This window comes from Nocardioides alkalitolerans (assembly GCA_038184435.1).
GTDB lineage: Bacteria > Actinomycetota > Actinomycetes > Propionibacteriales > Nocardioidaceae > Nocardioides > Nocardioides alkalitolerans_A.
Window position 1 is genome coordinate 1,517,501 of sequence record CP116227.1, and the last position, 56,258, is coordinate 1,573,758.

The following is a 56,258-nucleotide window of genomic DNA, read 5'->3' on the forward strand; positions in this document are numbered from 1 at the left end:
TGAGAATCATTTCGGGATCGGGCGTGTCGCCCTCCTCGAGCCGGATCCGGCTCCCCTCCTCGAACAGCGGGGTGCCGTCGAACGATCGGTCCACGGCAAGGGCCTGGCACAGGCGCGCCGGCCCCCGGGCGAGGTCGCGATCGGGGGCTCCCCCGCGGCGTACCCGGGCGGTCTCCACTCCCCCGACCACCTCACCGGCCCGCACGAGCGTCCCGCTCGCGACCCCCTCCACGCCGGTCACCACGTTGAGGCAGTGGTGCATGCCGTAGGTGAAGTACACGTAGGCGTGCCCGGCCGGCCCGAACATCGCGGCGTTCCGCGCCGTCTTGCCTCGCCACGCGTGGGACGCGGGGTCGTGCTCCCCGTCGTACGCCTCGACCTCCGTGATGCGGATCCGCACCTCGGGCGTCACGAGCACACACCCCAGCAACGACGGAGCGACCTGCTCCACCGGCCCGGTCAGGCGGTCGAACAGGTCGCTCACGTCGTCGCTCCTCGCGTCGGTCGGCCGCGGGGCGGTCAGGCCAACCGCTCCCGCAGGTGGGTCGCGCGGTCACGCACCTGGCCCAGCTGCTCGGTGACCCGCACGGGCGCGGTACCCCCGATGCCGTCCCTCGATGCGACCGAGCCGTCGATGGTCAGCACCTCCCGCACGCCGGCGTGCAACGCCGGGTGGATGTCGGCGAGGTCGGCGTCGCTGAGGTCGGGCAGGTCGATGCCCGCCGCCTCGCAGCGGCGCACGCACTCGCCGGCCACCTCGTGCGCCACCCGGAAGGGGACGCCCTCCCGCACCAGCCACTCCGCGACGTCGGTCGCGAGCGAGAACCCCTGGGGAGCGAGCTCGGCCATCCGCTCGGTATCGAACCCGAGGGTGGCGACCATCCCCGTGAAGGCGGGCAGCAGCACCTCGAGGGTGTCGACCGTGTCGAACACCGGCTCCTTGTCCTCCTGGAGGTCCCGGTTGTAGGCCAGCGGCAACGCCTTCAGCGTGGCGAGCAGGCCGGCCAGGTCACCGATCAACCGCCCCGCCTTGCCGCGTGCCAGCTCGGCGATGTCGGGGTTCTTCTTCTGGGGCATGATGCTCGACCCGGTCGACCACGAGTCGTGGAGCCGCACGAAGCGGAACTCCGCGGTCGACCAGAGGATGACCTCCTCCGCCAACCGGCTCACGTCCACGCCCACCATCGCTCCCACGAAGGCGAGCTCGGCGACGAAGTCGCGGGCCGCCGTACCGTCGATGGAGTTCGCCGTGGAGCCCGTGAACCCCAGCTCGGCGGCGACCCCGGCGGGGTCGAGGCCGAGGCTCGAGCCCGCCAGGGCGCCGGAGCCGTACGGCGAGTCCGCGGCCACCCGGGCGTCCCAGTCGGCGAGGCGGTCCACGTCGCGCAGCAGGGCCCAGGCGTGGGCGAGCAGGTGGTGGCTCAGCAGCACGGGCTGCGCGTGCTGCAGGTGCGTGCGCCCCGGCATGATCGCGCCGAGGTGCTGCTCGGCCTGGCCCGCGATGGCGTCGACCAGGTCGAGCACCTGCCCCGCGACGACCCGCGCGTGGTCGCGCAGGAACATCTTGAACAGCGTCGCGATCTGGTCGTTGCGCGAGCGACCCGCCCGCAGGCGGCCACCGACGTCGGGACCGACCTCCTCGAGCAGCAGCCGCTCGAGGGCACCGTGCACGTCCTCGTCGGAGGGGTCGGGACGGAGGTCCCCCGCGGCGTACCGCTCCCCCAGCACGTCCAGGCCGCGCACCAGCTCGGCGTGGTCGGCGTCGGTGAGGAGACCCGCGCGGTGCAGCGCACCGGCGTGGGCCCGCGACCCGGCGAGGTCGTAGGGGGTCAGGCGCCAGTCGAAGTGCGTCGACCGCGACAACGCCTCGAGCTCCGGGCTCGGGCCGCCGGCGAACCGGCCGCCCCAGAGCTTGCCCGTGTTGGTCGCCTCGTCCTTCGGCCCCTCGGACCGCTGCTCCGCCATCGTCAGTCCGTCCCGAACTCCATGGCGGCGGCGTCCAGCGCCTCGCCCTCGGCGCCCTCGACCGACGGGTTGTCGGCGATGCGCTCCGCCCCGCCCGTCTCGATCTCGCCGAAGAGCGTGCCGTTCTCGACGAGCACCTGGCCCTGGTCGAGGGGCTGCGCCGCGTAGGCCTCGAGCTTCCAGCGCGAGTCCGCGATGTCGAGGTTGCGCATCGTCAGCTGGCCGATGCGGTCGTGGGGACCGAACGCGGCGTTCTCCGTGCGCTCCATCGACAGCTTGTCCGGGTGGTAGGAGAACGCGGGGCCGTCGGTGCGGAGGATCGAGTAGTCCTCGCCGCGGCGCAGGCGGAGGGTGACCTCGCCGGTGACGAGCGAGGCGATCCAGCGCTGGATGGACTCCCGCACCATGAGCGCCTGCGGGTCGAGCCAGCGGCCCTCGTAGAGCAGCCGGCCGAGCTTGCGGCCCTCGTTGTGGTACTGCGCGACCGTGTCCTCGTTGTGGATCGCGTTGAGCAGGCGCTCGTAGGCGATCCACAGCAGCGCCAGCGCCGGGGCCTCGTAGATGCCCCGGGACTTCGCCTCGATGATGCGGTTCTCGATCTGGTCGGACATGCCGAGGCCGTGGCGACCACCGATGAGGTTCGCCTCGTGGACGAGGGCGACGGCGTCGTCGTACCGCCGTCCGTTGATCGCGACCGGACGGCCGCCCTCGAAGGCGATGGTGACGTCCTCCGTGGCGATGTCGACGGCGGGGTCCCAGAACCGGACGCCCATGATCGGCTCCACGGTCTCGAGCGAGACGTCGAGGTGCTCGAGCGTCTTCGCCTCGTGGGTGGCGCCCCAGATGTTGGCGTCGGTGGAGTACGCCTTCTCCTTGCTGTCGCGGTAGGGCAGGTCGCGCTCGGACAGCCACTGGCTCATCTCCGCGCGGCCGCCGAGCTCGGTGACGAACTCCGCGTCGAGCCAGGGCTTGTAGATCCGCAGCTCCGGGTTGGCCAGCAGGCCGTAGCGGTAGAACCGCTCGATGTCGTTGCCCTTGAAGGTCGACCCGTCACCCCAGATGTCCACGCCGTCCTCGTGCATGGCCCGCACGAGCTGCGTGCCCGTGACGGCTCGGCCGAGCGGCGTCGTGTTGAAGTAGGTGCGGCCCGCGGAGCGGATGTGGAACGCGCCGCACGCGAGTGCCGCGAGCCCCTCCTCCACCAGCTGGGTCTTGCAGTCGACGAGGCGGGACAGCTCCGCGCCGTACGCCAGTGCGCGTCCCGGCACCCCGTCGATGTCGGGCTCGTCGTACTGCCCGATGTCGGCGGTGTAGGTGCACGGGACCGCGCCCTTCTCGCGCATCCAGGCGACGGCCACCGAGGTGTCCAGGCCGCCGGAGAAGGCGATGCCGACGCGCTCGCCGGCGGGAAGGGTGGTCAGGACCTTGCTCACGTGTGTTGTCTTCCTTCGTCGTGGGTCGTCGCAGCTGAGTCTGGGGTACGGCGCGGGCCGGCGGCCGCCGGGGGTCAGCCCCCGGTGTGACCGTCGGCCAGCGCCGTGAATCGTCGGGCGAGGTCGTCGCCCCGGGCGGGGTCGCGCCCGATCACGAGCACGGTGTCGTCGCCCGCGATGGTGCCGAGCACGTCGGCGGGGTCGGCCTTGTCGATCGCGTTCGCGAGGTACTGCGCCGCACCGGGCGGCGTGCGCAGCACCACGAGGTTGCCGGCCGCCTCGGAGCTGACGAGCAGCTCGGCGCACAGCTTGGAGAGCCGGGCGCTCGCCGACACCGACTCCCGCAGGTGGGTCGGGGTGCGGTCGCCCCCCTCGGCGGGCACCGCGTAGACCATCGCCCCCGACAGCGCCCGCACCTTGACGGCGTCGATCTCGACGAGGTCGCGGCTGAGCGTCGCCTGGGTGACGTGGACGCCGCGCGCCGCGAGCAGCTCGGCGAGCTCGGTCTGCGACCGCACCTCGTGCTGCTCGAGCAGCTCGGTGATACGGCGCTGGCGGGCGTTCTTCGTCAGCGGTGTCATCGCGGTCTCGCTCATCGTTCCCTCCTCTCCGTCGTGCTGGTGCTGGTGCTGGTGCTCGGTGCTCGGGTCTGGTGCCGGGGTGCGGGTCTCAGACGGCGGCGTCCGGCTCGAGGACGCCGGAGCGCTGCATGAGGAACGCGAGCAGGGCCTTCTGGACGTGGCGGCGGTTCTCCGCCTCGTCCCAGACCAGCGAGCGCGGACCCTCGAGGACCTCGGCGCTGATCTCCTTGCCCCGGTAGGCCGGCAGGCAGTGCAGGACGACCGCGTCGGGCTTCGCGTGGGTCAGCAGCTCCTCGGTGACGGCGAACCGTCCGAAGATCTCCAGCCGCTCCGCGGCCTCGCTCTCCTTGCCCATCGACACCCAGGTGTCGGTGACGACGACGTCGGCGTCGCGCACCGCGTCCTCCGGGTCGGGGAGGGTGCGGATGCGGCCCTCCCACGGCGCGGCGTCGACGAGCTCCCGGACCTCGGCCGCCGGCCAGAACTCCTCGGGAGCCCCGAAGACGACGTCCATCCCCGCCATGGCGCCCGCGATGGCCCACGAGTTGCCCATGTTGCAGGCGGCGTCGCCGAGGAACGCGACGGTCAGGCCCGCGAGCCGCCCCTTCGCCTCCTGGATGGTCAGCAGGTCCGCGAGCAGCTGGCAGGGGTGGAAGTCGTCGGTCAGGGCGTTGACGACGGGCACACCGCTCCACTGCGCCATCTCGGCGAGCTTCGCCTGCTCGTAGGTGCGCCACACGATCGCGCTGGCCTGGCGGCCGAGCACCCGCGCGACGTCGGCGACCGACTCGCGCTCGCCGATGGCGGCGAGCTTGCCGTCGATCGCGAGGGGGTGGCCACCGAGCTCGGCGATGCCCGCGGCGAACGACGCCTGCGTGCGCAGCGTCTGCTTGTCGAAGATCATCGCGACGGTGCGGGGACCGACGAGCGGCTTCGCCTCATAGGGCGCCTTCTTGTACGCCGCGGCGAGCGCCAGCACCTCGGCCTGCTCGGCCGGGGTGAGGTCGTCGTCGCGGAGCAGGTGGCGGACCGTCACGGTCCCGTCGGCGCTCATGCGGCACCGCCCGCGGCGTACGCCGTGTCGAGGATGCCGCTCCACGCGGCGGCCAGCGCGTCGAGGTCGGCGTCGGTGACGACGAGCGGCGGCACGAAGCGCATCCGCGTCGGGCTGGGGGCGTTGAGCACGAAGCCCGCGTCCTGGCCGGCGGCCACGGTCTCCGCGGCGTACGGCTCCGACAGGTCGATGCCGACCATCAGCCCCGCGCCGCGCACCTCGGTGACGCGCGCGTCGGCGGCGAGCACCTCCGCGAGACGGGCGCCCGCCGTGCGCGAGCGCTCGAGCAGGCCGTCGGACTCCACGGTGTCGAGCACGGCCAGCGCGGCCGCGGTCGCGAGCGGGTTGCCGCCGAAGGTCGTGCCGTGGTTGCCCGGGTCGAACAGCTTGCCGCTGCCGCCCGTCGCGATGCAGGCACCGATCGGCACACCCCCGGCGAGGCCCTTGGCGAGCGTGACCACGTCGGGCGCGACCGTGCCGTCGACGAGCGCGGGGTTCTGGTGGGCGAACCACGTGCCGGTGCGCCCGATGCCGGACTGCACCTCGTCGAGCCACAGCAGGGCGCCGGCGTCGCGGGCCACCTGCTGGGCGCGCACCAGGTAGTCGGCGGGCGGCACGACGACGCCGGCCTCGCCCTGGACGGGCTCGAGCAGGACCGCGGCCACCGACTCGTCGACGGCGGCCTCGAGGGCCGCGGCGTCGCCGTACTCGACGAAGGTGACGTCGCCGGGGAGCGGCGCGAACGGCGTGCGGTAGGCCTCCTTGGAGGTGAGCGCGAGGGCGCCCATGGTGCGGCCGTGGAAGCCGCCGGCGGCGGCGACGATCCGGGTGCGACCCGTGCGGCGCGTCAGCTTGAACGCCGCCTCATTGGCCTCGGTGCCCGAGTTCGCGAAGAACACGCGGCCCTCGGTGCCGAGCAGGCCGAGGAGGCGCTCCGCCAACTCGACCTGCGGGGGCGTCGCGAAGAAGTTCGAGACGTGCACGAGCCGCGCGGCCTGCTCGCTCACCGCCCGCACCAGCGCGGGGTGGCCGTGGCCCAGCGTGTTGACGGCGATGCCGCCGAGGAAGTCGACGTACTCCTTGCCGTCGGCGTCGGTGACCCGCGCGCCGGAGCCGGAGACCAGGGTCGTCTTCGGGGGACCGAACGTGTTCATCAGGGCGTCGGAGTAGCGCTCGCCCCACCCGCTCGTCGTCATCAGATCTCGTCCTTCGGCTTCGGGGGCACCTTCGCGGTGCGGATCTTGGTGGGGACGCCCGGCAGCACCTGCGTGCCGATCCCCTCGTCGGTGAAGATCTCGAGCAGCACCGCGTGCGGCTCGCGGCCGTCGACGACGGTGGCGCGGGGCACGCCGTCGCGCACGGCGTTGAGGCAGGCCGTCATCTTCGGGACCATGCCGCTGGCCAGCGTCGGCATCAGCTCCTCGAGGCTCTCCGGGCTGATCTCGCCGATGAGGTCGGGGCTGTTGGGCCAGTCGCGGTAGAGGCCCTCGACGTCGGTGAGCACGAGCAGCTTCTCCGCGCCCAGCGCTGCCGCCAGCGCCGCGGCGGCGGTGTCGGCGTTGACGTTGTGCACGACGCCGTCGGCGTCGGGAGCGACGCTCGAGATCACCGGCACGCGGCCGGCGTGGACGAGGTCGAGGACCGCCTCCGGACGCACCGAGCCGACCTCGCCGACGAGGCCGAGGTCGACCTCCTCGCCGTCGACGACCGTCGTCGCGGGCACGGCCGTGAAGAGGCCGGCGTCCTCGCCCGACAGGCCGACCGCGATCGGGCCGTGGGTGTTGAGCAGGCCGACCAGCTCGCGCTGGACCTGGCCCACGAGCACCATCCGCACGACGTCCATCGCCTCGGGCGTGGTGACGCGCAGGCCGCCGCGGAACTCCGAGGAGATGTCGAGCCGCTTGAGCATGGTGCTGATCTGCGGACCGCCGCCGTGGACCACGACCGGGTGGAAGCCGGCGTAGCGGAGGAACGCGATGTCCTCGGCGAACGCCTGCTTGAGGGTGTCGTCGGTCATGGCGTTGCCGCCGTACTTGATGACCAGGATCTTGCCGTTGTAGGCCTTCAGCCACGGCAGCGCGGCCGCGAGCGTCGCGGCCTTGGCCGTGTCGACCTTCGGCTTGTAGTGGACCTCGTCGGTGCTCATGCCGGTCGTCTCCTCGCTGGGGCTCGTCACGACGAGTACGCGCTGTTCTCGTGGACGTAGGCGTGGGTGAGGTCGTTGGTCCACACCGTCGCCCGCTCGTCGCCGGACTTCAGGTCGATCGTCACGCTGACCTCACGCGGGGTGAGGTCCACGCCCGCCGGGTCCTCCGCCGGCGTGGACGCACGGCACACCCAGACGCCGTTCATCGCGACGTCGAGGTCGGCGGGGTCGAACGCCGCCTGCGTCGTGCCCATGCTGGCCAGCACGCGACCCCAGTTGGGGTCCTTGCCGAAGACCGCGGCCTTGAACAGGTTGGAGCGGGCCACGCTGCGGCCCACCTCGACCGCGTCGTCTTCGCTCGCCGCGTTGACCACCGTGATGGCGATCTCGTGGTCGGCGCCCTCCGCGTCCTTGAGCAGCTGCATCGCCAGGTCGGTGCACGCCTGGGTGAGCGCGTCGGTGAAGTCGTCGAGCGTCGGGGTGATGCCGCTGGCCCCGCTCGCCATGACGGTCACCGTGTCGTTGGTCGACATGCAGCCGTCGGAGTCGAGGCGGTCGAAGCTGACCCGCGTCGCCGCGCGCAGGGCGCGGTCGAGGTCGGCCGCCTCGACGACCGCGTCGGTCGTGAGCACGACCAGCATGGTGGCGAGCTGCGGGGCCAGCATGCCGGCCCCCTTGGCCATCCCGCCGATGCTCCAGCCGGCGCCCTCGACGACGACCTGCTTGTGCACCGAGTCGGTCGTCATGATCGCCTGCGCGGCCTCCTCGCCGCCGGTGGCGCTCAGCGCGTCGTACGCCGCGTCGACGCCGTCGAGGAGGTTCTGGCGCGGGTTGGCGAGACCGATGAGACCGGTCGAGCAGACGACGACGTCGATCGCGCCGATGCCCAGCCGGTCGGCGACGCGCTCGGCGACCGCGTGGGTGGTCTGGAAGCCCTGGGCGCCCGTGTAGCAGTTGGCGCCGCCGGAGTTGAGGACGACGGCGCGCACGACGCCGTCCTTGACGACCTCCTGGCTCCAGAGGATCGGGTTGGCCTTGCACCGGTTCGACGTGAAGACGGAGGCCGAGTCGAAGCGCGGGCCGTCGTTGACGACGAGCGCGACGTCCTTGGCGCCGGTCGACTTGAGCCCGGCGGGGACGCCGGCGGCGCGGAAGCCGGCGGGGGTGGTGACGGTCATGGGTGCTCCTGGGGCACGGCCGCACTCGGGTGCGGCGGGGAGCCCGGCGCGGGGCCGGGCGGGACGGGGCGCGGGGCGGTGCGGTTCAGCTCGCCGGGACGGCGGCGCCGACCGCGTGCCCTCGTCGTCGCCACGCCGCCTCGGCCGCGTCGGCCTCGTCACCCGGGACGAGCACCCAGAGCGCGTCGTACGTCGTCAGCGGGGTCGCGGCGATGCCCTCGTCCGCGAGCGGGGCGAGCACGTCCGGCAGGAGCGCGGCGCTCTCCGCCACGGTCCGCTCGCCGCCCAGCTGGAACGCGGTGAACGGGCGCACGCTGCGGGCCTTCGTCGGCACGTTGCGCGCCGCGCAGAGCACCGTCGTCTCCGTCGCCGTGGCCGTCACCTGGAAGACCGACGAGGACTCCGCCCACGCGGGGATGGTGGAGCCGGGTCCGAGGCGCACGATCGCGAGGGTCTCGGGGAAGCGGGCGAGCTCGTACGTCGCGGGCCGGGTCTCGTCCTGCGGGGCGCTCACGGGGCCAGCCCCACGGTCGACAGGCCGGTCGTCTCGTCGAGACCGAGGGCGAGGTTCATGCACTGCACGGCGGCGCCGCCGGTGCCCTTCGCGAGGTTGTCGACCGCACCCACGGCGACGAGTCGGTGGGCGGCCTCGTCGACGGTGACCTGCAGGTGCACCGCGTTGGACCCGAGGACCGACTGGGTCGCGGGCCACATCCCGGACGGCAGCACGTGGACGAAGGGCTCGTCGGCGTACGCCTTCGCGTAGACCTCGTGGGCCTCGTCGGCCGTGAGGTCGCCGGTCAGGGGGGCCGTGCAGGTGGCGAGGATGCCGCGCGCCATCGGCACCAGGAGCGGGGTGAAGCCGACCTTGAGGTCGGCGTCGGTCAGCCGACCCAGGTTCTGCCGGATCTCGGGGGTGTGGCGGTGGACGCCGCCCACGCCGTAGGCGCTCGCGTTGCCCATCACCTCGCTGCCGAGGAGGTGCGGCTTCGGGGCCTTGCCCGCCCCGGACGTGCCCGAGGCGGCGACGACGGTGAGGTCGCCGGTGACGAGGCCCGCGGCCACGGCGGGCGCGAACGTCAGCGTCGAGACCATCGGGTAGCAGCCGGGGACCGCGATGCGCCGCGCGCCGCGCAGCTGCTCCCGCTGACCCGCGAGCTCCGGGAGGCCGTACGGCCACGTGCCGGCGTGCGCCGAGCCGTAGAACCTCTCCCAGTCGGCGCCGTCGACGAGCCGGAAGTCGGCGCCGCAGTCGATGACGATCGTGTCGTCGCCCAGTGCCTCCGCGATCGGGGCGGACTGCCCGTGCGGCAGGCCGAGGAAGACCACGTCGTGGCCCGCCAGCGTCTCGGGGGTCGTCTCCTCGAGGACCCGGTCGGCGAGGGGCACCAGGTGCGGCTGCAGGGCGCCGAGCGACTGGCCGGCGTTGGAGCCGCCGGTGAGGGCACCGATGCGGACGTCCGGGTGGCCGAGGAGCAGCCGGAGGACCTCGCCGCCGGCGTACCCGCTCGCCCCGGCGACAGCGACGGAGAAGGGAGACGTCATGTGCATGAACATACATGGCCATGCATGAGCACGCGAATTCTTTCGCTTCGCGGGCGTGGCGCGGCCCGACACTTTCCCCGGCTGACCGGGGAACACGCCACTTCGACCATCAATTTTGATGGTCAAAGCGGTCGGTTCCCCGGTCAGCCGGGGAACCGACCACCTGCATGACCATCGACGGTCAGGCGCGGAGCGCGGCTCCGGTGCGCTCGGTGGCGAGGGCGACGGCGGCGTCGCGCGCGGCGGCCGCCTCGCCCTCGGCCAGGGTGCGGTCGAGGGCGCGGAACCGCAGCGCGAACGCGAGCGACTTCTTGCCCTCGGGCACGCCGGCACCGGTGTAGACGTCGAACAGGCGCAGCGACTCGAGCAGCGCGCCCGCGCCCTCGCGCAGCGCCGCCTCGACGTCGCCCGCCGGCACCGCCGCGTCGACGAGGAGGGCGACGTCCTCCTTGGCGACGGGGTACGTCGAGAACACCGGTCCCCGCACCGCCTCCGGCACGGCGGCCAGCAGCAGGTCGAGGTCGAGCTCCGCCGCGGACGTGCGCGGCGGCAGGCCGAGACGCGTCACCACGCGGGGGTGCAGCTCGCCCGCGTGGCCCAGCGTCGTGGAGGTGCCGTCCGCGCCGACCAGCACGACCTTGGCGCAGCGCCCCGGGTGCCAGGGCGCGAGCTGGTCGTTCTCGACCCGCACCTCCACGCCGAGCTCGCCCGCCAGGTCGCGGACGACGCCGACGACGTCGACCCAGTCGGCGTCGCGGCCCGCACCCCACCAGCCGGCGTTCTCCCGCTGGCCCCCGATGACGACGGCCAGGTGCAGCGGCTGGCGCGGCAGGGCCGCGAGCAGGGCGGCCAGCTCGTCGTCGGTCGGGCGCCAGTCGACGCCGAGCAGCGGCGCGGCGACGTCCGAGGCGAACGCGACCGTGCCCGTCTCGAACAGCGCGACACCCGGGAGGCCGCGGCCCGTGTTGCGCGCGGCGGCGGCGAGCGTGCCGGTGAGCAGCGTGGTCGTGTAGACCGGCTCCTCCGTGGAGAGCGGGTTGGCGAGCCGCACGGTGCGGCGCCGCTCGTCGTCCGCCGGCACCTCGAGCGCCTCGAGCGCCGCCTCGCCCGTGAACGGGAAGCTCACCACCTCGACGAGGCCCGCGCCGGCGAGCGCACGCCCGACCCGGCGCCGCAGTCGCTGCTCCCGGGTCAGGCCGCGTCCGGCGGTCGGGGTCGGCAGGACCGACGGGACCGCGCCGTACCCGACGATGCGGACGACCTCCTCGACCATGTCGAAGGGGTCGGTGAGGTCGGGACGCCACGGCGGCACCGTGACCGTCAGCGCCGCGTCGTCGCCCTCGACCCGACAGCCGACCGCCTCCAGGTGGCGGCGCGTGGTGGCGGCGTCGATGGCGATGCCCGACACCCGGGCCGGCAGGTCGGCGGCCACGGTGACCGTGGTCGGCGCCGGCGGGGTGCCGACGACGGTCACGCCCGGCTCGGCCGTGCCGCCGCCGTGGGCGACGAGGAGCTCGACCACCCGGTCGGCCGCGGCCTCGCAGATGGTGGGGTCGACGCCACGCTCGTTGCGCTTGCCGGCCTCGGAGGTGATCTTGTGGCGGCGCCCGGTGCGGAACATGGAGACCGCGTCCCAGTGGGCGGCCTCCACGAGCACCCGGGTCGTCGTCGACGACATCTCGGTCGTCTCGCCGCCCATGACGCCACCGAGCCCGATGATCCCCGAGTCGTCCGTCACGACGAGGTCCTCGGGGCTCAGCGCACGGTCGGTGCCGTCGAGGGTCGTGAGCCGCTCCCCCGCCGTCGCGCGACGGACGCGGACGGTGCCGCGGACCTTGTCCGCGTCGTACCCGTGGATCGGGCGACCCGTCTCCAGCATCACGTAGTTCGTCACGTCGACCGCGAGCGAGATCGGCCGCATGCCGGCGAGCTGGATGCGACGGGCCATCCAGTCGGGCGTCGGCGCCGTCGGGTCGAAGCCCGAGACGGTGCGGGCCACGAACACCGGGCAGCCGTCGGGGTCGTCGACGACCACCGGGTGGCCCTCGCCGTCGGCGGCGGGGACGGGGCGGTCGACGGGGTCGGAGTACGGCGCGTCGAACGCCAGCGCCGCCTCCCGCGCCACGCCGCGCAGGGACAGCGCGTAGGCCCGGTCGGGGTTGATCTCGAACTCGATGACCTCGTCGCGCAGCGGGAGCAGCGCGAACGCGTCGTCGCCGGGCGCGCCCGCGTCGGCCGGGAGCACGATGATCCCGTCGCTCGCGCCGCCGAAGCCCGCGGGCAGGCCGAGCTCGGCCGCGGAGCAGATCATGCCGGCCGAGAGGTGCCCGTAGGTCTTGCGCGCGGAGATCGCGAAGTCGCCCGGGAGGACGCCGCCGGGCAGCACGACGACGACGAGGTCGCCGGGCTCGAAGTTGTGCGCGCCACAGACGATGCCCTGCGGCTCGCCGGTGCCGTTGGCGTCGCCGACGTCGACGGTGCACCAGTTGATCGTCTTGCCGTTCTTCTGCGGCTCGGGCGACTTGGTGAGGACGCGCCCGACCACGAGCGGACCGGTGATGTCGTGGCCCGGCCGCTCGATGGCCTCGAGCTTGAGCCCGAGGTCGGTGAGCCGGCGGGCGAGCTCCTCCGTCGTCACGTCGGCCGGCAGGTCGACATGCTCGCGGATCCAGGAGACGGGTGCCTTCATCTCAGATCTCCGTTCCGAAGGCCGTGGCGAAGCGGACGTCGCCCTCGAAGAAGGCGCGCAGGTCCTCCACGCCGTGGCGGAACATCAGGGTGCGGTCGATGCCCATGCCGAAGGCGAAACCGGTGTAGCGCTCCGGGTCGACGCCGCACGCGACGAGCACGCGCGGGTTCATGACGCCGCAGCCGCCCCACTCGATCCAGCCCTCGCCCCGGCACGTGCGGCAGGTGGCGCCGTCGGCGTCCACCGTCGTCCCGCGGCACACGAAGCAGACGAGGTCGACCTCGGCGCTCGGCTCGGTGAAGGGGAAGAACGACGGGCGGAAGCGCGTCGAGATGCCCTCGCCGAACATGGCGGCGGCGAAGTGGTCGAGCGTGCCCTTGAGGTGGGCCATCGTGATGCCCTCGTCGATGGCGATGCCCTCCACCTGGTGGAACATCGGGGAGTGGGTCGCGTCGTACTCGTCCGTGCGGAAGACGCGGCCCGGGCAGGCGACGTAGATCGGCGGCGTGCGCGTCAGCATCGTGCGCGCCTGCACCGGCGACGTGTGCGTGCGCAGCACGACGTGGTTCTCGGCCGGGTCGGTCCAGAACGTGTCCTGCATCGTGCGCGCCGGGTGGTCGGGCCCCAGGTTGAGCGCGTCGAAGTTCAGCCACTCCGCCTCGAGCACCGGCCCCTCGGCGATCTCCCAGCCCATGGCGACGAACACGTCGGCGATGCGCTCGGCGCCCGTGGTCAGGGGGTGCCGCGCGCCGCGCGGGCGGCGGTCGACGGCGACCGTCACGTCGACGGTCTCCTCCGCGAGCATCCGCTCCTCGTGCTCGACCTCGAGCACGGCCTGCCGGGCGGCGAGCGCCTGGTTGACCGCGCCGCGGGCCTTGCCGACCCGCTGGCCGGCGTCCTTGCGGGCCTGGGGCGGCAGGGCGCCGATCTCGCGGTTGGCGAGGGCGAGCGGGGAGCGGTCACCGGTGTGCTCGATGCGCACCTGCTTCAACGCGTCGAGGTCGGTCGCGGCGGCGACGGCGGCGAGGGCCGCCTCGGTCATCGCCTCGACCTCCTCGGCCTTCAGCGGGGTCACCTCGACGGGATCGAACTCGTTGTTGGGGCCGGACATCGGGGCCTTTCCGCGGTGGGCGAGCTGCAGGAGGGCGCCGTCGTCGCGAGCTCGCGGCCGACGGGCCGCGGGTCAGTCTAGGAAGTGGCGCGGGTGCGGGGCGAACCGGTTACGGGTACGGCGCGCACGAGGTCCTCCGCGGACCGGCGCGCCACCGGGGCGGGGGTCGCGGGACGCGCCGCGGGTGGCGCCACGGGTCGCGCCGCGGGTCGCGCCGGGAGGTTGGCGGCGACGACGGCGGCGAGGACCACCATGATCCCGAGGGCCTGGACCAGACCCAGGTGCTCGCCACCGAGGAGCGTGCCGAGCAGCACCCCCGTGACCGGATTGAGCAGGCCGATGACCCCGACCTCCACGACGCCGAGACGGCTCAGCCCGTTGAACCAGCAGACGAACGCCAGCGCCGTGGTGACCAGCGAGAGGTAGGCGTAGCCCGCGACCGCGGGGGCGTCCACCGCCGGCGGCGCGCCCTCGAGGAGCGGGGCCGCGACGAGCAGACCGGCGCCGCCTGCGACGAGCTGCCACGCGGTGGACGCGACGACCGGGACGGGGTCGATGCGGTTCCAGCGGCGGGCGAGCAGGAAGCCCACGCTGGAGGAGAGGAGCGCGGCGCCCGACGCGGCGAGCCCCCAGCCGTCGGGCGCACCGACCGCTCCCCCGACGACGAGCACGACGCCGCCGAGGCCCACGACCGAGGCGACGACGCCCTGGAGCCGGGGACGGTCGCCCTCGATCGCCCAGGCCATCGCGAGCATCACCAGCGGCGCGCCGGCCATGACCACCGAGGCGACGCTGGACGGCAGGCGCTGCGCCGCGACGTACACGAGCCAGAAGAAGAGACCCACGTTCGTCGTGCCCAGCAGCATGGCGCGCCCCCACCACGCGCCCCGCGGCAGACGCCGCGCGAGCAGCAGGAGCAGGAGTCCCGCCGGAGCGGCACGGAGGGCGGCACCCCAGACGGCGGCGTCGGCCGGCAGGGCGTGCTTGGTGACGAAGTAGGTGCTCCCCCACGCGATCGGGGCGATCGCGGTGATCAGGGTCCAACGGAGTTTCGCTTCCACGGAAGGGATAATGCCTTCCAGGAAAGGTATATTCCCGGTCGTGGAACGAGAGCCCGATCACGTCGACCGGATCCAGGAGCAGTGGGCGCGCGAGCGCCCCGACCTGGACACCTCCCCCCAGGGCCTCATCGGTCGCACGCACCGGCTCGCGGACCGGCTGATGGACGAGCTGCTGGTCGTCTACCGCCGGCACGGGCTCGGCCAGGGCGAGTTCGACGTGCTCGCGACGCTGCGCCGGGCCGGGGACCCGTTCGAGCTCACGCCGAGCGCGCTCGCGCAGACCACCATGGTGACGAGCGGCGCGGTGACCAAGCGGCTCGACCGGCTCGAGGCCGCGGGCCTGGTGCGCCGCCAGCCGAGCGACCTGGACGGCCGGGGCCGCGTCGTCGGCCTGACCGAGGCGGGGCGTCGGCTCATCGACCAGGCCTACACGGAGCACATGGAGAACGAGCACCGCCTCGTCGCCGGGCTCGACGCCGACGAGCGCGCGCAGCTCGAGCACCTGCTGCGCCGCTGGGCGGCGTCGCTCGACGCCTGAGGCGGGACCGGCCCTCCCCGGCTCCCCGGTCCGATCAGTCGTCGCCTCGGTCGTCGCCTCGGTCGTCACCTCAGTCGTCGTCGCGGACAACCGGCCAGGTCACGGCCACCCGCGCCCCGCCGTCCGCGGTCTCGCCGATCTCGGTGGTGCCCCCGTGGGCGCCGACGAGACCGCCGACGAGGTACATCCCGAGCCCCGACCCGCCCGCCTGTCCGAAGTGCCAGAACTTCGTGAACACGCGGCGCCGGATCTCCTCCGGGATCCCCCGGCCCTCGTCGTCCACCGTGATGCGCACGGCGGCGCCGTCGCTCGTGGGCGCCAGCCGCACGAGCACCGTGCCCTCCCCGTGCCGCACCCCGTTCTCGACCAGGTTGGTGAGCACCTGGGTGAACTTGTCGGGGTCGGCCAGCACGGGCTCCAGCTCGCCGTCGACCTCGAGGGAGACGGTGCGCGACGTACCGGCCCCCACGGAGCAGACCACGCGTCCGGCCAGCTCGGCGGCGTCGCACGGGCGGCGGTGCAGCGACAGCCGGCCCGTGTCGATGCGCGCCACGTCGAGCAGCTCGGTGATGAGGCGGCTGAGGCGGTCGGCGTCCGCGTTGACGGTGGTGAGCATCAGCCGCTTCTGCTCGTCGTTGAGGACGTCCCAGCGGTTGAGCATCGCCTGCACGAAGCCCTTGACCCCGGTCAGCGGGGACCGCAGCTCGTGGGCGACGGTGGCCACCAGGTCGGAGCGCTCGCGGTCGAGCCGCTCCCGCCCCCGTCCCGAGCGGAGCGTCACCGCCACCCGCACGACGGCTCCCTCGGCGTCGCGCACGATGCGGGCCGCGGTCAGCACCTCGTGCCCGTCGGGCAGCAGCCACGACTGCTCGGGCACGCCGACGCGCGTGCGCAGGCTCCCGTACGGCGCGTTGTAGCGCACCCAGTCGCAGCCCTCGGTGTTGAGGAGCACCAGCACGTCGGCCAACGGCCGCCCGTGCGCCTCGGCCGCCGGGACGTGCAGCCAGCGGGCCGCCGCGGCGTTGACGTGGGTGACGATCCCGTCGGCGTCCGCGATCACGACGCCGTCGGGCAGCGCGTCGACGAGGTCGCAGACGGTCAGGTCGTCGGTGCGGGGCCCCGTCGCGTCCATGCGGGGATCCTAGGCGCCGGGTGCGCGCTGGGCCCGCGCCGAGGCGTAGAGGCAGAGCGCGGCGGCGGTCGCCAGGTTGAGGCTCTCCGCGCGGCCGTGGATGGGGATGCTGACGACGTCGTCCGCCAGGGCCGCGACCTCCTCGGGCAGGCCCCAGGCCTCGTTGCCGAGCAGCCAGGCGGTGGGCTCGGCGAGCAGGCCGGACGCCTCCGCCTCGAACAGGTCGAGACGCCCGCCTCCGTCGGCGGCGAGCACCCGCACGCCGGCGGCGCGCACGGCGGCCACCGCGCCCGCGACGTCGGTGTCGGCGGCGATCGGCAGGTGGAACACGCTGCCCACGCTCGCCCGGACGGTCTTCGGGTTGTGCAGGTCGACGGCGTTGCCGAGGAGGGCCACGCCGTCGGCGCCGGCGGCGTCGGCGCAGCGGACGACGGTGCCGGCGTTGCCCGGGTCGCGCACGTCGGCGCACAGCGCCAGGAGGCGCGGGCCGGGCGCCAGCAGGTCGGCCAGCGGGACGTCGAGCGGCGTGCACACCGCGACCACACCGGCAGGGGTCACCGCGTCGCTGAGGGCGTCCATCGCCGGGCCGTCGACCCGGTGCACGGGCACGTCGGGGGCGGTGCGGTCGAGGGTGGCCAGGAGCGCGGCGTACCGCTCCGCGGCAGCGGGGGTCACGAAGACCTCCCGCACCCGCCCGGGCGTCTCGAGGGCCGCCTCGAGGCCCTTCGGGCCGTCCACGACGAACAGCCGCCGCTCGGTTCGCACCGAGCGGCGGCTGAGCTTCCGCGCTTCCTTGACCCGGGCGCTCCTCGTGGTGAGGAGCGCCGGGTCCGGCGCGGCGGGGGTGCTGCTGGTCAGGCCGAGGCCTTCTCCGCGTTGACGTCCTCGGGCAGCGCGGCCCGGGCCGTCTCCACGAGCGCGTTGAACGCGGCCGTGTCGTTGACCGCGAGCTCCGCGAGGATCTTGCGGTCCACCTCGACACCCGCGAGGCCGAGGCCCTGGATGAAGCGGTTGTAGGTCATGCCCTGCGCCCGCGCGGCGGCGTTGATGCGCTGGATCCACAGACGACGGAAGTTGCCCTTGTTCTTGCGGCGGTCGTTGTAGCTGTAGACGAGCGAGTGGGTGACCTGCTCCTTCGCCTTGCGGTAGAGGCGCGAGCGCTGGCCGCGGTAGCCGCTGGCGCGCTCGAGGGTCGTCCGGCGCTTCTTCTGGGCGTTGACCGCCCGCTTGACGCGTGCCACGTGAATCTCCTAGATCGAGGATGGTGCGGGGTCGTGCTCGACTCCCGAGGGGGGTGGGAGGGTCAGCGACCCAGCAGCTTCTTGGCGCGCGGCACGTCGGCCGCGGCGACCTCGACGGTGCCCGTCATGCGGCGGGTGACCTTCGAGGGCTTCTTCTCGAGGTTGTGGCGCTTGCCGGCCTTCTCCCGCAGGATCTTGCCGCTGCCCGTCACCCGGAACCGCTTGCCGGCGCCCGAGTGGCTCTTGTTCTTCGGCATCGTTGACTCAACTCTCTTCTTCGGTGCCACCCGCCGGCGGACGGGTGGCGCGTTCGACAACCGGCGGCGGACGAGTCGCCCGCCGCCGTGGGACGTCGGTGGTGCTGCTCAGGCCTCGATCTCGGGGTCGAGGTTCTCCGAGCGGCCGCGCGCCTTCTTCTGCGCCACGGGACCGGCGGCGTGGGCGGCGTCGCGCTCGGCGCGCTCGTCCGCCACGGCCTCGGCCCGCTCCGCGGCCCGCGATGCCTTCTCGGCCTCGACCTCGACGCGAGCGTCGGCCTTCTTCTTGTGGGGCCCGAGCACCATGATCATGTTGCGGCCGTCCTGCTTCGGCGACGACTCGACGAAGCCCAGCTCCTCGACGTCGTCGGCGAGGCGCTGCAGCAGCCGGAACCCGAGCTCGGGGCGGTGCTGCTCGCGACCGCGGAACATGATCGTGATCTTGACCTTGTCCCCGCCCTTGAGGAACCGCACGACGTGACCCTTCTTGGTCTCGTAGTCGTGCGAGTCGATCTTGGGCCGGAGCTTCATCTCCTTGATGATCACGTTCGACTGGTTCCGTCGGGCCTCGCGAGCCTTCTGGGCGGCCTCGTAGCGGAACTTGCCGTAGTCCATGAGCTTGCAGACCGGCGGACGCGCCATCGGCGCGACCTCGACGAGGTCGAGGCCGGCTTCCTGCGCGAGTCGAAGTGCGTCGCCCGTGGGGACGATGCCGACGGTCTCGCCGTTGGGACCGACAAGTCGGACCTCGGAGACCCGGATCCGATCGTTGATGCGCAGCTCGGTGCTGATGTGTCCTCCTGGGGGTACGGCGGACGGGAACCGCCCCGCGTGCACCCGCCCGGAGCGACCGGGCCGGAGAACGAAAAAAGGCTCCCGCTTGACAAAGGTGTCCTAGCGGAAGCCAGTCGCGACCACGTCGCCACGTCGCACGCCGCGCCTCCCGGGGGAGGGCGTCGGACGACGCGTGAGCCGACGGACCCCGCAGGCGGGGCGTCGCCTCGACCGGACCCGACGACCTCGCGGTCGGTGCGGGTGGGAGACGGGATTGCTGCTGGTCTCCGCTTGGAGATCGGCGGATCGCTGCAGGCGCAGCTCACCACTGATCGGTCAACGGGAGACAGTACGGGACTATTCCGCCTCGACGCCAATCCACGCGTGGCCGCCGGCCACGCGGCGCAGCTCCCACCCGCGCGCGAGGGCGCCGAGGTCCTCGCCGGGCACGACGAAGCGCACCGGGCCCGCGATGTCGACGACGACCGCCGCCGCCCCGTCCTGCAGCGCCGACGCGGCCGCCAGCTGCGTGGCGACGGGCACCGGCCGGGCGTCGGCCCGCCAGCGGGTCAGCGCCTCCTGGCCGGTGAAGGCGAGGAGCGCCCGGCGACCGTCACGGCCGGTGACCAGCACCGTGGCCATGTCGCTGCTCTTGTCGTGGGCCAGGCCGTTCTCGTCGACCTCGACCTCGCCGAGCACGGCGACCACGGGCACCAGCAGGCGGGAGTCGCCCAGCACCGCGAGCACGTCGGCGTCGTCGGCCTCCCCCGCGGCGTACGCCGCCAGCACGGCCACCAGGGCCTCCGGGGCCTCGCCGGTGTCGTCGCCGAAGGCCGACGTCGGGATGACGCGGCCGGCGAAGCGGTCCTGCGGGGCGAGGGGTCCACTCACCCGCGCCATGATGCCAGCCGCGCCGCCCCGGACCGAACCGGTGCACCCGCTCCCCCACCCGCGGACGGCCTAGGGTGGAGGGGTGGACGCAACCTGGCTCGCCCTCGCCGTCGTGCTCACCGCCATCGGAGCCATCTGGACCGTCGTGGCCTGGCGCACGCGGGGCGTGGCCGCCGCCGTGCGGGGCGCCGGACTGACGCTGCTGGCGCCCGCGGCGTACCTCACCGGCACGCTGGAGCTCGCCGGGGAGATCGCCGTCGACGTCGGCGACTGGGCCCGCGGGCTCGTCTTCTCCCCCGTCGTGTGGACGGGCATCGCGCTCGCCGGCGCGGGCGTCCTGCTCGTGCTGCTCGGTGGCGCGCTCGCCGCGAAGGGCGTCGGCACGACGCCCCGCACCGCCACGCCCCGGGAGGTCGGCGAGGGCGCCGAGCGCCGGGCCGTACCACCGGCCGGACGCCGGGCCGCGCCGCCGGCCACGGCCGGCGGAGGTGGTCGTGCGGGCGGGGACGATGACCTCGACGACATCGAGGCGATCCTCCGCCGTCGGGGGATCAGCTGACGTGGCGGGCCGCCGGTCCGTCCCCGCGCTCGTCGAGCGCCACCGTCTCGCCGCCCGCCTCGGGGCGGCCGTCGCCGCGCTCGACCCCGCTCCGGCGACGCCCTGCGCCGTCGTCGACCTCGACGCCTTCGACGCCAACGCGGACGACCTGGTCGCCCGCGCCGGCGGCACGCCGATCCGGGTGGCCTCGAAGTCGCTCCGCGTGCCCGCGCTCGTGCAGCGGGCGCTCGCCCGGGACGGCTTCGCCGGGGTGCTGGGCTACACGTTGCGCGAGGCCCTGTGGCTGGTCGACGAGGGCATCAGCGACGACGTGGTGGTCGCCTACCCCACCGTCGACCGCCCCGCGCTGCGGCGCCTCACCTCGTCGCCGTCGGCCGCCAGCGCGGTGACGATCATGGTCGACGACGTCGCCCACCTCGACGTGGTCGACAGCGTGCGGTCCTCGAAGGCCGTGCCGGTGCGCGTCGCGATCGACGTGGACGCCGGCCTCCAGGCACCGGGCGGCGTGCACGTCGGCCCGAAGCGCTCGCCGCTGCGCACCCCGGAGGCGACGCTGGCCCTGGCCCGTGCCGTCGTCGAGCGCCCGGGCTTCGTGCTCACCGGGGTGATGACCTACGAGGGCCAGGTGGCCGGCGTGCCCGACCGCGTGCCGGGCCAGGGGCCCCGGATGGCCGTCGTGCGTCGGATCAAGCAGGCGTCGCTGGCCCAGCTCCGCGAGCGGCGCGCCGCCGTCGCGGCCGGGATCGCCGAGCTGGCCGAGCTCTCGTTCTTCAACGCCGGCGGCTCGGGCTCGATCGCCGAGTCCGCCGCCGACCCGTCGGTCACCGAGGTCACGGCCGGCTCGGGCCTGCTCGTCCCCGGCCTGTTCGACCACTACCGCTCCTTCACGCCGCGACCCGCTGCGTTCCTGGGGGTCCCCGTGACGCGCCGGCCCGGGCCGGGCGTCGCGACGGTGCACGGGGGCGGGTACACGGCGTCCGGCCCCGCCGGTCCCGACCGCCAGGTGCTCCCGTGGGCACCGCCCGGGCTCGAGCTGACCGCGCTGGAGGCGGCCGGCGAGGTGCAGACACCGCTCGTCGGCCCCGGTGCCGACCTGCTCCGCATCGGCGACCTCGTGTGGTTCCGGCACGCGAAGTCGGGCGAGCCGTTCGAGCACACCGACGTCGCGCACCTCCTCGCGGGCGACCGCATCACCGCGACCGTCCCCACCTACCGTGGCGCGGGCCAGGCCTTCGGCTGAGGCCCGGGCGGCGGGCCTGCCGGTCGGGACGCTCGAGGTCCTCACCCGGCTCGTCGGCACCGCCCCCGCGCGGCTCGCCGCCGGGCGACTCGTCTGCGTCGACGGGCCGTCGGGCTCCGGCAAGACCACGGCCGCCGCCGCCCTCGCGCACGCGCTGACGGCCGCCGGCCACGAGGTGGTCGAGCTGCACATGGACGACCAGTACGACGGGTGGGACGGCCTCGGTGCCGCCCCCGGTCGGGTCGCGCGGGACGTCGTGGAGCCGCTGGCCGCGGGGCGCCCTGGGTCGTACCGGCGCTACGACTGGCACGCCGGGCGGTTCGCCGAGGAGCACGTCGTGCCACCCGTCGGTCCCCGCGGCGTCGTGCTCCTCGAGGGCGTCGGGTCGGGGGCGGCGCCGCTCGCGCCGTACCGGAGCGTGCTGGTGTGGGTCGAGGCCCCGGCGGCCCTGCGCCTGCGGCGCGGGATCGAGCGCGACGGCGAGGCGGCGGCCGACCACCTGCGGGCGTGGGCGCGCGCCGAGACCGTGCACTTCGGCGCCCACGGCACCCGCACCGCCGCCGACGTCCGCCTCGACGCCCACGGTCGGGTGGTGCGCTGAGGGGTCTGCGCCGAGTTGTCTCGAACGATTCGTGACAACTCGGCGCGAGAACGCGGCGTACGTGACAACTCGACGCGGGGTCAGGCGGCGTCGATGACCTCGCGCAGCTCGCGGACGGCGGTGCGGGCGCGGGAACCGTCGGAGGCCTGGATGCCGATCGCCGGGCGGGCCGTGCCGTCCGAGAGGTCGATCGTGGCCCAGGGGGCGCCGTCGGGCATCCGCACCGCGACGACCTGCGCCCAGTCGTAGGAGTAGCGCCGGTAGCCGTTCACCACGACCAGGCCGTCGACCGTCGCGGTCACGCGGCAGCGGACCACGCCCCAGAGCACCGCGCCGGCACCCGCGAGGAGGAGCAGCATGGTGATGCGCTGGAACCACGAGAAGTTGGCCCGCACCTCGGCGTCCAGCAGGAACCAGGCGGCCAGCATCGCGACCAGCACCGTCGCGCTGGAGAACGCGGCGGCGATGGCCGTGCCCAGGGGGCGCCAGGTGCGCGGCAGCGGGACCGGCACCGGATCAGAGGCGGCAGGCATGGATCTCCGTCATGAGGATGCCGCGGGCGCCCAGGTCGTAGAGCTCGTCCATGAGCCGCTGCGCACCGGCGCGGGGCACCATGACCCGCACCGCCACCCAGCCCTCGCGCTGCAGCGGCGAGATCGTCGGCGACTCGATGCCGGGCGCCGCCGCCGTCGCCGCGGCGACGTCCTTCTCGGCGATGTCGTAGTCCATCATCACGTAGCTGCGCGCCACGAGGACGCCCTCGACGCGGCGACGGAAGACGCGGAGCGCGCTCGCCTGCTCGGCCGTGCGCTCGTCGTCGGGGCGACCGATGAGCACCGCCTCCGACTCGAGCAGCGACTCGCCGAAGGTGGCGAGACCCGCCTGGCGCAGCGTCGAGCCGGTCTCCACGACGTCGGCGATGACGTCGGCGACCCCCAGCTGGATGCTGGTCTCCACCGCGCCGTCGAGCCGGGTCACCGTGGCGTCGATGCCGTGCTCGTCGAGGTAGGCCTGCACGACGCCGACGTACGACGTCGCGATCCGCAGGCCCGCCAGGTCGGCGAGGCTCGAGTACCGACCGGCGGGACCGGCGAAGAAGAACCGCGAGCGGCCGAAGCCGAGCGGGCGCAGCTCGGTGGCGTTGGCGCCCGAGTCGCGCAGCAGGTCGCGGCCGGTGATGCCGATGTCGAGCGTGCCGTCCGCGACGTACAGCGCGATGTCGCGGGGGCGGAGGTAGAAGAACTCGACGCCGTTCTCGGCGTCGACGAGCGTCAGCTTCTTCGAGTCCGAACGCTGCTTGTAGCCGGCCTCGGAGAGGATCTCGGCCGACGCCACGGACAGGGCGCCCTTGTTGGGCACCGCGACGCGGAGCAGGTCGGTCGTGCTGGGGATCGTCATCGGGGGTCTTTCCTGGGTGAGCGGGCGGACGGGACCGGGGCGCTCACAGATGGGAGTAGACGTCGTCGAGCGTCACGCCGCTCGCCAGCAGCATGACCTGCGCGTGGTAGAGCAGCTGGCTGACCTCGAGCGCCACCTGCTCCTTCGACTCGAAGCGCGCGGCCATCCAGACCTCGGCGGCCTCCTCGACCAGCTTCTTGCCGATGGCGTGCACGCCCGCGTCCAGCTCGGCCACCGTGCCGGAGCCGTCGGGACGCGTGCGGGCCTTGTCCTCGAGCTCGACCCAGAGCTCCTCGAACGTCTTCACGGGCGCTCAGCCTACGGCGTCGTCGCGGCGCTCCCGACCGCGAGGTCCTTCAGCAGGCGCGCGGTCGCCAGGGCCGCGGACGTCGCCTCGTAGCCCTTGTCCTCCGCCGAGCCCTCGAGCCCGGCGCGGTCGAGGGCCTGGGCCTCGGTGTCGCACGTGAGCACGCCGAAGCCGACGGGCGTGCCGCTGTCGAGGGCGACGCGCGTGAGTCCGTCGGTCGCCGCGGAGCAGACGTACTCGAAGTGCGGCGTCCCGCCCCGGATCACCACGCCGAGCGCCACCACGGCGTCGTGGGTCGCCGCGAGGGCCGCGGCGACGACGGGGAGCTCGAACGTCCCCGGCACGCGTACGACGGTGGGCGCGGTCACCGACGCGTCGGCCAGTGCGCGGTGGGTGCCGGCGAGCAGGCCGTCCATGACGACGTCGTGCCAGCTGGCGGCGACGACCGCGACGGACAGGTCGGACGCGTCGCCGGGACGCTGGTCGGGGGCTCCGTGGCCGCTCATCGGCGGTCTCCTTCGAGGTCGTGGGCGGGGCGGTCGGCGTGCACGTCGGGGATGGTCGCGTTGCCGCTCGGGTCGTGGGTCACCGCGTCCACCCGGGGCGGGTCGACCACGAGGTCGGCCTCGTCGGCGAGGGCCGCCTCCCGCAGGTGCGGGTCGGCGAGGCTCGCGACGTACGCGTCGAGGCCGTCGAGCTGGTGGCCCATGCGGTCGCGCTTCGTGCGGAGGTAGGCGATGTTGTGGTCGTTCGGCCGGGGGGCGAGGGGCACGCGCTCGGTGACGCGCACGCCGTACTCCTCCAGGTTCGACGTCTTCTCCGGGTTGTTGGTGAGCAGCCGCACCGAGGAGATGCCGAGGTCGCGGAGGATCTGCGTCGCCGTGCCGTAGTGCCGCGCGTCGGCGGGCAGGCCGAGGTCGAGGTTGGCGTCCACGGTGTCGCGGCCGCCGTCCTGCAGCTGGTAGGCCTGCAGCTTCGCGACGAGGCCGATGCCCCGGCCCTCGTGGCCGCGGAGGTAGACGACGACGCCGCGTCCCTCCGCGACGATGCGGGCGAGCGACTCGTCGAGCTGCGGACCGCAGTCGCAGCGCTGCGAGCCGAACACGTCGCCGGTGAGGCACTCCGAGTGCACGCGCACGAGCACCGGAGCCTCGTCGCTGGCGTCGGAGATGTCGCCGTGCACCAGCGCGACGTGCTCGCTGCCGTCGATGGTGATGCGGTAGCCGACCGCGGTGAAGTCGCCGTGCGCGGTGGGGAGCCGCGTCTCGGCGACCCGCACCGCGTGCTGCTCGGTGCGGCGGCGGTAGCGCACGAGGTCCTCGATGGAGATCATCGCGAGGTCGTGCTCGTCGGCGAACGCGCGCAGCTCGGGCGCCCGCTTCATCGTGCCGTCGTCGTTGACGATCTCGACGAGCACGCCGGCGGGCGTGAGCCCGGCCATCCGCGCCAGGTCGACCGCGGCCTCGGTGTGGCCGCGGCGCACGAGCACGCCGCCCTCGCGGTAGCGCAGCGGGAACACGTGACCGGGTCGCGTCAGCTCCCACGGCTCCGTGGCGGAGTCGGCGAGCACCTTCACCGTGCGGGCGCGGTCGGCCGCCGAGATGCCCGTGGTCGTGCCGTCGCGGGCGTCGACGGAGATCGTGTACGCCGTGCGCAGCGGGTCGCGGTTGTGCGGCGTCATGAGCGGGATCTCGAGCCGGTCGAGCATGTGGCCGGGCATCGGCGCGCAGATGACGCCCGAGGAGTGCCGGATGGTGAAGGCCATCAGCTCCGGCGTCGCCTTCGCGGCGGCGAAGATGATGTCGCCCTCGTTCTCGCGGTCCTCGTCGTCGACGACGACGACGGCCTTGCCGGCGGCGATGTCGGCGACGGCGCGCTCGACGGAGTCGAGACGGACTCTCTCGCTCATGGTGCTTCTCCTCAACGTGCGGCCGGCTCGGGCGCCGTGCCGGTGGGATCGGGGGTGGCGGGGTGGACCGGGGGCGGTCCGGTGGGCTGCCCGAGGGACTGCCCGAGGGGTCGGAGGCGGCGCTCGGCGCGCAGCCACGTGACGAAGCCGAGCACGACGAAGCCGGCGTAGACGAGGTACATGACGGCCGTCGGGTAGTAGCCCGCCTCGAGCAGCGTCGTCACGCCGACCACGTCGACGGCCAGCCACACGAGCCAGAACTCCACCCAGCCGCGCGCCATGCCGTAGGTCGCCAGCATCGACCCCGCGAGGATCCACGCCTCGGTGGCGGGGCCCCAGGAGCCGAGCCGCTGCAGCACGACGTACGCCGCGGCGTACCCCACGACACCGAGGAGCACCAGCTGGACCCAGCCGCTGAGCCCGGCCCAGCGCGGCACGACGGCCCCGCCGTCCGGGGCGCCGCCGGCGCGGCGGGCGGAGCGCCAGCGCCACCACCCGTAGACGCCCACGGCGGCGAAGAAGACCTGGCGGCCGGCCTGGCCCCACAGCGGGTCGGCGACCACGTTGCTGAGCTCGCCCCACGCGAAGACGCCGAACAGGAGGACGTTGCCGACGAGGCCGACGGGCCACGCCCAGACGACGCGGCGCATACCGAGCAGGGCGCTGGCGAGGCCGAAGAGGTTGCCGACGACCTCGGGGACCGAGAGGTAGCCGCCGCCGACGGCGACGTGGCCGTGCAGCAGCCACTCGAGGGGGCTCATGCCGCTCCGTCCTCGTCGGCGCCCTCGTCGGCGCCCGCGTCACGACGCGCCGCGATGCGGGCGAGGGCCTCGTCGGCGTAGCCGCCCACGACGAGCCGCTCGACGTGCTTCGCGATCACGTCGACCTCGAGGTTGACCGGCTCGCCCACCGCGCGGAAGCCCAGCGTCGTGCGCGCCAGGGTCTCCGGGATGAGGCTGACGGTGAAGCTGGACTCCCCCACCTCGACCAGGGTCAGGCTGATGCCGTCGACGGTGATCGAGCCCTTCTCGACGAGGAAGCGGGCGAGGTCGGACGGGTACCCGATCTCCACCACGGTCCAGTGCTCGCTGGGGCGACGGTCGAGCACCCGACCGACGCCGTCGACGTGGCCCTGCACGACGTGGCCGCCGAGGCGCTGGTCGGCGCGCACGGCGCGCTCCAGGTTGACCCGGTCCCCCGGCCTGCGCTCCCCGAGGGTGGTGCGGCGCAGCGACTCGGCCATGACGTCGGCGGTCCAGCGGTTGCCGTCGTGCTCCGTGATCGTCAGGCAGCAGCCGTCGACCGCGATCGAGTCGCCGAGGTGGGCGTCCTCGAGCACGACCGCCGTCTCCACGACGAGCCGGACGGCGTCGCCCTGGTCCTCGATCGCGGCGATCGAGCCGAGCTCCTCCACGATGCCGGTGAACATCTCAGGCCTCTCCTTCGCGGGTGGGCGGCCGGAGCACCAGCCGCACGTTGGTCTCGTCGCCCTCGCCGACGACGCCGGCGTCGACGACGCGCAGGTGCAACGCATCGGCGATCGTCGTGATGCCCAGGTCGGCGACCGCGTTGCGTCCGGCCCCCAGCAGGAGGGGCGCGACGTAGACGACGACCTCGTCGACGTACCCGTCCGCCACGAACGCGGCCGCGAGCGTGGGGCCGCCCTCGAGGAAGACGTGGCGGGCCTCGCGGGCGTGGAGCGCCTCGAGGGCCTCGCGGGGCGACCGGGTCCGCAGGTGCAGCGTCTCCGCCTCGGGGCCGAGCACGCGGGCGTCGGCGGGCAGGTCGCGCTCCCCCATGACCACGCGGAGCGGTTGCCCGGGGAGCGGCTGGTCGTCGGCGTCGCGCACGGTGAGCAGCGGGTCGTCGACCGCGATCGTCCCGGTGCCGACGAGCATGACGTCGCACTCGCCACGGAGGCGGTGGGTGTCACGACGCGCGGCCGGCGAGCTGATCCACCGGCTCGTGCCGTCGGCGGCGGCGCTGCGACCGTCGAGCGTCGTGGCGAACTTCCACGTCACGAAGGGGCGCCCGTGGGTCACCGCGAACGTCCACGCGCGGTTGAGCTGTGCGGCCTCGGCGGCGAGCACGCCCACGACGACCTCGACGCCCGCCTCCCGGAGCCGGGCCGCACCACCGGCCGCGACGGGGTTGGGGTCCGGCTGGCCCACGACGACCCGGGCGACGCCGGCGGCCAGGAGCGCCTGGGCGCACGGACCGGTCCGCCCCGTGTGGTTGCAGGGCTCGAGGGTCACGACGGCGGTCGCCCCGCGCACGTCGGCCCCCGCCGCGGCGGCCGCGGCCAGCGCGTCCACCTCGGCGTGCGGCGTACCGGCGCCCCGGTGGTAGCCCTCCGCCAGCACCGTGCCGTCGGGCGCGAGCAGGACGCAGCCGACGCGGGGGTTCGGGCCCGGGACGCCGTGCACGCGCGCCAGCAGCAGCGCGCGCTCCATGGCGTCGCGCTCGGCGCTGCTCGTGCTGTCGGTGTTCGTCATGCCCTGCTTCCCGGCTACGTCGCGGGCGCCGGGGCGCTGCGGGATGCTCGGGCGGGGCGGGTCGCGACGTGCCGTCACGAGGGGCGGCACGAGGACGACCGTCCTGCGTGCGCTTCCCTTCCGGACTCTGACCGTCGGTCCAGGAATTCCACCTGGTCAACCGTCCGCTGGCTGCGGACGGGTCGCGGACTCTCACCGCCGGCTCGGAATTTCACCGACCCCAGTGCACGCGAGTTGGTCAACTCGTCTGGCGGGAATTGAAGCACACGGGTCCGGCGGTGGGCCGGGGTCCCGGTCCGTGGACTCTCCGTGTCCACCCGACCGGTTCAGGCGCGGGCGGCGTCGCCCTTCGCGCGCAGGGCGGCGATCATCGCGTCGGGGTCGTCCGCGGAGTAGACCGCGCTGCCGGCGACGAACACGTCGGCACCCGCCTCGGCGCACCGCTCGATGGTCTCCAGGGACACGCCGCCGTCGACCTGCAGCAGCGTCTGCAGGCCGTGCCGCTCGACCATCGCGCGGGCACGGCGCAGCTTGGGCAGCACGAGGTCGAGGAACTTCTGGCCGCCGAACCCGGGCTCCACGGTCATGAGGAGCAGCATGTCGAGCTCGGGCAGCAGGTCCTCGTAGGGCTCCACCGGCGTCGCCGGACGCAGCGCCATGCTCGCCCGGCCGCCGGCCGCGCGGATCTCCCGCGCGAGCCGCACCGGGGCGCGGGCCGCCTCCACGTGGAAGGTCACCGAGGCGCACCCCGCCTCGACGTACGTCGGTGCGTGGCGGTCGGGGTCCTCGATCATGAGGTGCGCGTCGAGCGGGAGGTCGGTGGAGCGCGCGAGCGCCTCCACCATCGTCGGCCCGAACGTCAGGTTGGGGACGAAGTGGTTGTCCATGACGTCGACGTGGACCATGTCCGCGCTCGGGATGCGCGCCACCTCCGCCCCGAGGTTCGCGAAGTCGGCGTTGAGGATGCTCGGCGTGATCTGGATGCCCACGGGCGGCGATCCTAGGTGGTGGGGTCGGCGCTGGGCTCGTCCGGCTCGTCCGGCTCGTCCGGCTCGTCCGGCTCGTCCCGCTCGTCGCGCTCCGCCCACGCCAGCAGCGGCGCGATGTCGAAGACGTGCTCGTCGGCGTGGAGGCCGGCGTGCAGGTCGCCGAGCTCGGCGTACCGCGCCGGGACCGTGAACATCGTCAGGTCCCGCGGGTCGGCGTCGTCGACCTCGTCCCAGCGGATCGGGGTGGAGACGCGGGCGTCGGGCAGGCCGCGGAGGGAGTAGGCGCTCGCGATCGTGTGGTCGCGGGCGTTCTGGTTGAAGTCGACGAAGACCGCGGCGGGGTCGCGGTCCTTGCGCCACCAGGCCGTGGTCACCAGGTCGGGTGCCCGGCGCTCGACCTCGCGGGCGAAGGCGCGGGCCGCGCGGCGTACGTCGCCGTGGCCGTGCTCGGCGGCGATCCGGACGTAGACGTGGAGGCCCTTGCTGCCGCTGGTCTTCGGGTAGCCGACGGCCCCGAGCTCGTCGAGGACCTCGTGCGCCACGTGGGCCACACGCCGGATCGTCGCGTAGTCGCAGTCCGGGCCCGGGTCGAGGTCGATGCGCCACTCGTCGGGCTGCTCGACGGCGCCGCGGCGGCTGTTCCAGGGGTGGAACTCCACCGTCGACATCTGGACGGCCCAGATGACGGCGGCCGGCTCGGTCACGCAGAGCTCGTCGGCCGTGCGCCCCCAGCGCGGGAAGAACAGCTCGACGGTCTCGACCCAGTCGGGCGCGCCGGCGGGGAGACGCTTCTGGTGGACCTTCTCGCCGGCGAGGCCCTTCGGGAAGCGGTGCAGCATGCAGGGCCGCTCGTGGAGCGCGCCGGTGATCCCGTCGGCGACCGCGAGGTAGTACTCGACGACGTCCAGCTTCGTGGCGCCCGACTCCGGGAAGTAGACGCGGTCGGGGTTGGAGATCCGCACGAGGCGGTCCTCGACCTCGATCTCCACGGCGGGCGGCTTCGACGGCACGCGTCCACCCTAGTGAGGGGTGGCTGCGAGACGCCCATGGTCGGCACTTGCCGAACGTACGGCTTTCGCCGACCATATGGTCATGACCGACCGTTCGTCGCCCCGCTCCCCGGACTACGACCTCGCCGACGAGCTCGCCGTCGAGCGGCCGGAGCAGTACCGCGCGCTGTTCGAGGACACCCGCGCGCGCATCGTCACCCTGCTGCTCGACCGCGCGGCGACGACGACGGAGCTCGCGGAGGTGCTGGGCAAGCCGAAGGGCACCATCGGGCACCACCTCAAGGTCCTCGAGGACGCCGGCCTGGTCCGCGTCGTGCGCACGGAGCGGGTCCGGGCGCTGGAGGCGCGCTACTACGGGCGCACGGCGCGCGTGTTCTGGTACGACCACGTCGCCGAGGCCCGCGGCGAGGCGGCCCGCACCCTGACGCGGGCGGCGCAGCAGGCCGCCGGGACCGACGAGGTGGCCGCCCGCGAGGCGGGCATGCAGCCGCCCTTCGCCTACCTGCGGCAGGCCCGTATCCCCGCCGAGCGCGCCCACGCCTGGCACGACCGGCTCGCGGCGCTCATCGACGAGTTCATCGAGGAGCCTGCGGAGGGTGACGTGACCTACGCGCTCGTCGTCGGTCTCCACCCCGCGCCGGGCCTGCGGCCCGAGTCGTCGCCGGAGCAGTCGGCGTGAGCGACGACGTGCTCGCGCCGCCGGCGACCGCGACAGCCGCGCTGGGGCCGCGGTTCCGTCGGTTCCTCGTCTCCGCTGCGGCGGCGAACCTCGGCGACGGCCTCATGACGGTCGCGCTCATGTGGTTGGCGTCGTCGATCACGCGCGAGCCGGCCGCGATCGCCCTCATCGGCCTGGCCAACCGGCTGCCCTGGCTGCTGCTGAGCCTGCCCGCCGGCGTCATCGTCGACCGGGTCGACCGCCGTCGGCTCGTCGTCGCGATGGACGTCGTGCGGTGCGCCACGGTGCTGGTGCTCGGGCTCGTGGTGGTCGCGGTGCAGTCCGACCTGCCGACGCCCGCGGAGCTCGCCGCCGGCGCCGACGCTCCTGCCGCCGCGGGTCTGCTCGTCGGGCTGCTCGCGCTCAGCTCGCTGGTGCTCGGCTGCGCCGAGGTGCTGCGCGACAACGCGGCGCAGACGCTCTTGCCTGCGCTCGTCGAGCGTCCGCAGCTCGAGAAGGCCAACGCCCGCCTGTGGAGCGCCGAGATCAGCGCGAACCAGTTCGTCGGCCCACCGCTCGGCGGCGTGCTCGTCGGGGTCGCCGTGGCCCTGCCGTTCCTGCTCAACGCCGGGCTGCTCGGGCTGAGTGCCGTGCTGCTGCTCGGGATGAGCGGGCTCTACCGGGCCCGGCCGGCGGCGGGCGACGGACCCCGCGCCTCGGCGACCCCGGAGGGGACGACCGTGGCCGGCTCGCTCCCCGTCGCGCGGTCCTGGCGGGCCGACCTCGTCGAGGGCATCACCTGGCTGTGGCGCCACCGCCTGCTCCGGACGCTCGCCCTGATGCTCGGCGTGATGAACCTGATGGGCGCCGCCGCCTTCACCACGGTCGTGCTGTTCGTGCAGGAGGTGCTCGGCGTGCTCGACGGCTGGGCCTTCGGCCTCGTGCTCACCGGCTCCGCGATCGGGTCGGTGCTGGCCGGTCTCGTCAGCGAGCGCATCGTGCGGCGCCTCTCCCCCGGGCCGACGCTCCTCGTCGCCGTGGCCGGCATGGGCGTCGGCCTCGCGGCCGCCGGGCTGTCCTCTTCGCCGTGGCTCTTCTGGAGCATCGAGCTGGCCACCGGCCTCACGGTCGTGCTGTGGAACGTGGTCACCGTCTCGCTGCGGCAGCGCATCATCCCCGACCACCTGCTGGGCCGCGTGAACGCCGCCTACCGGTTCTTCGGCTGGGGGATGATGGCGCTCGGCGCGCCGCTCGGTGCCCTCGTCATCCACCTCCTCGAGCCCGGGCTCGGTCGCGAGACGGCGTTGCGCGCGCCGTACCTGCTGGGGGCGGCGGCGTACCTCGTGATGGTGCCCGTCGTGCTCACCCGGCTGCGGACGGTGCACCTGCGGGCGGCCGAGGAGGCCGCGGCATGAGCGCGCCGCTCCCGCCCCTGTCCCCGTAGGCCTCCGGAGGCTTGGACAGATCCGACCTGCCGACAGGGGCCGCGCCTGCCCTCAGAGCCGCGGGTCGATCGGCTCCGACTCCAGCGCCAGCACGGCGAACACCCGCTGGTGCACCTCCCACAGCGGGTCGCCGCCGACGAAGCGCACGAGGGCGTCGAGCCCGAGACCGTGCTCCTTCAGCGCGAGGTCGCGCTTGCGTCCCAGGTGCCGCTTGCGGAGCACGTCGAGCGCGTCGAGGTAGTCGGGGCCGTAGATGATGCGGAGGTACTCCCGCCCGCGCACCTTGACGCCCGGCTGCACGCGTCGACCGTCGCCCGGCACGGGCACGTCGTCGGCCGGCTTGACGACCATGCCCTCGCCGCCCGCCGCCGTGAGGTCGAGCCACCACTGCGCCGCGGCAGCGCGCGCGTCGGCGTCCGCGAGGTCGACGAACCGGTGCCGGGTCGGCGTCACGAGCGGGTGGTCGTGCAGGGTCGCGACCTGCTCGAGGTGCCAGCGGTGGGACCGGGTGGCGGCGTACGCCTCTCCCTCGCCCGCCAGCACCGCGAACGGCGCCACCGTGACCCCGTCGAGCCCGTCGGTGGGTCGCACGTAGCTGCGGTAGGCGTCACGGAAGGCCGCGGCGGCGTGGGTACGGCGACGCGTCCGGTCCGCGAGGGCCCGGAGCGCCGGCGCGTCCAGGCCCCGGGCCAGGGCGGCATCGAGCGCCTCCTGCGCAGCCGGGAGGGCGACGGACGCAGCGGCGCCGACCGCGGCGTACTGCTCGCGGATCAGCTCGCCGGCCTTCGCCGACCACGGCAGGAGCTCGGCGTCGAGGACGAGCCAGTCGGTGCCGAGCCGGTCGAGGAGCGGTGCGGCGGCCTCGGCGAGGGAGGCGACGAGACGTCGGCCGAGCTCGCCGGGGAAGAAGGCGCGTCCCGTGCGCGTCACCACCTGTCCGGTCGACCCGTCGGTGACGCCGAAGCGGCGCTCCGCCGTCGCCGCGTCGCGGGCGAGCACGGCCACGGCCCGCGACCCCATGTGCTTCTCCTCGCACACGACGGTCGTGACACCGGCGCGGGCGTACTCCTCGAACGCCTCGTCGGGGTGCTCGAGGAAGCCGTCCCGGCTCGACGTGGCGACGGGCGCCATCGTCGGCGGCAGGTGCACGAGCCACCGCGGGTCCACCGCGAACCGGCTCATCACCTCGAGCGCGGCGGCCGCGTTCTCCTCCGGCACCTTCACGCGCGGCCCGATCGTGGTGTCGAGCCACCGGGTGCCGAGCACGTCGGCCGCGGCCAGCGCGCCCGGCTCCCGCTCGGGGACGGTGGGAGCGAGGGGGCGGGCCGGGGCGTACCACTCCCGCTCGGCCGGTACGTCGACGAGCTCGCGCTCGGGGTACCGCAACGCCGTCAGGGCACCGCCGAACACGACGCCGGTGTCGAGGCAGATCGTGCCGTTGACCCACTCGGCGGTCGGGACCGGCGTGTGGCCGTAGACGACGGTCGCGGCCCCGCGGTAGTCCTGCGCCCACGGGTAGCGCACCGGCAGGCCGAACTCGTCGGTCTCGCCGGTGGTGTCGCCGTACAGCGCGAACGCGCGGACCCGGCGGGAGGACCGTCCGTGGTAGGCCTCCTTGAGGCCCGCGTGGGCCACCACGAGACGCCCCTCGTCGAGCACGTAGTGCGCCACGAGCCCGTCCATGAACGCCGTCATCCGCTCCCGGAACTCGTCGGGCTCCTCGGCCAGCTGGGCGAGCGACTCCTCGAGGCCGTGCGCCACCTTCACCTGACGGCCGCGGAGCGCTCGGACCAGCTTGTCCTCGTGGTTGCCCGCGACGCACAGGGCCGTGCCCGCCGCGACCATTCCGGACACGAGGCGGAGCACGCCCGGGGTGTCAGGGCCGCGGTCGACGAGGTCGCCGACGAAGACCGCGGTGCGGCCCTCCGGGTGGCGGGCGCCGACGGCGCGACCGGTGTCGTCGCGCTCGAGCTGCCAGCCGAGGCGCTCGAGCAGGGTACGCAGCTCGGAGACGCAGCCGTGCACGTCCCCGATCAGGTCGAACGGGCCGGTGAGCTCGCGCCGGTCGTTCCAGGAGCGCTCGCGCACGACCGCGGCCGCGTCGACCTCCTCCACGCCGTCGAGCACGTGGACGCGGCGGAAGCCCTCGCGGCGCAGCCCGCGCAGGGACCGGCGCAGGTCGCGGTCGTGCCGCTCGACGATCCGCTCGACCGGGGTGCGCCCGAAGGTGCGGCCGCTCGCGCGGTGGCGGTCGACGGCGACGCGGGCCGGGACCTTGAGCACGATCGCGTCGACCAGCAGGTCGTGGCTGCGCGCGAGCGACACCAGCTGTGCACGGGCGTCGGGCTGCACGTTGGTGGCGTCGACGACCGTCAGCAGACCGCGTCGCAGCCGGATGCCGACGAGGTGCTGCAGCAGGTCGAAGGCGTCCGGCGTCGCCGACTGGTCCTCGGGGTCGTCGGCCACGAGCGCGCGGCAGGTGTCGGAGGAGACGACCTCGGTGGGCGCGAAGTGACGCGCGGCGAAGGTCGACTTGCCGCTGCCCGACGCGCCGACGAGCAGCACGAGACCGGCGGCGGGAACACCGAGGGAACGGGGCTCAGGCACGACGGAACACCCCCAGCTGCGTCGGCGGGCCGACCTGGGGGTCGACCTCGCCGACATCCCGGCGCTCGACCGTGTAGCCGGTGCGTGCGGCGACGCCGTCGCACCACGCGGCGAACTCGGCCCGCGTCCACTCGAACCGGTGGTCGGGGTGCCGGAAGCCCGTGAGGTCGGGGTACCGGACGTTGTGGTCGGCGTTGGGGGTGGTCACCACCACCGCGCCGGGACGCGCCTCGCCGAAGACGACGCGTTCCAGGGCGGGCAGCCGCTCCGGGTCGAGGTGCTCGACGACCTCCATGAGCACGGCCGCGTCGTACCCGGAGAACCGCTCGTCGGTGTAGGTGACCGAGGCCTGGAACACGCTGATCCGCGCGCGGAGGGCGTCGGCCTGGCGGTCCGGGGTGCGGCGCAGCGAGCGCTCGTCGACCCGCAGCCGCCGCTGGGTGGCGAGCACGCCGACGGCGGAGACGTCGGTGCCGGCCACGACCGCGTACGCCGGGCGCGCGAGCACGTCGGCGAGCAGCTGCCCGCCGCCGCAGCCGAGGTCGATCACGCTCGTGGCGCCCGCCGCGGCCAGCTCGTCGAGCACACCCAGGACCGCCTCGCGGCGGAGCTGGTGGAGGGGACGCCGCGCCGGCGCCTGCTCCTCCTGCTGCTCGCTGTCGGTGGTCTCGCCCTCGGGGCGCCCGTCCAGCTCGTCGAGCCGGGTCAGGGCCTCGCGCGCGAGGGCGCGTCGGCGGCCGAGGTAGCGCCGCGTGATGAGGTCCCGCTCGGGGTGCGTGGCGAGCCAGTCGCCGCCCGAGCGGAGGAGCTTGTCGACCTCGTCCGGCGCCTGCCAGTAGTGCTTCGCCTGGTCGAGAGCCGGCAGCAGCACGTGGAGCTGGTTGAGGGCGTCGGCGAGCACGACCTCGCCACGCAGGGTGAGGTCGAGGTACCGCGACGGTCCCCAGCCGTCGATCGTCTCGTCGAGCGGTACGTCGCGGGCGTCCACCTCCCACCCCAGGGGCTCGAAGATGCGGCGCAGCAGGTCGCGTCCCGCCACGCCGCCGGGGCGGCAGGGCACCGCGGGGAGGTGCAGCTCCAGCGGGATCGGCGTGGCCGCGAGCTCGGGGCGCGCGTCGCACCGACCGCTGCGGGCCGTGCTGAACACCTTGCGGATCGCCACGGCCAGCAGGGACGACGCCGCGTAGGGGCGGTCGTTGACGTACTGCGCCAGGGAGAAGTCGGGTGTGCCCTGCGGTCGGGAGCGCACGAGGCGCACCGGGTCCACGTCGAGCACGAGTGCGGCCGTGCACCGCTCCTCGGTCGCCTCGGGGTAGAACACGGTGGCCGACCCGAAGGACTGCTCGAACTCCTGCACGCGGTCGGGGTGCTTGAACAGCAGGTATCCCAGGTCGGTCGCGGGCCGGTGCGTGGTCGAGACGGTCAGGAGCACCCGCCCGATCCTGCCAGGGTCGAGGGCCCTCGCGTCCGCATTTTCCGCGGGCGGCAGCGTCAGGCGGTGCGGTTGCTCCCCGGGGAGGCGCCGTCGTCCGCTCCGGGCCCTCCGCGCCCCGTGCGGCCGTGGGCTACGTCCTCGACGTCGTCCCCGTCGTCGGAGGGCACCGCGTCGTCGGCGCGGCCCGGCGTCGCGGGGTCGTCGGGGTCGCGGGCGGCGTCGGACACGACCTCGTTGGGCTCGGTGGGGACCTGGTCCTCGGGATGCTCGCTCATGGGGGTCCGGTAACCCGGCGCGACGCGACCAGCCGCTCAGCGCTGTCGGTGGCTCGGCATAGGTTCGCCACGTGCGCTTCGACGAACCTCCCGTGGTCCGGGTGACGGCCGCCCCCGGAGGGCTCGCGCCCGGTTCCTGGCCCCTGACCGTGCCCGCCGTGGAGCAGCTCGTCCGCGAGGGCCTCCGGCTCCAGCCGGGCGTGACCTTCCTGGTCGGCGAGAACGGCTCGGGCAAGTCGACGATCGTCGAGGCGGTGGCCGAGGCCTACGGCCTGCCACCCGAGGGCGGGTCGACGCAGGGCGGTCGCTCGACCTTCCGCAGCGAGTCACCGCTGGGGCAGCAGCTGCGCGTCGAACGAGGCCTGCTGGCGAGCCGGTGGGGCTTCTTCCTACGGGCGGAGGCGATGCACGGGTGGTACACGTTCTCCGAGGAGAGCGCGGCGGAGATGTCCGACGACGACCCGCGGCGTCCTCCGCGGTTCCACGAGATGAGCCACGGCGAGTCCTTCCTCGCGGTCGCCCGGGCCCGCCTCGACTCGGGCGGCTTCTACTGCCTCGACGAGCCCGAGGCGGCGTTGTCGTTCTCGTCGACGCTCACCCTGCTCGGCCACCTCGCCGACCTCGTGGAGCAGAAGGCGCAGGTGCTCTGCGCGACCCACTCCCCCGTGCTGGCGTCCTTGCCCGGCGCCCGGATCCTCGAGGTCGGCGACTGGGGACTGCGGGAGACGACGTGGGAGGAGCTCGACCTGGTGCAGCACTGGCGCCGGTTCATGGACGCGCCGGGGCGCTACCTCCGGCACGTGGTCGGCGACTGAGCAGCCCCGCGCCGGCGCCGGCGCCTGGGCTCAACGCTTGCGCAGCACGGCGACGAACATCGCGTCGGTGCGGTGCACGTGGGGCCACAGCTGCACGGTCGCTGCGCCGGTCGCGAGCACCGGTCCGGCGGCGTCCGCGACCCCGGGGAGCACGGCGGTCGCGTCGAGGGTCTCCACGTCGTCCCGGCCGCCCAGCACCGCGTCGACCACGGCGACGGTCTCCGCGGGCACCGGCGAGCACGTCGCGTAGACGACGGTCCCTCCCGGACGCACGAGGTCGAGGGCCGAGCCCAGCAGGCGCTCCTGCAGCGGGACGAGCGTGCGCAGGTCCGACGGCTGCCGCCGCCAGCGCGACTCGGGCCGCCGACGGAGCGCACCGAGCCCCGAGCACGGGGCGTCCACCAGCACCCGGTCGAAGGTGCCCGGCTCCCAGCGGGGAGCGGTGCCGTCGCCGGTCACGACGTCCTCGACCCCCGGCGCGAGCGAGCCGTCGGGCAGGCTGAGGGCACGCCGCACGAGGGCGGTGCGGTGCTCCTGCGCCTCGTTGGCGGTCAGCCGGGCTCCCCGCTGGGCGGCCAGGGCGGCGAGCAATGCCGCCTTGCCGCCGGGTCCGGCGCACAGGTCGAGCCAGCGCTCCCCCGCACCCCCGTCCGCGGCGTCCGCGAGGGCGAGCGCGACCAGCTGCGAGCCCTCGTCCTGCACGCCAGCGTCGCCGGCCGCGACAGCCGGCAGGGCCCCGGGGTCGCCGCCGGGCAGGCTGACGCCCACGGGCGAGTACGCCGTCGGCTCGCCCTCGGCCTGGGCGGCGAGCGCGGCGCGATCGATGCGCCCGGGGCGCGCCACCAGCGTGACGCCGGGAGCGTCGTTGTCGGCCGCCAGCAGGGCGTCGAGCTCGTCGGGTCGTCCGGACGCGACCAGCGCGTCGGTCAGCGCCGCGACCACCCAGCGAGGGTGGCTGTGCGCCACCGAGCCGAATCCGACCGGGTCGGTGCCCGGGTCGGGAGCGACGCGGCGTACCCAGCCCGGCAGGTCGTGCGCACCCACCTTGCGGAGGACGGCGTTGGCGAACCCGGCCGGTCCCTGACCGATCCGGGCGCGCACGAGGTCGACGGTCGTGCTGATCGCGGCGTGGGCGGGCACCCGCATGGAGAGCAGCTGGTGGGCACCGAGGCGCAGCGCGTCGAGCACCTTGGCCTCGACCTTCGCGAGCGGACGGTCGACGCAGGTGGCGAGGATCGCGTCGTACGTGCCCTGGCGGCGGATCGTGCCCGCCGCGAGCTCGGTCGCGAAGCCGGCGTCGCGACCGCTCAGCCCGTGCTTGCGGAGCACGTCGGGGAGCACGAGGTTCGCGTAGGCGTCGTCGACGCGGACGGCGCGCAGGACGTCGTACGCCGCGAGCCGAGCCGGGTCCGCAGAGCGGCGGGCCGCGGGCGGACGGCCGCCCGCGCGGGCACCCGTCGGGCGGCCGCCTCGGCGGCGGGGGTCAGCCATCGTGGGCCCCGTGCTGGTCGGCTCGGTCGTCACGGGCGGCGAGGTACGCGCGGACGAGCTTCGGCGGGGCGCAGCGGAGCCACGACTCGGTGATCAGCTCCCGCAGCTCGGCGAACGTGACCTCGCCGAGGCGGGAGGTCTGCACCAGGTAGCCGTCGTGACCGTCGAAGTGCGGCACCGAGAAGAACGGCCCGTCGCCCTCGATGACGGCGAGCTTGGCGCCCTGGTCGGCAGCGTGGAGCACGAGCAGGTCGTCGTAGGGCTCCCCGGTGGCGGGGTCCACCGCGGTGCCGTGGGGCCGTCGGTAGCCGACGAACCCGCGCGGCTTTGCCTTCGTCGCCGGGTCGGAGACCAGCCACGTCGGCATGTCGCCCCACGTCACCCCGAGCTCGGTGTGCGGGAGCGCCGCGCAGATCGCGTCGACGTCCTCGGCCCGGGCCGGGCGGTCGTCCGCCGTGCCACTCATGCCGGTCCCCGCACCCTCAGGCGCCGAACCGGGTGCCCGACTCGAGCCGCACGCCGCGCGCCCAGTCGGCCGCCGGCATCTGCTTCTTGCCGAAGGCCTTGACGTCGCCGAGCCGCACGGGGGACGTGCCGGTGCCGACGAAGACCGCGTTCTTGGTGACCTCGAGCTCGCCCGGGGCGAGGCGCTCGCGGTCGTCGGCGATGGTCACGGGACCGATCTTGATGCGCTGCGTCTCGCCGTCGACGACCTGTGTCGACCAGGCGCCGGGCGCGGGGGTGCAGGCCCGCACGCGCCGGTCCACCGCGACCGCGGGCTCGCTCCAGTCGATCTCCGCGTCCTCGACCAGGATCTTCGGGGCGAACGAGACGCCATCCTCGGGCTGCTCCCGGGCCTCGAGGGACCCGTCGGCGATGCCGTCCAGAGTCGCCACGAGGAGACCGGCGCCACCCTCGGCCAGGCGGGCCAGCAGGTCGCCCGAGGTGTCGGTCTCGCGGATCCGCTCGGTCATCACGCCGAACGTCGGGCCCGCGTCGAGGGCCTTCACGATGCGGAAGGTCGTCGCGCCCGTGACCTCGTCGCCGGCCCACACCGAGTGCTGCACCGGCGCCGCGCCCCGCCAGGCGGGCAGCACCGAGAAGTGCAGGTTGACCCAGCCGTGCTCGGGGATGTCGAGGGCCGACTGGGGCAGGAGCGCGCCGTACGCCACCACGGGGCAGCAGTCCGGGCGCAGCGCCTTCAGCGCCTCCTGGAACTCCGGGTCGCGCGGGTGCTCGGGCTTGAGCACCGGGACGCCGAGCTCCTCGGCACGCTGCGCGACGGGGCTCGCGACCAGCTTGCGACCTCGACCGGCCGGGGCGTCCGGTCGGGTGACGACGCCCACGAGCTCGTGGTCGGAGTCGGCGATCGCGTTGAGGGCGGGTACGGCGACCTCGGGGGTGCCGGCGAAGACGACGCGCATGAGGGGGTGGTTGCTCCTGGTCGGGACGGCAGCGGGACCGGGAGAGCCTACGCCGCTCAGCGCCCGAACGGCCCCGTCGGGTGGGGCGACACCTTGACCGTCGGCTTCTCCAGGCCGAACCACTCGGACTCGCGGATCTCGCGCATGGCCGCCTTGCGGGCCGCCTCGTCGAGGCGGTCGATGAAGAGCACGCCGTCGAGGTGGTCCGTCTCGTGCTGGATCGCGCGGGCCAGCAGCTCCGAGCCGTTGATCGTGACCGGCTCGCCGTGCATGTCGAACCCGCGGGCCACGACGGAGTGGGCACGGCGGCACTCGTAGGTCAGCTCGGGCAGCGAGAGGCACCCCTCGAGGTCGAGCTGCTCCTCCTCGGAGAGCTCCAGCGTGGGGTTGACCAGGTGGCCCAGCTCGCCGTCGACGTTCCAGGTGAAGACCCGCAGGCCGACACCGATCTGGGGCGCGGCCAGGCCGGCGCCAGGCGCGTCGAGCATGGTGTCGGTGAGGTCGGCGACGAGCTGCCGCAGCTCGCGGTCGAAGTCGACCACCTCCGTCGCGCGCTTGCGCAGGACGGGGTCGCCGAAGAGCCGGATGGGTTGGATCGCCACCCGGCGATCGTACGCGGGCGGGTCGACCGTCCCGGTTGCCGCGTCCTCGCCGCTTCGCCATCATCGACGCGGTGAGCACCCTCGACGGTCAGCGGTCGGCGCAGTCGGACGACGGCGTGGTCATCCGGCCAGCACGGGTCGAGGACGTCGACGCCGTCTGCGCCTTCGGCGCGGCGCACGTGCCGCCGCACTACACCCCGCTCATCGGCGCGGAGGCCGCTCGACAGCAGGTCACCGACTGGTGGCGGCCGGAGCAGATCCGCGCTGCGGTCGCAGCGGGGCGGTTGCTCGTCGCCGACGCGCCGTCGGGCGGTGTCGTCGGGGTGGCCCAGTACGCGGTCGACGCCTCCGAGGCCGTGATCTACAAGCTGTACCTCGACCCCGGGTTCCGGGGTCACGGACTCGGACCGCGGCTGATCGCGGCCGTCACCCGGTCGCTGCCGGCGGACCTGACCCGTCTCTGCATCGAGCACTTCGCCGGCAACGCCCGGGCGGGAGCGTTCTACGAGCGCGAGGGGTTCGCGGTGGAGCGGGTCGAGCCCAGCGCCAGCGGGCGCTCGGAGCTCGCTGTGGTGTGGCGGGCACGGGAGCTGCCGCAGCGCCCTTGATGGGCGCCGGACGGCGGTCGAGCGCTCTCCGGGCATGCTGCGCCGCCCGGCCACAGGGGTGTGGGCGGGCGGCGGGATGGTTCATGCCTGTTGTCAGCCGGGTTCCGGGTCGTCGGGCCAGGGGCGGGTGCCGTCGCGGTCGACGAGGTAACGCAGTCCCAGGGGACTGGTCCAGATGACGGCGTTGGGTGGTTCGTTCTGGGTGGGGTCGGTGGGCCGGTAGGTCCATCTGTTGCCGGTGGTCATCTCGCGGTGGGTCTTCATGCGGTGGTGGCGTCGGCAGAGCGGGAACAGGTTGCGAGTGGAGGTCTGCCCGGGTGGGCCGCTCTGCTGGTAGGGGTCGCAGTGGTCGAGGTCGGCGGTTCCCGATGAACGCGTGCAGTACGGGAAGACGCACCTCGGCCAGCGGGCACGGACGTGGTCGGCGATCCGATCGGGCGGGCTGTAGCCGTTCACGGCGTCGTCGCGGTTGAGGTCGATGATCGGCTTGACGGTCACGGTCGTGTCCGGGCTCGCGCACCAGGCCTGGACCTGCTCAGCCGTCACTGCGCCACGAGGCGCGCCCGGAGTGTCGAGCCGCGCGAGGTCGATGCCCGTCATGCCGGTGCAGGCATCGATGCCCGGCCCGAACCCGTCCAGGTTGTTGGTGATCGCGGCCTGGTCGAGGTGGACGAACAGCACCACCTCGCGCCGGGCCCGCTGCACCGTCGGCGGCTGGTCTCCGTTCGGCGCTTCACCAGCGTCGTACTCCAGCATGGTCACCCCGTCGCACCGTCGCGCGATCTCACCCAGCGCCATGGACCGGCGGACGTCGAGATCCGTGCCGCAGCCCAGGTCGCCCAGCTGCCGGGCCACGTGAGCGACGGTCCGTTCGAGGTCGAGCGCATCGGCCAGGTCGAGGGAGCCGTGGACGTTCACGGTGCCCCGAAGGGTCCCGGTGAGCGGGTCCGAATAGGCGACGTCGCCCAGCTCGATCGCGAGATACCTGTTCCCGTCAGCGGCGTGCCGCTCTGCTTCGGTGGTCTCGGGGTCGAACCGGGCTGCGGCCTCGGCCACCAGCCGGTCGACTTCAGCACCGGTCGCCTTGCCCGCGACGTACGCGACGTGCCGATCCACGAACCCCGCCCCCTCGAACGTCAACGCCCGCGTCGCCTGCGCGATCCGCCGCCCCCGCCACACATCGACCTCACCCGCAGCAACACGCGCATGCACCCGCGGCAGCCGCCAGCGCAGCTCGACCGCATCCCCCACCAACCGCCGCGCCGCATCGAACGAACATCCCCGGGCGGCCGCGACCTCACCGATGCAGAACTCCGCCACCACCGGCGCACCAGGACCACCCAGCTCGAGGAACTGATCCCCAGCCAGAGCCTCGGCGTACTCGGCCTCGTGCCACTCACCCAGCACCGTGATCGGATCCCCGACCACCGCATCGGAGGTGTGAGCGGCAGCCCAGTCGCCCACCGCGACGAACGCGGCCGCCTCCGCCACACGAGCCGCTCGCGTGCGCTCGCGGACCGCGTCGATCAACGCAGTCGCCGTCGTCTGGGTCCCCCGATCCATGCCCCCGAGTTTAGTCGAACAGACGTGCGATCACCACCTCCCGGTGGTGATCTGTGGATGACCGGTTCTCGCGTCGAGTTTGGTGAGACGGTCCGACCAAACTCGACGCTCCTGCCGCGCCGTACACCCCAACTCGACGCCCCTGCCGCGCCGTACACCCCAAACTCGACGCGCCTGCCGCGTACGACCAAGCTCGACGCAGGACCTCAGAGCGACGGGGGGTCGACCTGGACGCGGACGGCGTCGAGCTTGCGCGCGGATCGCTCACGCGACGCGGCGCCCAGCCCCGCGGCGAGGGCCGCACCCTCGCGCGCGGGCACGCGCACGACCGCGCGCACCTCAGGTGGGTCGGCGCTGACGGGCGCGCCCGGGCGGGGCGGGACGGGGACGGGGCCGAGCACCTCGACGGGCGGGGGGACGGCGAGGTGCTCCAGGTAGGCCGCCACCGCGGCCTCCTCCCCCGTGACCGTCGCCAGCCGCGCGGCCGGCGGCAGGTGGGCCGCGGCCCGTTCGGCCGCCTCCCGCTCGGCGAAGCCGAGCGGGTCCCACCGCACGAGGGCCTGCAGCGCCGGCTGCGCGGCGTCACCGACGACGACCACCTCGGCGCCGGGTCGCACCAGCGCGGCCGCGTTGAGCCAACGACGCAGGGCCTCCTCCCCCGTGCGCAGGTCCACGCGCGCCAGGGCGAGCCACGTGTCGAGCAGCAGGACACCCGCATAACCGCCCTCGGCCACCGGCTCCGCCCCCGGGGTCGCGACGACGATCGCGGGGCTGTCGTCGACCTCCGCCAGCACGTGGTCGGCCGCCGACGTGCGCACCGTGACGCCGGGGAACGCGCGTCCGAGCTCCTCGGCCGTGCGCTCCTGGCCGACCGCCGGGGCGCGGAGCCCACGGTGGCCGCAGACGCCGCACGCCCACCGCGGCTCCGGCGTGCCGCACCAGCGGCACGAGGGGGGCGCGGTCGGCGAGGTCTGCTGCAGGGGACCCGTGCAGGCCGCACACCGCGCCGGCGTGCGGCAGCGCTCGCAGGCCAGGCCCGCCGCGTAGCCCGACCGCGGCGTCTGCACCAGCACCGGCCCGGCGGTGATGCCCCGCCTCACGAGGTCGCGGGCGGCGGTCGGCACACGCACGCTGCGCGCGAAGGGGTCGCGCTCCAGCTCGCGGTCGGTCGCTCCCGCGATGCTCACGCGGACCCGCTCCCGGAGGGTCGCGCGGGTCATCGCGATCGGCCGCGCCCAGCCGCTGCGCAGCAGGCCGAGCGCCTCCACCGAGCACGCGTGCGCCCCGACGAGCGCCGCCGCCCCGGCGCGTTCCGCCCGCAGGGCCGCGACCTCGCGGACGTGGGGGTACGGCGCACGCGGCTCCGCGTGGAGGTCGTCACCGTCGTCCCACACGACGACGAGGCCGAGGTCGTGCACGGGGGCCCAGATCGCCGCCCGCGTGCCGACCACGACGCGGCGCTGGCCCCGGCTCACGGCGAGGAAGTCGCGATACCGGGCAGCCGGGCCGGCGTCGGCGCGCAGCGCCACGTGACGCCCCTCGCCGAGAACCTCCGTGAGCGAGGCGTCCACCCGGTCGAGGTCGCGCCCGTCCGGGACGCACACGACGACCCCGCGACCCGAGGCCTCCACGACGGACGCGGCGTGCGCCACCAGACGCGGCCAGTCGACCGCGGGTCCCGCGGTCCACACGGCCCGCGGCGATCCGCCCCGTGCCAGGTGGTCGCAGAAGACCGCCCCGTGCTCGTGCTCGCCCCAGGCCTCGGCCGCGGCGGTGAGACGTCGGTCGCCGTCGGCGACCGTCAGCGCCGGGGGCACCACACCCGGCGCCGCCTTCTCCGTCGTGGCGTGCCGGGGCGGGACCGCCAGGCGGAGCACGTCGGCCCGCGCCCCGGCGTACCGCTCCGCCACCGCCGCCGTCAGCGCCGCGACCTCCGGGAGCAGCACGCGCTCGGGACTGACGAGCCGGCGCAGCGGCAACAGCCGGGGGTGGTCCGACTCCGGACGGCGGGCCACGACGAAGCCGTCGACGTCCTGACCCGCGAACCGCACCTTCACCCGGACCCCCGGCTGCGCCGTCTCCGCCATCCCGGCGGGCACCAGGTAGTCGAACGGCCGGTCGAGGTGGGCCAGCGGGACGTCGACGAGCACCTGGGCGACCGGGTCGACCTCGGCCGGCTCCACCTCCGTGCGCCGCTTGGCCGCCGCCCGCTGCGTCGCCGACCGTGCCTCGCGCACGGTCTCCCGCAGCTCGGGCAGGAGGGATCCCTGCTCGGGCTGCTCGTGGGCGTCGGCGGTCACGGGCACAGGTCTACCGTGCGCCGCCGACAGGACGCACCACAGGGCCCACGCCCTGGGGAGAACGTCACCCGGGTCCGTGCGAGAGGTCGTGGGCGAGCATCGCCAGCGGAGCCGCCAGGGCGCGCTCGGCGAGCCTCGGGCGCACCAGGCCGCGCTCCTCGAGGATGTCGACCGCCGCGGTCAGGTCGGCCGCGACCGCCGCACGTTCCGCGTCGGTGAGCCGGGTCACGGCGGTTCGTGCCACCACGAGCGGCCCGGGCGGCACGCGCGCTGCGCGGGGACCACGGCCGACAACACCGACGCCGCAGCCGATCGCGCCGAGCGCGGCGACGGCCCAGACCGGCAGGACCTGCGGGTCGACCGGGGCGACGTCCCGCAGGGGTGCGGCGAGCGCCGTGAGCAGGGCGAGCGCTCCCGGCACTGCGAACACCGGCACGGTGGGGCCGGGGACACCACGACGCCGTCGGGCCACCGGCACGACCCGGCCAAGCAGCACCGCGAGCACGAGGGCCGTCGCACCGTAGGTCCAGCTCACGACGTCGACGGCGAACGGGTCGTCGCCCGGGCCGCGCCAGTACCGGGTGCGGACGGCCATCGCCAGCAGGCCGACGAGCGGCAGCACCAGCGCGCCGAGCACGACCAGGGCGGTCGCCCCGCGGCGCGCCGCCCACGGACCGCGCCCCGCCCGTGGCCAGCGCCCTCGCGGGTCGAGCCCGTCCTGCACCGCGGGATGCTGCGCGAAGGCCGCGATCTCGAGCGCCCGCCACGGCACCGGCCCGTCCGCGGGCAGCCGACGGACCGCCTCGACGGCGGACGGCGCGGCGGAGACCGCCCCCGCGCTGTCGGCGCTCATCGACGAACCCGCCGGGATGCCGTGTCGGCCAGGTCGCCGAGCTCCGCCGTGCGCGCCCGCGCGATCGTCGCGGCGCTGGCCAGCCCCCGACGCTCCAGCTCGTCGAGCGCCCGGGCCAGGTCGCGCCGCACACGCGCCCGCTCCCGCTCGGGGAGGGCGGCGGCGAGACGCCGCGGATCACCCGGCGCCGCTACCGGATCCGCCGGCTCCCGCCGCGTGCCCAGGAGCACCCCGGCGACCACCGCCAGCACCAGCGACAGCGCCACCGGCACCACCACCGCCGGCGTCCACCGCTGCGTGCTCACCATCCACCCGAGCGACGCCAGCCCGTGCAGGGCGACGACACTCACGACCGCCACGACGAGGTCGTGGGAGTGCGGGCGTCGCCCGGCGGCCCGCGTGACCGTCCAGCTCGCCGTCCGCGCCAGCAGCGCCAGCCCGCCCGCCGTGGCCGCGACCGCGGCCCACCGGTCGGCGCTGGCGGCCGAGGGCGCGCCGTACCCGGCCTCCCCGCCCAGCAGCGTCACCGCGACGACCGCCCCCAGCACCGCGAGCACCGTCAGCGCCCACAACGCGGCGGGGGACAGCGCGTCCGCGCGTCGCCGCCAACGCCGCCGGGGGTCGAGGGCGTCCTGGACGGCGGGGTGCCGGGCCCACGCCGCGACCTCGAGCCCCAGCCACGGCACGTCCGCGCCCTCCGGCAGCCAGCGCGCGAGCTCACGCGCGGACCGCGGCGCCGCCTCCCGCAGCTCGCCGGCGGTGGCGGCCGGCACCGGGCTCGTGACGCGCGACGGGGGCGGGCCGTCGCCGTACGCGTCGTGCCCGCCCCCGTCGCTCACGACGAGCCCCGGGTGCTCAGATGCCCGCCGCCGCGCGCAGCGCGTCGGCGCGGTCGGTGCGCTCCCAGGTGAACTCGGGCAGCTCGCGGCCGAAGTGGCCGTACGCCGAGGTGAGCGAGTAGATCGGACGGAGCAGGTCGAGGTCGCGGATGATCGCGGCGGGACGCAGGTCGAACACCTCGAGGACGGCCTTCTGGATGACCTCGTCGGAGACGACGCCGGTGCCGAAGGTCTGCACGAACACGCCGACGGGCTGCGCCTTGCCGATCGCGTAGGCCACCTGCACCTCGGCGCGACGGGCCAGGCCCGCGGCGACGACGTTCTTGGCGACCCAGCGCATCGCGTACGCCGCGGAGCGGTCCACCTTCGACGGGTCCTTGCCCGAGAAGGCGCCGCCGCCGTGGCGGGCCATGCCGCCGTAGGTGTCGACGATGATCTTGCGGCCGGTCAGACCTGCGTCGCCCATGGGGCCGCCGACGACGAAGACGCCGGTCGGGTTCACCAGCAGGCGGTAGCCGTCGGACGGGATGTCGAAGGAGCCCAGCACGGGCTCGATCACGTTGGCCTTGATGTCGGACTCGAGCTGCGCCAGGTCGACGTCGGGGGCGTGCTGCGTGGACAGCACGACGGTGTCGATCCGCACCGGGCGGTCCTGCTCGTCGTACTCGATCGTCACCTGGGTCTTGCCGTCGGGACGCAGGTAGGCCAGCGTGCCGTTCTTCCGCACCTCGGAGAGACGCTCGGAGAGCCGGTGCGCGATGGTGATGGGCAGCGGCATGAGCTCGGGGGTGTCGTCGCTCGCGTAGCCGAACATGAGGCCCTGGTCGCCCGCGCCCTGCTTGTCGAGCTCGTCGGTCGACGAGCCCACGCGGGACTCGTGGCCGTCGTCGACGCCCTGGGCGATGTCGGCCGACTGGCCGCCGATCGCCACCTGCACGCCGCAGGACGCGCCGTCGAAGCCCTTCTCGGACGAGTCGTAGCCGATCTCCAGGATCTTGCGGCGCACGAGGTCGGCGACAGGGGCGTACGCGTTGGTGCGCACCTCGCCGGCCACGACGACGAGACCCGTCGTCAGCAGCGTCTCGACCGCCACCCGGAGGTTGCGCTTGTCCTCGTCGTTCGCCAGGAGGTAGTCGAGGACGGTGTCGCTGATCTGGTCAGCGATCTTGTCCGGGTGACCCTCGGTCACCGACTCCGACGTGAAGAGACGTCCAGGCACGGTCACTCACTCCCACTCGACGAGGCTGTCCGGGCGCGCGGTCGCGCCCGCCGAAACCATAGTCGCGGCCCGGGCGAGCGCCAGCATCCGGGCAGACGTCCCGACGCGTGGACATCGCTGCCGGTGTCCCCGCGCGGTGGTCAGAGCCGGGTGGCGACCTGGTCCCAGATGGCGTGGGCCAGCACGCCCTTCGCCGCCCGCGGCACCTCGACACTGGCACCGTCGGCGCCCAGGATGACCGCCTCGTTCTCCGTGCTGCCGAAGACCGCTCCCCCGCTGACGTCGTTGACGACGAGCAGGTCGCAGCCCTTGCGAGCGAGCTTGGCCCGCGCGAGCTCGAGGACCGAGCCGGTCGCGTCGCCGGTCTCGGCGGCGAAGCCCACCACGACCGCACCCGGACGGGCCCGGTCGTGGGAGATCGCCGCGAGGATGTCGGGGTTCTGGACGAGCTCGAGCGGAGCGGCACTCCCGTCCGCGAGCTTCTTGATCTTGGCGTCGCTGAACGACGCGGGCCGGAAGTCGGCCGGCGCCGCGGCCATGACGACCGCGTCCGCGTCCTTCGCGCCCGCCACGACGGCGTCGCGCAGCTGCTCCGTGGTCTCGACGCGCACCACGGTCACGCCGGCCGGGTCGGGCAGGTCGACGTTGGCCGCCACGAGGGTGACCTCCGCCCCGCGGGCCACGGCGGCCCGCGCGAGCGCGTAGCCCTGCCGGCCCGACGAGCGGTTGCCGAGGAAGCGGACCGGGTCCAGGTACTCCCGCGTGCCGCCGGCGGAGACGAGCACCCGCCGTCCGGCCAGGTCACCGGGGGTGGCTCCGGCGCGCGACCGGGCCAGCACGTCGGCGGCGACCTCGAAGATCTCCACGGGCTCGGGCAACCGGCCCTTGCCCGTGTCCTTGCCGGTCAGCCGGCCCTCGGCGGGCTCGATGACGACGATGCCGCGCGAGCGCAGCGTCGCGACGTTGGCCTGCGTCGCGGGGTGCTCCCACATCTCGGTGTGCATCGCGGGGGCCATGACGACGGGACACCGCGCGGTGAGGAGCGTGTTGGTGAGCAGGTCGTCGGCCAGGCCGTGCGCGGCCTTGGCCAGCAGGTCCGCGGTGGCCGGCGCGACCACGACGAGGTCGGCGGTCTGGCCGATGCGCACGTGGGGCACCTCGTGCACCTGGCTCCACACGTCGCTCGCGACGGGCTTGCCGGACAGGGCGGCCCACGTCGGCGCGCCCACGAACTCCAGCGCACTGGCGGTCGGCACCGGGGTCACGTCGTGACCGGACTCGGAGAAGCGGCGCAGGACCTCACAGGCCTTGTACGCCGCGATGCCGCCCCCGACGCCGAGCACCACGCGCGGCTTGGGCACGGACGGGCTCGGGTCGGACGGCGGCATCGTTTTCAGCAGGGGGGGGTGACCGGAGGTCACTCGGAGCCGAAGGGCGACTCGACGGCGGCGGCCTTCTTGGCGGCCTCCTCCGCGGCGAGCTCGGCCGGGTCGACGTCCTCGCAGGTCAGGAGGTCGGCGTTGATCTCGCGGAGCGCGATCGACAGCGGCTTCTCCTGCACGTGGGTGTCGACGAGCGGACCCACGTACTCCAGCAGGCCCTCGCCCAGCTGGGAGTAGTACGCGTTGATCTGCCGCGCGCGCTTGGCTCCGTAGAGCACCAGCTGGTACTTGCTGTCGGTCTTCGTCAGCAGGTCGTCGATCGGCGGGTTCGTCACGCCCACGGCGGCGATTTCAGGGGCAGACACGCAACAGCCTCACAAGTCGGTCGGGGTTGGATCAGCGCGCCTGAGCAGGCGCAGTCATGCATCGTACCAACTCTTCGGCGGCGGCCGGAACTTCCGTGTTCACGATGGTGTGGTCGAACTCCGCCTCCGCCGCGAGCTCGGTGCGGGCGGTCTCCAGCCGACGCTCCCGCTCCTCCGGCGTCTCGGTGCCCCGGCCGACCAGGCGACGCACCAGCTCCTCCCAGCTCGGCGGCTTGAGGAACACGAAGAAGGCGTCGGGCGCGGTGCGGCGCACCTGGCGCGCGCCCTGCAGGTCGATCTCGAGCATGGCCGGACGGCCCGCCGCGAGCGCGGCCTCGACCGGGCCGCGGGGGGTGCCGTAGCGCGCCGCCTTGTGGACGACCGCCCACTCGAGCAGCTCGTCCTCGGCGATCATGCGGTCGAACTCCTCGTCGCTCACGAAGAGGTAGTGCACCCCGTGCACCTCGCCGGGGCGGGGCTTGCGCGTCGTCGCCGACACCGAGATCCAGACCTCGGGGTGGTGGGCGCGCACGTGGGCCGCGACCGTGCCCTTGCCGACCGCGGTGGGACCGGCGAGCACGACGAGGCGGGAGCGGCCGGCGGAGCCGTCGGCCGGGCCGTCGAGAGGATGGACCACCGGATCAGTCGCCCGGGGCGAACTCGGCCTCGAGCGCCGCGACCTGCTTGGCCCCGAGCCCGCGCACCCGGCGGCTCTCCGCGATCTGGAGGCGCTCCATGATCTGCTTCGCGCGCACCTTGCCGACGCCCGGCATCGACTGCAGCAGGTCGAACACCCGCATCTTGGCGATGACCTCGTTGCCCTCGCGGTCCCGCAGCACCTCGGAGATCGTCGCCCCCGCGGTCTTCAGGCGGTTCTTCACCTCGGCCCGTTCGCGGCGCGACGCCGCGGCCTTGGCCAGGGCAGCCTGGCGCTGTTCGGGGGTGAGAGGGGGCAGGGCCACGGGCGGATCCTCGCGTCGAGATGGGTCGTGGAACGAAGCGCCAATCTAGCCACGCGCCCGCGCGGGTGGCAATCGGCGCGGGACCGGCGCCCGGACCAGGCTCAGGACCAGGCTGCGCGGAAGGTGTCGTTGAACCGACGCGCCGCGTCGGCCAGCGCCCGCGGGTCGGGGCCGGCGGCGAGCACCTCGCGCGAGGAGCTCGGCAGGACGTTCCCGACCTGGTCGCCGAAGATGCGCTGCACGTCCGCCGCCGTGCCGCCCTGGGCGCCCACGCCGGGGGCGAGCAGCGGACCGTTGATGGCGAGCGACTCCCCCGCCGCGGCGTCGACGCCGGCGATCGTGGCGCCCACGACCGCGCCGAACGAGCCGAGCGGCTCGGAACCCACGTTGAGCACCCGGAGCTCGTCCAGCACCTCCGCGGCGACCGAGCGACCCCGGCGCTGCGCGGCCTGCACCGTCGCGGCCTCGGGGTTGGAGGTGAGCGCCAGCACGAAGAGCCCCGCCCCGAACCGCTCGGCGGTCTCGACCATGGGGCGCAGCGACCCGAACCCGAGGAACGGGCTCGCCGTGATCGCGTCGCACGCCAGGGGCGACGACGGGTCGAGGTAGGCGTCGGCGTACGCCTGCGACGTCGAGCCGATGTCGCCCCGCTTCACGTCGAGCAGCACCAGCGCTCCCCCGGCCCGCAGGTCGGCGACCGTGCGCTCGAGCGTGGCGACGCCCGCGCTGCCGAACCGCTCGAAGAACGCCGACTGCGGCTTCACGACGGCGCACGTCCCGCCGAGCGCCTCGGCCGCCGTCCGCGCGAACCGCTCCAGGCCCGCCGGGGTGACGTCCAGCCCCCACGACTCCAGCAGGCGGGGGTGCGGGTCGATGCCCGCGCACAGCGGACCGCGGTCGGCGACCGCGGCGGCGAGACGGGTCCCGAAGGGAGGGGCAGAGGTCGTCACGGGCGCTCCTGGGGTTCGGCGGAGGATCTCGGTGGCCGGGGTACGGCGAGGGGTCGGGTCGCGCTCAGCGTGCGGCGTCGAACGCGGCGAGCCGTCGGGCGATGCGCCGCGGCAGCAGCGGCCCGCCGTAGACGAACGCCGTGTAGAGCTGCACGAGGTCGGCGCCGGCCTGCACCCGCGCGAGGGCCTCCGCGGGGGTGTCGACGCCCCCGACGGAGATGAGCGCCGGACCGTCGAGCCGCTCGCGGAGCAGCCGCAGCACCTCGCGGGAACGGGCGGCCACCGGCACCCCGGAGATCCCGCCGGCCCCGAGTGCCTCGACCTCGGCCGCGGGCGTGCGCAGGCCGTCACGGCGGACGGTCGTGTTGGTCGCGATGACCCCGTCGAGCCCCTGGGCCATGGCGAGGTCGGCGACCGCGAGCACGTCCTCGTCGGCGAGGTCGGGCGCGATCTTCACGACGAGCGGCACCCGACGGTCCGGGCTCGCGGTGTCCGCCGTGCGCCGCACGTGCTCCAGCAGGGGCGCGAGCCGCTCGACGGCCTGGAGGCTGCGCAGTCCCGGCGTGTTCGGGGAGGAGACGTTGACGACCAGGTAGTCGGCGTACGGCGCGAGGAGGCGCGTCGAGGATCCGTAGTCGGCCAGCACCGCCGCCTCGTCGTCCTCCGGGACGATCTTCGACTTGCCGACGTTGACGCCCAGGACCAGCTCGGGCCGCCGGCCCGCCCGGTCGAGCTTCTCGGCCCGCACGGCCAGCCGCTGCGCCACCGCCGCGGCACCGTCGTTGTTGAAGCCCATCCGGTTGAGGATCGCGCGGTCCTCGGTCAGCCGGAACAGCCGCGGGGTGGGGTTGCCCGGCTGGGCGAGCGCCGTGACCGTCCCGATCTCCACGTGGCCGAAGCCCAGCGCACCGAGGGCGTCGATGCCGACGGCGTTCTTGTCGAAGCCGGCGGCGAGGCCGAAGCGGTGCGGGAAGCGCAGCCCCATCACCTCGACGGCGCCCGCCCCCGCGCGCGGCGCGACGTGGGCCGCGCGCAGGGCGGGACCGGCAGCCCGGATCGCCCGGAACGACGCGTGGTGCACGCGCTCCGGGTCGGTGCGGGTCAGGACCTTGTCGAAGAGCAGGTCGTAGGTGCCCACGGCGCGCCCTCAGCCCGCCGAGCCGACCGGGTCGACCGCGCCGACCGGCGGCTGCAGCACCGCGGCCCACTCCTGCAGGCTCCGCACGCCGATGTCGCCGCGGCGCATCGCCTCGATGCCCTGGACCGCGGCGCCGAGGCCCTGCACGGTCGTGATGCACGGGACGTTGGCCTTGATGGCGGCGGTGCGGATGTCGTAGCCGTCGAGGCGCACCTGCCCACCCGTGCCGAGGGCCGGCTCGCCGCCACCCGCGGGGGACGGCTCGGCTCCGGCCGCGCCGTACGGGGTGTTCACGATGAGCTGGATCTCGCCGTCGTCGATGAGCTGCACGGTCGTGCGCTCGCCGTTCGGGCCGGGGCCCTCGTGCTGCTTGCGCACGACGGTGGCGGCGACGCCGTTGCGGCGCAGCACCTCGGCGGTGCCCTGGGTGGCGACGATCTCGAAGCCGAGGTCGGCGAGCACCTTGATGGGGAACACCATCGCCCGCTTGTCGCGGTTGGCCATCGACACGAAGACCTTGCCGCCGCTCGGCAGGGAGCCGAACGCCGCCGCCTGCGACTTCGCGAACGCCGTGCCGAAGTCGGCGTCGAAGCCCATCACCTCGCCGGTCGACTTCATCTCGGGGCCGAGGACCGTGTCGACGAACTGGCCGTCGGGGGTCTTGAACCGGTTGAACGGCATGACCGCCTCCTTGACGGCGATCGGGCAGCCGTCGGGCAGGGTGCCGCCGTCGCCGCTCGCCGGGAGGACCCCCGCCGCGCGCAGGTCGGCGATCGACTCGCCGAGCATCACGCGCGCCGCGGCCTTCGCCAGCGGCGTCGCCGTCGCCTTGGACACGAACGGGACCGTGCGGGACGCCCGCGGGTTCGCCTCGAGGACGTAGAGGATGTCGGAGGCGTGCGCGAACTGGATGTTGATGAGGCCGCGCACCCCGACGCCGCGGGCGATGGCCTCGGTGGCCCGACGGATCCGGCCAATCTCGCGGGCGCCGAGGGTGATCGGCGGCAGCGCGCACGAGGAGTCGCCGGAGTGGATGCCGGCTTCCTCGATGTGCTCCATCACGCCGCCGAGGAAGAGCTCCTCGCCGTCGAAGAGCGCGTCGACGTCGATCTCGATGGCGTCGTCGAGGAACCGGTCCACGAGCACGGGCGCCGCGTGGCTGATGAGCCCCGCCGCGACGTACTTCTCGAGGTAGGCCTCCAGCGACGCGTCGTCGTACACGATCTCCATGCCGCGGCCGCCCAGCACGTAGGACGGGCGCACCAGCACCGGGTAGCCGATCTCGGCGGCGATGGCCTCCGCCTCGGCGTACGACGTCGCGGTGCCGTGCTTGGGCGCCGTGAGCCCCGCGGCGGCGAGCACGCGACCGAACGCGCCCCGCTCCTCGGCGAGGTCGATGGCCGCCGGCTGCGTGCCGACGATCGGGACGCCGGCCTCCTCGAGGCCCCGGGCCAGGCCGAGCGGCGTCTGGCCACCGAGCTGGCAGATGACGCCGACGACGGGCCCGGCCTGCTGCTCGGCGTGGACGATCTCGAGGACGTCCTCGAGCGTCAGCGGCTCGAAGTAGAGCCGGTCCGAGGTGTCGTAGTCCGTCGAGACCGTCTCGGGGTTGCAGTTGACCATGATCGTGTCGTAGCCGCCGTCGGGCAGGCCCGCGCCGTCCTTGGCCGCGCTGAGCGCCAGGGAGGCGTGCACGCACGAGTAGTCGAACTCGATGCCCTGGCCGATCCGGTTCGGCCCGGAGCCCAGGATGATCACGGCCGGCCGCTCGCGCGGGCCGATCTCGGTCTCCTCGTCGTAGGACGAGTAGTGGTAGGGCGTGCGGGCCGCGAACTCGGCCGCGCAGGTGTCCACCGTCTTGTAGACCGGGCGCACGCCCAGCGCGTGCCGCACCCCGCGCACCACGGCGGGCGCCAGGTTGCGGATCCGCCCGATCTGCACGTCGGAGAAGCCGTGGCGCTTCGCGCGGCGCAGCACGGCCTCGGTCAGCTCGGGCGCCGCCGCGATCTCGCCGGCGACCTCGTTGATGAGGACGAGCTGGTCGACGTACCACGGGTCGATGCCCGTCGCCTCGAACACCTCCTGGGGCGTCGCACCGGCCCGCAGGGCGTCCATGACCTTCTTGAGCCGGCCGTCGTGGGGCACCGCGATCTCCGCGAGGAGGGCGTCCTTGTCGAGGTCCACCCACTGGTGGCTCCAGTCGAAGGCGGCGTCCTTGCTCTCGAGCGAGCGCAGCGCCTTCTGCAGCGCCTCCGTGAAGTTGCGACCGATCGCCATCGCCTCGCCCACCGACTTCATGTGCGTGGTGAGGCGCGGGTCGGCGCCGGGGAACTTCTCGAACGCGAACCGCGGCACCTTGACGACGACGTAGTCGAGCGCGGGCTCGAAGCTCGCCGGCGTCTCGGCCGTGATGTCGTTGGGGATCTCGTCGAGGGTGTAGCCGATCGCCACCTTCGCCGCGATCTTCGCGATCGGGAATCCCGTCGCCTTCGACGCCAGCGCGCTCGAGCGCGAGACGCGCGGGTTCATCTCGATGACGATGACGCGGCCGTCGGCCGGGTTCACGGCGTACTGGATGTTGCAGCCGCCCGTGTCGACGCCGACCTCGCGGATGATCTCGATGGCGAGGTCGCGGAGGTGCTGGTACTCCCGGTCCGTCAGCGTCATGGCGGGCGCGACGGTGATGGAGTCACCCGTGTGGACGCCCATCGGGTCGAGGTTCTCGATCGAGCAGATGATGACGACGTTGTCGGCCTTGTCGCGCATCACCTCCAGCTCGTACTCCTTCCAGCCGATGATCGACTCCTCGATGAGGACCTCGGTCGTCGGGCTGGCGGAGAAGCCGGAGCCGGCGATGCGCACCAGGTCGTCGGCGTCGTAGGCGATGCCCGAGCCCGTGCCGCCCATCGTGAACGACGGCCGGATCACGACCGGGTAGCCGAGCTGGTCGGCGGCCTCGAAGGCCCGCTCGAGGGCGTGCTTCTCCTTGGCGGACTTCGGGGCGTCCGGGCCCAGCGCCTCGCCGTTGCAGACGATGCTGCGGGCGACCTCGCCGCCCACCTTGTGCACGATCGCGTTGAACTGCTCGCGGTTCTCGCCGCGGTGGATGGCCTCGAAGCTGGCGCCGATCATCTCGACGCCGTACTTCTCCAGCACGCCCCGCTCGTGCAGGGCGATGGCGGCGTTGAGCGCCGTCTGGCCACCCAGGGTCGGCAGCAGCGCG

56 protein-coding genes and 1 riboswitch (2 of these 57 running past the window's edge) are annotated in these 56,258 nt (G+C 74.3%); of the genes, 8 read left to right on the forward strand and 48 right to left on the reverse strand.

Going from position 1 to position 56,258, the window contains the following annotated elements:
• The 13 genes from PIR53_07320 to PIR53_07380 form a co-directional block, all read right to left on the reverse strand.
• Positions 1-484, reverse strand: partial view of a DNA-3-methyladenine glycosylase gene (locus PIR53_07320; protein ID WZH53793.1) — the 5' portion only. 119 nt of this gene lie to the left of the window's left edge; 484 of the gene's 603 nt are visible here — the first part of the coding sequence; the start codon lies at positions 482-484; its stop codon lies off the left edge, out of view.
• A 35-nt stretch (positions 485-519) separates the two neighbouring features.
• A complete protein-coding gene (gene argH, locus PIR53_07325) occupies positions 520-1,965 on the reverse strand; it encodes an argininosuccinate lyase (protein ID WZH53794.1) in 1,446 nt (481 codons plus the stop codon).
• A gap of 2 nt (positions 1,966-1,967) precedes the next feature.
• The gene (gene argG, locus PIR53_07330) at positions 1,968-3,398 is read right to left on the reverse strand and encodes an argininosuccinate synthase (GenBank protein WZH53795.1); all 1,431 of its coding nucleotides are present in this window, start codon (positions 3,396-3,398) and stop codon (positions 1,968-1,970) included.
• Between the two features lie 74 nt (positions 3,399-3,472).
• Entirely contained in the window at positions 3,473-3,994 is a 522-nt protein-coding gene (locus PIR53_07335; protein ID WZH53796.1) for an arginine repressor, read from the reverse strand.
• Positions 3,995-4,067: 73 nt separating this feature from the next.
• Entirely contained in the window at positions 4,068-5,033 is a 966-nt protein-coding gene (argF, locus tag PIR53_07340) for an ornithine carbamoyltransferase (protein WZH53797.1), read from the reverse strand.
• On the reverse strand, positions 5,030-6,229 hold the full coding sequence (locus PIR53_07345) for an acetylornithine transaminase (protein ID WZH53798.1): 1,200 nt from the start codon (positions 6,227-6,229) through the stop codon (positions 5,030-5,032). The genes argF and PIR53_07345 overlap by 4 nt, the downstream gene beginning before the upstream one ends.
• On the reverse strand, positions 6,229-7,179 hold the full coding sequence (gene argB, locus PIR53_07350) for an acetylglutamate kinase (protein WZH53799.1): 951 nt from the start codon (positions 7,177-7,179) through the stop codon (positions 6,229-6,231). The genes PIR53_07345 and argB overlap by 1 nt, the downstream gene beginning before the upstream one ends.
• Positions 7,180-7,205: 26 nt before the next feature.
• Positions 7,206-8,357, reverse strand: a complete 1,152-nt coding sequence (argJ, locus tag PIR53_07355; protein ID WZH53800.1) for a bifunctional glutamate N-acetyltransferase/amino-acid acetyltransferase ArgJ — start codon at positions 8,355-8,357, stop codon at positions 7,206-7,208.
• 85 nt (positions 8,358-8,442) lie between these two features.
• Positions 8,443-8,871 (reverse strand): hypothetical protein, encoded by a 429-nt coding sequence (locus tag PIR53_07360; GenBank protein WZH53801.1) that lies wholly within the window; start codon positions 8,869-8,871, stop codon positions 8,443-8,445.
• Positions 8,868-9,908, reverse strand: coding sequence for an N-acetyl-gamma-glutamyl-phosphate reductase (gene argC, locus PIR53_07365; protein WZH53802.1), 1,041 nt, complete (start codon positions 9,906-9,908; stop codon positions 8,868-8,870). The genes PIR53_07360 and argC overlap by 4 nt, the downstream gene beginning before the upstream one ends.
• Positions 9,909-10,083: 175 nt before the next feature.
• On the reverse strand, positions 10,084-12,591 hold the full coding sequence (gene pheT / locus PIR53_07370; GenBank protein WZH53803.1) for a phenylalanine--tRNA ligase subunit beta: 2,508 nt from the start codon (positions 12,589-12,591) through the stop codon (positions 10,084-10,086).
• 1 nt (position 12,592) lies between these two features.
• A complete protein-coding gene (gene pheS, locus PIR53_07375) occupies positions 12,593-13,702 on the reverse strand; it encodes a phenylalanine--tRNA ligase subunit alpha (protein WZH53804.1) in 1,110 nt (369 codons plus the stop codon).
• 77 nt (positions 13,703-13,779) lie between these two features.
• Positions 13,780-14,763, reverse strand: a complete 984-nt coding sequence (locus tag PIR53_07380) for an EamA family transporter (protein ID WZH53805.1) — start codon at positions 14,761-14,763, stop codon at positions 13,780-13,782.
• 40 nt (positions 14,764-14,803) lie between these two features.
• Here PIR53_07380 and PIR53_07385 point away from each other — a divergent pair, with 40 nt between their 5' ends.
• A complete protein-coding gene (locus tag PIR53_07385) occupies positions 14,804-15,301 on the forward strand; it encodes a MarR family transcriptional regulator (protein ID WZH53806.1) in 498 nt (165 codons plus the stop codon).
• Positions 15,302-15,371: 70 nt separating this feature from the next.
• Here PIR53_07385 and PIR53_07390 read toward each other — a convergent pair whose 3' ends face one another.
• From PIR53_07390 to PIR53_07415, 6 genes are all read right to left on the reverse strand, one after another.
• A complete protein-coding gene (locus tag PIR53_07390; protein WZH53807.1) occupies positions 15,372-16,433 on the reverse strand; it encodes an ATP-binding protein in 1,062 nt (353 codons plus the stop codon).
• A 9-nt stretch (positions 16,434-16,442) separates the two neighbouring features.
• Complete coding sequence (locus tag PIR53_07395; GenBank protein WZH53808.1) at positions 16,443-17,198, reverse strand: RNA methyltransferase; 756 nt, start codon at positions 17,196-17,198, stop codon at positions 16,443-16,445.
• An 89-nt stretch (positions 17,199-17,287) separates the two neighbouring features.
• The gene (rplT, locus tag PIR53_07400; GenBank protein WZH53809.1) at positions 17,288-17,674 is read right to left on the reverse strand and encodes a 50S ribosomal protein L20; all 387 of its coding nucleotides are present in this window, start codon (positions 17,672-17,674) and stop codon (positions 17,288-17,290) included.
• A gap of 62 nt (positions 17,675-17,736) precedes the next feature.
• Entirely contained in the window at positions 17,737-17,931 is a 195-nt protein-coding gene (gene rpmI / locus PIR53_07405; protein ID WZH53810.1) for a 50S ribosomal protein L35, read from the reverse strand.
• Positions 17,932-18,039: 108 nt separating this feature from the next.
• The gene (infC, locus tag PIR53_07410; protein WZH53811.1) at positions 18,040-18,768 is read right to left on the reverse strand and encodes a translation initiation factor IF-3; all 729 of its coding nucleotides are present in this window, start codon (positions 18,766-18,768) and stop codon (positions 18,040-18,042) included.
• 294 nt (positions 18,769-19,062) lie between these two features.
• Positions 19,063-19,596 (reverse strand): SseB family protein, encoded by a 534-nt coding sequence (locus PIR53_07415; GenBank protein WZH53812.1) that lies wholly within the window; start codon positions 19,594-19,596, stop codon positions 19,063-19,065.
• 82 nt (positions 19,597-19,678) lie between these two features.
• On the opposite strand from PIR53_07415, the gene PIR53_07420 reads away from it, so the two are divergent.
• From PIR53_07420 to PIR53_07430, 3 genes are read left to right on the forward strand one after another with little or no spacing between them, the layout of a single operon-like run.
• On the forward strand, positions 19,679-20,155 hold the full coding sequence (locus PIR53_07420) for a hypothetical protein (protein WZH53813.1): 477 nt from the start codon (positions 19,679-19,681) through the stop codon (positions 20,153-20,155).
• Position 20,156: 1 nt separating this feature from the next.
• The gene (locus PIR53_07425) at positions 20,157-21,395 is read left to right on the forward strand and encodes an amino acid deaminase/aldolase (GenBank protein WZH53814.1); all 1,239 of its coding nucleotides are present in this window, start codon (positions 20,157-20,159) and stop codon (positions 21,393-21,395) included.
• On the forward strand, positions 21,370-21,996 hold the full coding sequence (locus PIR53_07430; GenBank protein ID WZH53815.1) for a 4-amino-4-deoxy-L-arabinose transferase: 627 nt from the start codon (positions 21,370-21,372) through the stop codon (positions 21,994-21,996). The genes PIR53_07425 and PIR53_07430 overlap by 26 nt, the downstream gene beginning before the upstream one ends.
• An 80-nt stretch (positions 21,997-22,076) precedes the next feature.
• Here the strand turns inward: PIR53_07430 and PIR53_07435 are convergent, their stop codons facing one another.
• The 10 genes from PIR53_07435 to ligD form a co-directional block, all read right to left on the reverse strand.
• Positions 22,077-22,529 (reverse strand): PH domain-containing protein, encoded by a 453-nt coding sequence (locus PIR53_07435; protein ID WZH53816.1) that lies wholly within the window; start codon positions 22,527-22,529, stop codon positions 22,077-22,079.
• Positions 22,513-23,394 carry an ATP phosphoribosyltransferase gene (gene hisG, locus PIR53_07440; protein ID WZH53817.1) on the reverse strand — a complete coding sequence of 294 codons (882 nt, stop codon included), beginning with the start codon at positions 23,392-23,394 and terminating at the stop codon, positions 22,513-22,515. Before hisG ends, PIR53_07435 begins: the two co-directional genes overlap by 17 nt.
• 43 nt (positions 23,395-23,437) lie before the next feature.
• Positions 23,438-23,701 carry a phosphoribosyl-ATP diphosphatase gene (locus PIR53_07445; GenBank protein WZH53818.1) on the reverse strand — a complete coding sequence of 88 codons (264 nt, stop codon included), beginning with the start codon at positions 23,699-23,701 and terminating at the stop codon, positions 23,438-23,440.
• Between the two features lie 11 nt (positions 23,702-23,712).
• Complete coding sequence (ribH, locus tag PIR53_07450; protein WZH53819.1) at positions 23,713-24,207, reverse strand: 6,7-dimethyl-8-ribityllumazine synthase; 495 nt, start codon at positions 24,205-24,207, stop codon at positions 23,713-23,715.
• Positions 24,204-25,610, reverse strand: a complete 1,407-nt coding sequence (locus PIR53_07455; protein ID WZH53820.1) for a bifunctional 3,4-dihydroxy-2-butanone-4-phosphate synthase/GTP cyclohydrolase II — start codon at positions 25,608-25,610, stop codon at positions 24,204-24,206. Before PIR53_07455 ends, ribH begins: the two co-directional genes overlap by 4 nt.
• 11 nt (positions 25,611-25,621) lie before the next feature.
• Positions 25,622-26,371, reverse strand: a complete 750-nt coding sequence (pnuC, locus tag PIR53_07460) for a nicotinamide riboside transporter PnuC (GenBank protein WZH53821.1) — start codon at positions 26,369-26,371, stop codon at positions 25,622-25,624.
• On the reverse strand, positions 26,368-27,039 hold the full coding sequence (locus PIR53_07465; protein WZH53822.1) for a riboflavin synthase: 672 nt from the start codon (positions 27,037-27,039) through the stop codon (positions 26,368-26,370). The genes pnuC and PIR53_07465 overlap by 4 nt, the downstream gene beginning before the upstream one ends.
• Position 27,040: 1 nt before the next feature.
• The gene (gene ribD / locus PIR53_07470) at positions 27,041-28,105 is read right to left on the reverse strand and encodes a bifunctional diaminohydroxyphosphoribosylaminopyrimidine deaminase/5-amino-6-(5-phosphoribosylamino)uracil reductase RibD (protein ID WZH53823.1); all 1,065 of its coding nucleotides are present in this window, start codon (positions 28,103-28,105) and stop codon (positions 27,041-27,043) included.
• A 103-nt stretch (positions 28,106-28,208) separates the two neighbouring features.
• Positions 28,209-28,338: riboswitch (FMN riboswitch) on the reverse strand.
• 93 nt (positions 28,339-28,431) lie between these two features.
• A complete protein-coding gene (gene rpe, locus PIR53_07475; protein WZH53824.1) occupies positions 28,432-29,094 on the reverse strand; it encodes a ribulose-phosphate 3-epimerase in 663 nt (220 codons plus the stop codon).
• Positions 29,095-29,105: 11 nt separating this feature from the next.
• On the reverse strand, positions 29,106-30,104 hold the full coding sequence (gene ligD / locus PIR53_07480) for a non-homologous end-joining DNA ligase (GenBank protein ID WZH53825.1): 999 nt from the start codon (positions 30,102-30,104) through the stop codon (positions 29,106-29,108).
• Positions 30,105-30,186: 82 nt separating this feature from the next.
• Between ligD and PIR53_07485 the strand changes: the two genes are divergently transcribed.
• Both PIR53_07485 and PIR53_07490 read left to right on the forward strand, forming a co-directional pair.
• Complete coding sequence (locus tag PIR53_07485) at positions 30,187-30,783, forward strand: winged helix-turn-helix domain-containing protein (protein ID WZH53826.1); 597 nt, start codon at positions 30,187-30,189, stop codon at positions 30,781-30,783.
• The gene (locus PIR53_07490) at positions 30,780-32,177 is read left to right on the forward strand and encodes an MFS transporter (GenBank protein WZH53827.1); all 1,398 of its coding nucleotides are present in this window, start codon (positions 30,780-30,782) and stop codon (positions 32,175-32,177) included. The genes PIR53_07485 and PIR53_07490 overlap by 4 nt, the downstream gene beginning before the upstream one ends.
• Before the next feature lie 81 nt (positions 32,178-32,258).
• On the opposite strand, the gene PIR53_07495 is transcribed toward PIR53_07490, so the two are convergent.
• From PIR53_07495 to PIR53_07505, 3 genes are read right to left on the reverse strand one after another with little or no spacing between them, the layout of a single operon-like run.
• The gene (locus PIR53_07495) at positions 32,259-34,814 is read right to left on the reverse strand and encodes a polynucleotide kinase-phosphatase (protein ID WZH53828.1); all 2,556 of its coding nucleotides are present in this window, start codon (positions 34,812-34,814) and stop codon (positions 32,259-32,261) included.
• The gene (locus PIR53_07500) at positions 34,807-36,246 is read right to left on the reverse strand and encodes a 3' terminal RNA ribose 2'-O-methyltransferase Hen1 (protein WZH53829.1); all 1,440 of its coding nucleotides are present in this window, start codon (positions 36,244-36,246) and stop codon (positions 34,807-34,809) included. The genes PIR53_07495 and PIR53_07500 overlap by 8 nt, the downstream gene beginning before the upstream one ends.
• 59 nt (positions 36,247-36,305) lie before the next feature.
• The gene (locus PIR53_07505; protein WZH53830.1) at positions 36,306-36,524 is read right to left on the reverse strand and encodes a hypothetical protein; all 219 of its coding nucleotides are present in this window, start codon (positions 36,522-36,524) and stop codon (positions 36,306-36,308) included.
• A 71-nt stretch (positions 36,525-36,595) separates the two neighbouring features.
• On the opposite strand from PIR53_07505, the gene PIR53_07510 reads away from it, so the two are divergent.
• On the forward strand, positions 36,596-37,339 hold the full coding sequence (locus PIR53_07510) for an AAA family ATPase (GenBank protein WZH53831.1): 744 nt from the start codon (positions 36,596-36,598) through the stop codon (positions 37,337-37,339).
• A 30-nt stretch (positions 37,340-37,369) separates the two neighbouring features.
• Here the strand turns inward: PIR53_07510 and PIR53_07515 are convergent, their stop codons facing one another.
• The 4 genes from PIR53_07515 to def are packed head-to-tail and all read right to left on the reverse strand — an operon-like array spanning position 37,370 to position 40,856.
• On the reverse strand, positions 37,370-38,830 hold the full coding sequence (locus tag PIR53_07515; GenBank protein ID WZH53832.1) for a transcription antitermination factor NusB: 1,461 nt from the start codon (positions 38,828-38,830) through the stop codon (positions 37,370-37,372).
• A complete protein-coding gene (locus PIR53_07520) occupies positions 38,823-39,296 on the reverse strand; it encodes a hypothetical protein (GenBank protein WZH53833.1) in 474 nt (157 codons plus the stop codon). The genes PIR53_07515 and PIR53_07520 overlap by 8 nt, the downstream gene beginning before the upstream one ends.
• A 16-nt stretch (positions 39,297-39,312) precedes the next feature.
• Positions 39,313-40,254, reverse strand: coding sequence for a methionyl-tRNA formyltransferase (fmt, locus tag PIR53_07525; protein ID WZH53834.1), 942 nt, complete (start codon positions 40,252-40,254; stop codon positions 39,313-39,315).
• 56 nt (positions 40,255-40,310) lie between these two features.
• Positions 40,311-40,856, reverse strand: coding sequence for a peptide deformylase (gene def / locus PIR53_07530; GenBank protein WZH53835.1), 546 nt, complete (start codon positions 40,854-40,856; stop codon positions 40,311-40,313).
• A gap of 71 nt (positions 40,857-40,927) precedes the next feature.
• Here def and PIR53_07535 point away from each other — a divergent pair, with 71 nt between their 5' ends.
• Positions 40,928-41,464 (forward strand): GNAT family N-acetyltransferase, encoded by a 537-nt coding sequence (locus PIR53_07535; GenBank protein WZH53836.1) that lies wholly within the window; start codon positions 40,928-40,930, stop codon positions 41,462-41,464.
• A gap of 93 nt (positions 41,465-41,557) precedes the next feature.
• Here the strand turns inward: PIR53_07535 and PIR53_07540 are convergent, their stop codons facing one another.
• The 12 genes from PIR53_07540 to carB form a co-directional block, all read right to left on the reverse strand.
• Positions 41,558-43,027 carry a DUF222 domain-containing protein gene (locus tag PIR53_07540; GenBank protein WZH53837.1) on the reverse strand — a complete coding sequence of 490 codons (1,470 nt, stop codon included), beginning with the start codon at positions 43,025-43,027 and terminating at the stop codon, positions 41,558-41,560.
• Between the two features lie 206 nt (positions 43,028-43,233).
• Positions 43,234-45,327, reverse strand: a complete 2,094-nt coding sequence (locus tag PIR53_07545; protein WZH53838.1) for a primosomal protein N' — start codon at positions 45,325-45,327, stop codon at positions 43,234-43,236.
• Positions 45,328-45,391: 64 nt separating this feature from the next.
• Positions 45,392-46,180: a hypothetical protein gene (locus tag PIR53_07550; protein WZH53839.1), complete on the reverse strand. Its 789-nt coding sequence runs from the start codon at positions 46,178-46,180 to the stop codon at positions 45,392-45,394.
• A complete protein-coding gene (locus PIR53_07555) occupies positions 46,177-47,019 on the reverse strand; it encodes a hypothetical protein (GenBank protein WZH53840.1) in 843 nt (280 codons plus the stop codon). Before PIR53_07555 ends, PIR53_07550 begins: the two co-directional genes overlap by 4 nt.
• A 16-nt stretch (positions 47,020-47,035) precedes the next feature.
• The gene (gene metK, locus PIR53_07560; protein WZH53841.1) at positions 47,036-48,238 is read right to left on the reverse strand and encodes a methionine adenosyltransferase; all 1,203 of its coding nucleotides are present in this window, start codon (positions 48,236-48,238) and stop codon (positions 47,036-47,038) included.
• A 140-nt stretch (positions 48,239-48,378) separates the two neighbouring features.
• On the reverse strand, positions 48,379-49,599 hold the full coding sequence (gene coaBC / locus PIR53_07565; GenBank protein ID WZH53842.1) for a bifunctional phosphopantothenoylcysteine decarboxylase/phosphopantothenate--cysteine ligase CoaBC: 1,221 nt from the start codon (positions 49,597-49,599) through the stop codon (positions 48,379-48,381).
• A 56-nt stretch (positions 49,600-49,655) separates the two neighbouring features.
• Positions 49,656-49,985, reverse strand: a complete 330-nt coding sequence (gene rpoZ, locus PIR53_07570; GenBank protein ID WZH53843.1) for a DNA-directed RNA polymerase subunit omega — start codon at positions 49,983-49,985, stop codon at positions 49,656-49,658.
• A 31-nt stretch (positions 49,986-50,016) separates the two neighbouring features.
• Positions 50,017-50,622 carry a guanylate kinase gene (gene gmk / locus PIR53_07575; protein WZH53844.1) on the reverse strand — a complete coding sequence of 202 codons (606 nt, stop codon included), beginning with the start codon at positions 50,620-50,622 and terminating at the stop codon, positions 50,017-50,019.
• Positions 50,623-50,626: 4 nt separating this feature from the next.
• Entirely contained in the window at positions 50,627-50,947 is a 321-nt protein-coding gene (gene mihF, locus PIR53_07580; GenBank protein WZH53845.1) for an integration host factor, actinobacterial type, read from the reverse strand.
• A 101-nt stretch (positions 50,948-51,048) separates the two neighbouring features.
• Positions 51,049-51,897: an orotidine-5'-phosphate decarboxylase gene (pyrF, locus tag PIR53_07585; GenBank protein WZH53846.1), complete on the reverse strand. Its 849-nt coding sequence runs from the start codon at positions 51,895-51,897 to the stop codon at positions 51,049-51,051.
• A 64-nt stretch (positions 51,898-51,961) separates the two neighbouring features.
• Positions 51,962-53,035 (reverse strand): quinone-dependent dihydroorotate dehydrogenase, encoded by a 1,074-nt coding sequence (locus PIR53_07590; GenBank protein ID WZH53847.1) that lies wholly within the window; start codon positions 53,033-53,035, stop codon positions 51,962-51,964.
• Positions 53,036-53,044: 9 nt separating this feature from the next.
• On the reverse strand, positions 53,045-56,258 hold the 3' portion of the coding sequence (carB, locus tag PIR53_07595) for a carbamoyl-phosphate synthase large subunit (protein WZH53848.1). Its footprint extends 251 nt past the window's final position; 3,214 of the gene's 3,465 nt are visible here — the last part of the coding sequence; the start codon falls outside the window, past its right edge; the stop codon is at positions 53,045-53,047.

Excerpts from the sequence above, each read along its gene's own strand:
- argH (WZH53794.1), bottom strand. The coding sequence starts at position 1,965 with ATGGCGGAGCAGCGGTCCGAGGGGCCGAAGGACGAGGCGACCAACACG.
- PIR53_07335 (WZH53796.1), bottom strand. The coding sequence starts at position 3,994 with ATGAGCGAGACCGCGATGACACCGCTGACGAAGAACGCCCGCCAGCGC.
- argF (WZH53797.1), bottom strand. The coding sequence starts at position 5,033 with ATGAGCGCCGACGGGACCGTGACGGTCCGCCACCTGCTCCGCGACGAC.
- PIR53_07345 (WZH53798.1), bottom strand. The coding sequence starts at position 6,229 with ATGACGACGAGCGGGTGGGGCGAGCGCTACTCCGACGCCCTGATGAAC.
- argB (WZH53799.1), bottom strand. The coding sequence starts at position 7,179 with ATGAGCACCGACGAGGTCCACTACAAGCCGAAGGTCGACACGGCCAAG.
- argJ (WZH53800.1), bottom strand. The coding sequence starts at position 8,357 with ATGACCGTCACCACCCCCGCCGGCTTCCGCGCCGCCGGCGTCCCCGCC.
- argC (WZH53802.1), bottom strand. The coding sequence starts at position 9,908 with ATGCACATGACGTCTCCCTTCTCCGTCGCTGTCGCCGGGGCGAGCGGG.
- pheT (WZH53803.1), bottom strand. The coding sequence starts at position 12,591 with ATGAAGGCACCCGTCTCCTGGATCCGCGAGCATGTCGACCTGCCGGCC.
- pheS (WZH53804.1), bottom strand. The coding sequence starts at position 13,702 with ATGTCCGGCCCCAACAACGAGTTCGATCCCGTCGAGGTGACCCCGCTG.
- PIR53_07390 (WZH53807.1), bottom strand. The coding sequence starts at position 16,433 with ATGGACGCGACGGGGCCCCGCACCGACGACCTGACCGTCTGCGACCTC.
- rpmI (WZH53810.1), bottom strand. The coding sequence starts at position 17,931 with ATGCCGAAGAACAAGAGCCACTCGGGCGCCGGCAAGCGGTTCCGGGTG.
- PIR53_07435 (WZH53816.1), bottom strand. The coding sequence starts at position 22,529 with ATGCCTGCCGCCTCTGATCCGGTGCCGGTCCCGCTGCCGCGCACCTGG.
- hisG (WZH53817.1), bottom strand. The coding sequence starts at position 23,394 with ATGACGATCCCCAGCACGACCGACCTGCTCCGCGTCGCGGTGCCCAAC.
- ribH (WZH53819.1), bottom strand. The coding sequence starts at position 24,207 with ATGAGCGGCCACGGAGCCCCCGACCAGCGTCCCGGCGACGCGTCCGAC.
- PIR53_07455 (WZH53820.1), bottom strand. The coding sequence starts at position 25,610 with ATGAGCGAGAGAGTCCGTCTCGACTCCGTCGAGCGCGCCGTCGCCGAC.
- pnuC (WZH53821.1), bottom strand. The coding sequence starts at position 26,371 with ATGAGCCCCCTCGAGTGGCTGCTGCACGGCCACGTCGCCGTCGGCGGC.
- PIR53_07465 (WZH53822.1), bottom strand. The coding sequence starts at position 27,039 with ATGTTCACCGGCATCGTGGAGGAGCTCGGCTCGATCGCCGCGATCGAG.
- ribD (WZH53823.1), bottom strand. The coding sequence starts at position 28,105 with ATGACGAACACCGACAGCACGAGCAGCGCCGAGCGCGACGCCATGGAG.
- PIR53_07485 (WZH53826.1), top strand. The coding sequence starts at position 30,187 with ATGACCGACCGTTCGTCGCCCCGCTCCCCGGACTACGACCTCGCCGAC.
- PIR53_07505 (WZH53830.1), bottom strand. The coding sequence starts at position 36,524 with ATGAGCGAGCATCCCGAGGACCAGGTCCCCACCGAGCCCAACGAGGTC.
- PIR53_07515 (WZH53832.1), bottom strand. The coding sequence starts at position 38,830 with ATGGCTGACCCCCGCCGCCGAGGCGGCCGCCCGACGGGTGCCCGCGCG.
- PIR53_07520 (WZH53833.1), bottom strand. The coding sequence starts at position 39,296 with ATGAGTGGCACGGCGGACGACCGCCCGGCCCGGGCCGAGGACGTCGAC.
- fmt (WZH53834.1), bottom strand. The coding sequence starts at position 40,254 with ATGCGCGTCGTCTTCGCCGGCACCCCCGAGGTCGCCGTACCCGCCCTC.
- PIR53_07540 (WZH53837.1), bottom strand. The coding sequence starts at position 43,027 with ATGGATCGGGGGACCCAGACGACGGCGACTGCGTTGATCGACGCGGTC.
- PIR53_07550 (WZH53839.1), bottom strand. The coding sequence starts at position 46,180 with ATGAGCGCCGACAGCGCGGGGGCGGTCTCCGCCGCGCCGTCCGCCGTC.